Here is a 57,188-nt window from a genome sequence, read left to right as displayed (position 1 = left end):
TTCTAACTACCTTTGCCTGGAGCGCCTTGAACAGCAGGCGCTGGCGGGCGGCGATCTGCCGGTTCAGACCCTGAGCGACGTGATTATCCTTCGCGCCTGGGCCAACCAGACGGAAGAGGGGGATATCAGCACCTGTGCGAGCGTGCCGGAAGACTCTCCTGCCTGGCCACTGGTGACCAGCACCAACGACAACTGCCTCGGCAGCGACTGTCCGCTGTATAAAGACTGCTTTGTGGTGAAAGCGCGTAAAACGGCGATGGATGCCGATGTGGTGGTGGTCAACCACCATCTGTTCCTCGCAGATATGGTGGTTAAGGACAGCGGCTTCGGTGAGCTGATCCCTGAAGCGGATGTCATGATCTTCGATGAAGCCCACCAGCTTCCGGATATCGCCAGCCAGTATTTTGGCCAGTCGCTCTCCAGCCGCCAGCTGCAGGACCTGGCAAAAGATTTCACCATCGCCTACCGGACCGAACTCAAAGATACCCAGCAGTTGCAGAAGTGTGCCGACCGCCTGGCGCAAAGCGCGCAGGATTTCCGTTTACAGCTTGGTGAACCCGGCTATCGCGGCAACCTGCGCGAGCTGCTGGCGGACAAAAACATCCAGCGCGCGCTGCTGCTGCTCGACGATGCCCTTGAACTCTGTTATGACGTCGCGAAGCTGTCGCTTGGTCGCTCCGCACTGCTGGATGCCGCCTTCGAACGCGCCACGTTGTACCGCGGACGGTTGAAACGGCTGAAAGAAATCAACCAGCCAGGGTACAGCTACTGGTATGAATGCACCTCGCGCCACTTCACCCTGGCGCTTACGCCGCTGACCGTGGCCGATAAATTTAAAGAGGTGATGGCGCAGAAACCGGGAAGCTGGATCTTTACCTCGGCAACCCTGTCGGTGAATGACGATCTGCACCACTTTACCGAGCGCCTCGGCATTGAGCAGGCGGAGTCGCTGCTGCTGCCAAGCCCGTTTGATTATGAAAAGCAGGCGCTGCTCTGCGTCCCGCGCAATTTACCGCTGCCAAACCAGCCGGGTGCGGCGCGTCATCTGGCGGCGATGCTAAAGCCCATGATTGAGGCCAACAACGGCCGCTGCTTTATGCTTTGCACGTCGCACGCCATGATGCGTGACCTCGCCGAGCAGTTCCGTGCCACCATGACTCTGCCGGTGCTGTTGCAGGGGGAAACCAGCAAAGGACAACTGCTCCAGCAGTTTGTCAGCGCCGGTAATGCCCTGCTGGTTGCCACCAGCAGCTTCTGGGAAGGGGTGGATGTGCGTGGCGATACGCTCTCGCTGGTCATTATCGACAAACTACCGTTTACCTCCCCGGATGACCCGCTGTTGAAAGCGCGGATGGAAGACTGCCGCCTGCGCGGAGGCGATCCGTTCGACGAGGTTCAGCTGCCTGAGGCGGTCATCACGCTCAAGCAAGGGGTAGGGCGCTTAATCCGCGACGTGACCGATCGCGGCGTGCTGGTTATCTGCGATAACCGGCTGGTCATGCGCCCATACGGCGCAACCTTCCTTGCGAGCCTCCCTCCAGCGCCACGGACGCGGGATATAAAACGCGCGGTGCGTTTTCTGGCAAACCCAACGGCGGAGTAATTTGCCCCGGAGTGTGCTAAGATGCGCGCCATTTTGTGACTGACCCTTGCGAGAGCGCGACGACTGATGCGAATTCTGGCTATTGATACCGCAACAGAGGCTTGCTCTGTTGCTCTGCTGAGTGATGGTGCTGTTTCTGCTCATTTCGAAGAGTGCCCACGGGAACACACCCAACGTATTCTGCCCCTGGTAAAAGACATTTTAACTCAGGGCAACACCGCCTTAACCGACCTTGATGCCCTGGCCTTTGGCCGCGGGCCCGGCAGCTTTACGGGCGTCCGTATTGGCATTGGCATTGCTCAGGGACTGGCGCTGGGCGCTGACCTGCCGATGATCGGCGTCTCTACGCTTGCGACGATGGCGCAGGGGGCCTGGCGTATGACGGGCGCCACCCGCGTGCTGGCCGCCATTGATGCCCGCATGGGGGAAGTTTACTGGGCGGAATATACCCGTGATGAGAACGGCGTCTGGCACGGCGAAGAGACGGAAGCGGTACTTAAACCTGACGCGGTCACTGAACGTCTTAAGCAACTGTCCGGCGAGTGGGCGACCGTGGGGACGGGCTGGCCGGCATGGCCAGACATGGCGAACGACACTGGCGTGACGCTGGTGGACGGCAACATGCTGCTGCCAGCGGCGGAAGACATGCTTCCGATTGCCACTCAGCTGCTCGCAGCAGGAAAAACCGTTGCCGTTGAACACGCGGAGCCGGTTTATTTGCGAAACACCGTCGCGTGGAAGAAACTTCCGGGCCGCGAGTGAATCTCAGTAACAGGAACTGAGAAAAAGGAGTCGCATCATGGCGGTTCAGACTAAAGTAGTACGCCTTTTTATGGCAGGCGCGGTTGCCATAGCACTGAGCGGATGCGTATCCGTCCCTGATGCGATCAAGGGCAGTAGCCCGACGCCCCAGCAGGATCTGGTTCGGGTGATGAATGCGCCTGAGCTTTACGTCGGCCAGGAAGCGCGCTTCGGCGGGAAAGTGATCGAGGTGCAGAACCAGCAGGGGAAAACCCGGCTGGAGATTGCTACCGTGCCGCTGGACAGCGGTGCGCGACCCGTACTGGGTGAGGCCTCCCGGGGACGCATCTATGCGGATGTCAGTGGTTTCCTCGATCCCGTTGATTTCCGTGGGCAACTGGTGACCGTCGTCGGACCGATAACCGGCGCCGTGCAGGGTAAAATCGGTAACACGCCTTATAAATTCATGACCATGCAGGTCAATGGGTATAAACGCTGGCGTCTGGCACAGCAGGTGATCATGCCGCCTCAGCCGATTGACCCGTGGATGTGGGGTCCGCATCCTTATCGTTATGGTTACCCGGGTTGGGGCTGGTATAACCCCGGTCCTGCGCAGGTCCAGACGATCGTAACTGAGTAACTTACTGTTATTGCTAGGAAAGAGACAGCGGCTTAGCCGCTGTCTCTGTTTTTTTACGGATAATACGAAAAAAAAGAGTGACGCGCTTCGCAACCTTAAATCTGAACAATTAATAAACTGGTACGCTGAGTTAATATAATGTTAACAAACTGTTTATTATCGGGGTTGTGATGACGACGAACACTCATTTCAGAGGTGATGCATTGAAAAAGGTTTGGCTTAACCGTTATCCCGCAGATGTTCCTGCCGAGATCAATCCTGACCGTTATCAATCCCTGGTTGAATTATTTGAACACTCGGTAAGGCGTTACGCAGACCAGCCCGCATTTGTGAATATGGGCGAGGTAATGACGTTCCGTAAGCTTGAGGAGCGTAGCCGGGCGTTTGCGGCCTATCTGCAGGAAGGGCTTGGGCTGCAAAAAGGAGACCGCGTCGCGCTGATGATGCCGAACCTGCTGCAATACCCGGTGGCGCTGTTCGGCATCCTGCGTGCCGGGATGATTGTCGTCAACGTCAACCCGCTTTACACCCCGCGCGAGCTGGAACACCAGCTCAATGACAGCGGTGCGGTGGCGATAGTTATTGTTTCTAACTTTGCCCATACCCTGGAAAAAGTGGTCGACAAAACCCAGGTTAAACATGTCATCCTGACGCGCATGGGGGATCAGCTGTCCACCGCCAAAGGGACGCTGGTTAACTTTGTGGTTAAATACGTCAAGCGCCTGGTGCCAAAATACCATCTGCCGGATGCCATCTCCTTCCGCCGTGCGCTGCATGCGGGCTATCGCATGCAATACGTCAAACCGGAAGTGGTCTCTGAGGACCTCGCTTTTCTGCAATACACCGGTGGCACAACCGGCGTGGCCAAAGGGGCGATGCTAACCCACCGCAACATGCTGGCAAACCTTGAACAGGTCAATGCCACCTACGGGCCGCTGCTGCATCCGGGCAAAGAACTGGTGATCACGGCGCTACCGCTGTATCACATTTTCGCGCTGACCATGAACTGCCTGCTGTTTATCGAGCTGGGCGGTCAAAACGTCCTGATCACTAACCCGCGAGACATTCCGGGGCTGGTGAAAGAGCTGGCAAAATACCCCTTCACCGCCATGACCGGGGTAAATACCTTGTTCAACGCGCTGCTCAACAACAAAGAATTTCAGCAGCTGGATTTCTCAACGTTGCACCTCTCTGCGGGAGGCGGTATGCCGGTTCAGCAGGCGGTCGCCGAGCGCTGGGTGAAACTCACCGGGCAGTATCTGCTGGAAGGTTATGGCCTGACGGAATGCGCACCGCTGGTCAGCGTCAACCCGCATGACATTGACTACCACAGCGGAAGCATTGGCCTGCCGGTTCCCTCCACGGAGGCCAAACTGGTCGATGACAACGATAACGAAGTCGCGCCGGGCGAACCGGGCGAGCTGTGCGTGAAAGGGCCGCAGGTGATGCTGGGCTACTGGCAACGCCCGGATGCAACAGACGAAATCATTAAAGACGGCTGGCTGCATACCGGCGATATTGCGGTGATGGATGACGAAGGCTTCCTGCGCATCGTCGATCGCAAAAAAGATATGATTCTGGTCTCCGGTTTCAACGTCTATCCGAACGAAATCGAAGACGTGGTCATGCAGCACAGCGGCGTGCTGGAAGTTGCGGCGGTGGGCGTGCCTTCCGGCAGCAGCGGTGAAGCGGTGAAGATATTTGTGGTCAAAAAAGATCCTTCACTCACCGAGGAAGCGCTGATAACGTTCTGTCGTCGTCAGCTGACGGGCTATAAAGTGCCGAAGCTGGTGGAATTCCGCGATGAGCTGCCGAAATCCAACGTCGGGAAGATATTACGACGAGAATTACGTGACGAAGCCCGTGCCAAAGTAGACAATAAGGCCTGAGCTTCACGTTAATCGCCCTGACGCCGGTTAAGCCGGCGTTTTTTATGGGCGCAAACAAAAGAGAATCCGATTTGAATTACCAGATGATCACGACCAACGACGAGCTGGCTTCGCTGTGCGAAGTGACGCGCGACTTTCCTGCCATCGCTCTGGATACCGAGTTTGTCCGTACCCGGACGTACTATCCGCAGCTGGGTTTGATTCAGATGTATGACGGCAAGCACGTCTCGCTGATCGACCCGCTAGGCATCACCGACTGGACGCCGATGCGTGACCTGCTGCTGGATACGGCAGTAACGAAATACCTGCACGCAGGCAGTGAAGATCTGGAAGTTTTTCTGAATACCTTTGGCATCATGCCTCAGCCGCTGATCGATACGCAGATCCTTGCGGCTTTTAGCGGTCGTCCGCTCTCCTGGGGCTTTGCCGCCATGGTGGAGGAGTATACGGGCCTGACGCTGGACAAAAGTGAATCCCGTACTGACTGGCTGGCGCGCCCGCTTACCGAACGTCAGCTGGAATATGCGGCGGCAGACGTGTTTTACCTTCTGCCGATTGCCGGACAACTGATGAAAGAGGCGGAGGCCTCCGGTTGGCTCTCTGCCGCGCTGGACGAGTGTCGTATGACGCAGCTGCGTCGCCAGGAAGTGGTTGATCCGAAAGACGCCTGGCGTGATATCAGCAACGCCTGGCAGCTGCGTACGCGTCAGCTGGCGTGCCTGCAGCTGTTAGCGGACTGGCGTTTACGCAAAGCGCGCGAGCGCGATCTGGCGGTTAACTTTGTGGTGCGCGAGGAACATCTCTGGGCAGTTGCGCGCTATATGCCGGGTAGCCTGGGGGAGCTGGACAGCATTGGGCTTTCGGGCAGTGAGATCCGTTTCCACGGTAAAACCCTGCTGGCGTTGGTCGCAAAAGCGCAGGCGTTGCCGGAAGATGCGCTGCCGGAACCGCTGTTGAATCTGATGGATATGCCGGGTTACCGCAAAGCGTTTAAGGATATCAAAGCGCTGGTGCAGAACGTCGCCACTGAAAGTAAGCTGAGTGCTGAGCTGCTGGCATCGCGTCGTCAGATTAACCAGCTGCTGAACTGGCACTGGAAGCTGAAACCGCAGAATGGCCTGCCGGAACTGATGGCGGGCTGGCGTGGGGAATTGATGGCCGATCGTCTAAATACCCTGCTGGAAGGGTATCCGCGGTAAAAAATATGCCGGGCGATATACCCGGCATATTCCCCCGGTGGCGCTGCGCTTACCGGGGCTACAAAATCACAACCCTACGGGCGCGACTCTTCCGCTTCCGGTAGCGTCACGTTCAGCTCCAGAATCGAAATATCCCCGTCTTTTTGCTCCAGCTGCACCGTGACCATCTCCGGGTCAATCTGTACGTACTTACAGATCACTTCCAGGATGTCCTTACGCAGCTGCGGCAGGTAATGAGGCTCGGCGTCGCTACGACGACGCTCCGCAACGATGATTTGCAGACGTTCTTTTGCGATGTTGGCGGTGTTCTTTTTCCGCGAGAGAAAAAAGTCCAGTAATGCCATAACTTATCCTCCGAACAGGCGTTTGAGGAAACCTTTCTTCTCTTCTTCAATGAAGCGGAAAGGACGTTCTTCTCCCAGCAGACGGTCAACAGTATCAGCATACGCTTTACCTGCATCTGCCGTCGTATCAAGGATCACGGGCTCGCCCTGGTTAGAGGCGCGCAGCACGGACTGGTCTTCCGGGATGACGCCCACCAGCTTAATGCGCAGGATCTCCAGTACGTCTTCCATGCTCAGCATGTCACCTTTGTTGACGCGACCCGGATTATAACGGGTCAGCAGCAGGTGCTCTTTGATCGGCTCTTCGCCATTTTCCGCACGACGGGATTTGGAGGCGAGGATGCCGAGAATACGGTCGGAGTCACGCACGGATGAGACTTCAGGGTTGGTGGTGATGATCGCTTCATCAGCAAAGTAGAGTGCCATCAGGGCACCAGTTTCGATGCCGGCAGGGGAGTCACAGACAACGAAGTCGAACTCCATTTTTCTCAGCTCCTCGAGTACCTTTTCGACACCTTCACGGGTCAGGGCGTCTTTGTCACGCGTCTGAGAGGCCGGGAGGATGTAGAGGTTCTCGGTGCGCTTGTCTTTAATCAGCGCCTGGTTCAGCGTGGCATCGCCCTGAATGACGTTGACGAAGTCATACACGACGCGACGCTCACATCCCATAATCAGGTCGAGGTTACGCAGGCCGATATCGAAGTCGATAACGACGGTTTTCTTTCCCTTCTGGGCCAAACCAGTAGCGATGGCCGCGCTGGAGGTGGTCTTGCCAACGCCTCCTTTACCCGAAGTAACAACAATAATGCGTGCCATAGAAATTCCTTGTTAAAAAGGGATCAATTCAACGGTTGAACGGTCAACGCGTCGTCTGCCAGTCGCAGACGAGCCGCTTTGCCATAAAATTCGGCTGGGATCTTGTCGCTCAGCCAATATTCACCTGCGATGGACACCAGTTCCGCCGTCAGGTGAGTACAAAATATTTGCGCGTCCCGATCGCCACTTGCGCCTGCGAGCGCACGTCCACGCATCATACCGTAAACGTGAATATTGCCATCTGCAATAAGCTCTGCGCCAGCACTGACGTGGCTTGTAACAATCAGATCACAGTTTGGTGCATAAATGCGCTGACCGGAACGAACCGGTACGTCAATCATTCGCGTTTTTGTGACGGGAGTAACGTTTTGCACCACTGGAGGGGGCGCCTGCACGGCAGCAGAGGCTGCACGCGGGGCTTTTTCTTTACCTTCATTAAGAAGGGGCAGCCCGGCACGGTCGATTTCCGCTTTCAGCTCGCTATCTTTACAGCCACTGATGCCGACAATTCGCAGGCCAGTAGAGGAGACGGCCTGCTGGAGAAGTTTCCAGTTAACCGGAGCCTCAAGACCACTCACGTTGATAACAACAGGGGCGTGTTTCAGAAAAGCGGGAGCCTGCGCGATTTTGTCTTCTAACGCCTGACGAATAACCTCGGGTTTTGCATCATGCAAATGTACCACTGATAAGGTGAAGCTACTGCCTTTAAGCTCGATGGGCGTGTTTGACATCCTGGCCTTACTCAATTTGCTATTAACCGCAACCATTCGCTGCGATATTCCGAAGAGTATCAGGCATGTTATAGTCAGGAGTATATTGAGGCAAGCAACCACCCATTAATTCAGAGTAAAAACATGTTTTGTGTGATCTACAGAAGTACAAGCCGTGACCAGACCTATCTTTATGTCGAAAAGAAAGACGATTTTTCACGCGTGCCTGAAGAATTAATGAAGAGCTTTGGCCGACCACAGCTGGCGATGCTGCTGCCGCTGGATGGTCGTAAGAAACTGGTCAATGCCGATCTGGATAAAGTGAAAACGGCATTAGCCGAGCAAGGCTATTATTTACAGCTTCCACCACCGCCTGAGAATTTATTAAAACAGCACCTTGAGGCGAACGGGAAAAAATAGTCTCAGCTGTTTCGGGCGCATCACATCAACCGATTAGGGGTCGAGCATGTATCAACATCATAACTGGCAAGGTGCGTTACTGGATTATCCCGTCAGCAAAGTGGTCTGCGTGGGCAGTAACTACGCAAAGCATATTCAGGAGATGGGCAGCGCAACACCAGAAGAGCCGGTTCTGTTTATTAAGCCAGAGACGGCGCTTTGCGATATCCGCCAGCCGCTGGCGTTGCCGCAGGGGCTGGGGTCAGTGCATCACGAAGTTGAGCTCGCGGTGCTGATCGGCGCCACGCTGCGCCAGGCCTCCGAAGAGCATGTCCAGAAAGCGATTGCTGGCTACGGCGTCGCGCTGGATCTGACGCTGCGTGATGTGCAGGGAAAAATGAAGAAGGCCGGGCAGCCGTGGGAAAAAGCCAAAGGCTTTGACAACGCGTGTCCGATTTCGGGATTCATTCCGGTCAGTGAATTTACCACCGATCCACAGAACACGCCGCTCAGCCTGAAGGTGAACGGTGACATCCGCCAGCAGGGCAGCACGGCAGACATGATCCATAAGATTGTGCCGCTGATTGCCTACATGAGCCGCTTCTTCACCCTTAAACCAGGCGATGTGATCCTGACCGGTACGCCTGAAGGGGTTGGCCCGCTCCTCAGCGGCGATGAACTGGAGGTCGGTTTTAACGGCCTGTCGCTGAAAACCCGCGTGCTGTAACCACATCTTGCCGCCTGAAGAGGGCGGCAAAACTTGCAACAACGTGCCAGACTCGTTATAAGGTGCGCTTTCTTTTGACGTGTGGACATCCTGATGAACGACATCCCTTTCTGGCAAAGCAAAACTCTTGACGACATGACTGACGCGGAATGGGAATCATTGTGCGACGGCTGCGGGCAGTGCTGCCTGCACAAGCTGATGGATGAAGATACGGACGAAATCTACTTCACCAACGTGGCCTGCAAGCAGTTGAACATTAAAACCTGCCAGTGCCGCAACTATGAACGCCGCTTTGAATTCGAGCCGGACTGCATCAAGTTAACCCGTGATAATCTGCCCACCTTTGAATGGCTGCCCCATACCTGCGCGTATCGCCTGCTGGCGGAAGGGAAAGGGTTACCAGACTGGCATCCGTTGCTGACCGGTTCGAAAGCGGCGATGCACGGCGAGCGCATTTCGGTGCGCCACATCGCGGTGAAAGAGTCCGAGGTGCGGGACTGGGAAGACCATATTATGAATCACCCTAATCGGTGATAATAAAAAACCCGCCGAGGCGGGTTTTTTATTATGCGCTGTTGTGTCGGGTGGCGCTGCGCTTACCCGACCTACAAAACTGACGTTGCCGTTTTGCTTTTACCTTCCGAACAAATCACGTTTCTTCGGCTTGAACGGCTGGGCAATCAGCACCAGCAACGCCACGACGAAGTAGGCGACAAAAATCCCCACCAGCCACTGTGGCATCTCCAGCGTCAGGAATTCCCACTGACGGACAGAGCAGTCACCGGATGCGACAAACACCTGCGGCAGCCATTTATCCAGCGGCAGCCAGCTCGGGAAGCGGGCGGCAAAATCACAGGTCATAAACGGTGACGGATGCAGCTGCATCATGGTGTGCTGCCAGGAGAGTTCAATTCCTTTCCAGGCGCTGTACAGCCAGATTGCAATACCCGCGTAGCGCAACGGCGATTTCGGGGCGATGGCGCCTACCAGGCCCGCACCCATAATGCCAAACAGGGCGCAGCGCTCGTAGATACAGAGCACGCAGGGTTTCAGCCCCATCACGTGCTGGAACCACAGCGCGACCATTTCCAGCGCAAAGGCGGTCAGGGCCATCAACAACCACGCTCCGCGACCGCGAGAGCACTGGTTTAAAAATCTCAACATAATCATTTCCCTGGAACATGCTTAGAAAGCGCAGTGTAAACGAATTCGTTTTTCGCGCCACCTGTACCTGACGAAATAAAACGTAATCGGATGTTTATCGTGCGAAAAGGCAAACGGGCAGCGAACTGCCCGAGAGGCCTCATTTAGTGCGCCGCAAGTATACCCGCTTGTATCAGCCATTGCGTACAGGGAATGAGGGTAATTTTGACGCAAAGCAATCCCACAATTGTGAGTACCAGCGTATAGGGCAGCGCCATCCAGACCATTCTTCCATAAGAAAGACGTATGAGTGGCGCAAGGGCAGAGGTCAGCAGGAACAGGAAGGCGGCTTGTCCATTTGGCGTCGCTACCGACGGCAGGTTAGTGCCGGTATTGATGGCCACGGCCAGCAGCTCAAACTGTCCTGCGTTAATAATGCCTTCTTCCATCGCGGATTTGGCTTCGTTGATGTAGACCGTCCCGACAAAGACGTTATCGGAGATGGACGACAGGAGGCCGTTGAACAGATAGAAGAGCGTAAGCTGCGCGTCTGGTGCAGCCTGCAGCACAAAGGTAATTATGGGGGCAAACAGATGCTGATCGATAATCACCGCCACAACCGCGAAGAAGACGGCCAGCAGCGCGGTAAATGGCAGGGCTTCCGTAAACGCTTTGCCAATAGCATGCTCATCCGTTACGCCGCTAAAGGTGGTCGCAAGAATAATGACGGAGAGGCCAATCAACCCAACCTCTGCAAGATGCAATGCCAGCGCGACGATAAGCCAGACGCCAATGATACCCTGCGCAATCAGACGCAGCGTCTCTTGCCGCGTGCGCTGTTTGCGGCTCTGCTCGTCAAATTTATGCAGCTCACTGCGGACCGGCTCAGGCAGTTGCGCGCCGTAGCCGAATACCCTGAACTTTTCGACCAGAATGCAGGTTGCTAACCCGCAGATAAGGACAGGCACGCTCACGGGGGCCATACGCAGGAAAAACTCGCCAAAATGCCATTCAGCCGCTTTAGCGATGATCAGGTTTTGCGGCTCACCCACCATGGTCATCACGCCGCCCAACGCAGTCCCTACGCCAGCATGCATCATCAGACTGCGCAGAAACGCGCGGAACTGCTCCAGCACCTCACGGTTATGCGCCTCAACGTGGCTGTCATCCTGCAAGTCTTCGCCCGGGCGGGACGAGGCCACGCGGTGATAAATCCCGTAAAACCCGACGGCGACGCTGATCACCACCGCAACAACGGTCAGGGCATCCAGGAAGGCCGAAAGAAAGGCAGCAGCAAGGCAAAACGCCAGCGACAATACCGTTTTAGACGGAATGCTGAGCAACAGGCGAGTGAAGATAAACAGCAGCAGCTGTTTCATAAAGTAGATCCCGGCCACCATAAATATCAGCAGCAGGAGCACTTCCAGATTTGACGCCAGCTCTGCTTTGACATGCTCAGCAGACGTCATCCCGATGACCACTGCTTCAAAAGCCAGCAGACCGCCAGGCAGCAGAGGGTAACATTTCAGCGCCATTGCCAGGGTGAAGATAAACTCCGCCACCAGCAGCCATCCGGCGATAAACGGGTTCACGCTAAAAATAAGGGGGTTAACGACCAGGAAAACCAGCAGTATCAGTTTGTACCAGTCAGGAGACTGACCTAAAAAATTGCGCCACAGCGCGCGCCCAAAAGAAATTTCCACAACAGACGTCCTTCCCCGTCACGTAAAACAAAACATCAGTATACGCAAAATTGCGGCCCGGCGGCGGATAAGCGAGCATTGTAAATTTCATAAAAATGAAACGGCGATCCCTCTTTTCTCTCTTTACCGCGCTACCTGCCGCTGCATGCCTCTGGTATGATGAGTGCAATTTGCTAAAGCTGTGTAATGGAAATCTCACTATGGTCATTAAGGCGCAGAGCCCGGCGGGTTTCGCGGAAGAGTACATCATTGAAAGCATCTGGAATAATCGCTTCCCTGCAGGGTCCATTCTTCCGGCTGAACGCGAACTCTCTGAACTGATTGGCGTCACTCGCACCACGCTGCGTGAAGTGCTTCAGCGACTGGCGCGTGATGGATGGTTGACGATCCAGCACGGCAAGCCAACAAAAGTAAACAACTTCTGGGAAACCTCGGGGCTGAACATTCTTGAAACGCTGGCGCGCCTCGACCACGAAAGCGTACCGCAGCTCATTGATAATCTGCTCTCCGTGCGTACCAACATCGCGACGATCTTTATTCGTACCGCTTTCCGTCAGCACCCGGAAGATGCGCTTGCAGTGCTGGCCAGCGCAAACGAGGTCGAAGATCATGCCGATGCCTTTGCCACCCTCGATTACAACGTCTTCCGCGGTCTGGCGTTTGCCTCCGGCAACCCGATTTACGGTCTTATCCTTAACGGGATGAAAGGGCTCTATACCCGCATTGGTCGTCACTACTTTGCCAATCCCGAAGCGCGCAGTCTGGCATTGGGTTTCTACCATAAGCTCAGCAAACTCTGCACTGAAGGGCTGCACGATCAGGTTTATGAAACCGTGCGTCGCTACGGTCATGATTCCGGTGAAATCTGGCATCGCATGCAAAAAACGCTGCCGGGCGATTTAGCGATTCAGAGTCGCTGAAAGAAAAACCTCTCAAGTGAGAGGTTTTTTTTCGCCCGGTGGCGCTTCGCTTACCGGGCCTACAAAACCCGTAGGCCGGGTAAGGCGTAGCCGCCACCCGGCAAAAAACATTACAACGTATTCAACCGCGCCGGGCAACGTTCCAGCAGTTCTACGCTGCCGTCCTCATTCTGCTGTTCCAGCTGCACGTCAAAGCCCCACAGGCGGTGAACATGCTTCAGCACCTCTTTACGTCCTTTATCCAGCGGCGCGCGGTTGTGCGGGATATAACGCAGCGTCAGAGAACGGTCACCGCGTAAATCGACGTTCCAGACCTGAATATTGGGCTCAAGATTGCTCAGGTTGTACTGAGAAGAGAGCCGTGAGCGGATCTCGCGGTACCCCTCTTCGTTATGAATCGCAGAAATCTCCAGGTAGTTGTTACGATCATCGTCCAGCACGGTGAAGAAGCGGAAATCACGCATGATCTTCGGCGACATAAACTGGCTGATAAAGCTCTCGTCCTTAAAATCGCGCATCGCAAAATGCAGCGTTTCAAGCCAGTCTGAACCGGCGATATCCGGGAACCAGTACTTGTCTTCTTCCGTTGGCGACTGACAGATACGCTTAATATCCTGGAACATCGCAAAGCCAAGCGCATACGGGTTAATCCCGCTGTACCACGGGCTGTTGTAAGGCGGCTGGAACACGACGTTGGTATGGCTGTGGAGAAACTCCATCATGAACCGCTCGGTCACTTTCCCCTCGTCATACAGATGGTTGAGGATGGTGTAGTGCCAGAATGTCGCCCAGCCTTCGTTCATCACCTGCGTCTGTTTCTGAGGATAGAAATACTGGCTGACCTTGCGCACGATGCGCAGGATCTCACGCTGCCACGGCTCCAGCAGCGGGGCGTTTTTCTCCATAAAGTAGAGCAGGTTTTCCTGCGGCTCGGAGGGATAACGACGCGTCTCGGCGACGGCTTTCTCTTCCTCACGCTTCGGCAGGGTGCGCCACAGCATGTTCACCTGGCTTTGCAGATACTCTTCGCGGCTTTTCTGTCGGGCTTTCTCCTCCTGCAGGGAGATTTTCTGCGGGCGTTTGTAGCGGTCCACGCCGTAGTTCATCAGGGCGTGGCAGGAGTCGAGCAGTTTCTCCACCTCATCCACGCCATAACGCTCTTCGCAGTCGGTGATGTATTTACGCGCGAAGATCAGGTAATCAACGATGGAGCTGGCATCCGTCCAGCTGCGGAAGAGATAGTTATTTTTGAAAAACGAGTTATGGCCGTAACAGGCGTGGGCCATCACCAGCGCCTGCATGGTAATGGTGTTCTCTTCCATTAAATACGCAATACACGGATTGGAGTTAATCACAATCTCATACGCCAGCCCCTGCTGACCGTGTTTATACAGGCGCTCCGTTTCAATGAATTTTTTACCAAACGACCAGTGCGGATAGTTGATCGGCATCCCGACGCTGGAGTAAGCGTCCATCATCTGTTCAGAGGTAATCACCTCAATTTGATGGGGATAGGTATCCAGGCGATACAGTTTTGCCACCCGGTCGATTTCGGCGAGGTAGACATCCAGCAGCTCGAAGGTCCAGTCGGGTCCATCGCTCAGACGTGTGTTGTCCTTGTTCAGGGAATCAATAGTAGCCATTAGCGCGCCCTCGTTGTGGGTGCTCTCTCTGTCTGGAGAGCCTCCTTTCAAGCATAGATCAACGTGTTAAAAAGCGTGCCCGACAAGAAATTTTTTCTTTGCGATTTCCCGTTTTTGATACGGCAAAATAAGCGACTCCTTCAGCATTTTATGCTGGTTAAAAATAAAGCTCAGCACGAGATCCCAAATTAGCACCATCCCCTGATACTGGGGGATGTGTGAGGCAAGTCACCATAAAAAAGTCGTATGTTGAATAATATTTTCAACTAGGTTATCAATCTGTAATTAGAAGATTGTTCTTTTGCACATTATGGAGTGGCTATGCGTGTTGTCATACTGGGAAGTGGTGTCGTTGGCGTAACCAGCGCTTGGTATTTAAGTCAGGCAGGACATGAGGTTACCGTTATCGATCGTGAATCCGGCCCGGCGCTTGAAACCAGTGCGGCGAATGCCGGGCAAATCTCTCCGGGGTATGCGGCGCCGTGGGCAGCCCCTGGCGTACCGCTGAAGGCGATCAAATGGATGTTCCAGCGCCATGCGCCGCTGGCCATCAGCCTTGATGGCACGCCGTTCCAGCTGAAGTGGATGTGGCAGATGCTGCGCAACTGCGATACCCGCCACTACATGGAAAACAAAGGGCGCATGGTGCGCCTGGCGGAATACAGCCGTGACTGTCTTAAGACCCTGCGCGCGTCGACCGGCATTGAGTACGAAGGCCGTCAGGGCGGCACGCTGCAGCTGTTCCGCACCGCGCAACAGTATGAAAACGCCACCCGCGATATCGCCGTGCTGGAAGATGCCGGCGTACCTTACCAGCTGCTGGAGGCCAGCCAGCTGGGGCAGGTGGAGCCTGCCCTGGCGGAAGTGGCGCATAAACTGACGGGCGGCCTGCGTCTTCCTAATGACGAAACCGGCGACTGTCAGCTCTTTACCCAGCGTCTGGCGCACATGTGCGAGCAGGCGGGGGTGAAATTCCGCTTTAACACCGCTGTCGACAAGCTGCTGTCGGAAGGGGAAAAAATTTACGGCGTGAAGTGTGGCGACGAGGTGATCAAAGCGGATGCCTACGTGATGGCATTTGGCTCGTACTCCACCGCCATGCTGAAAGGCATTCTCGATATTCCTGTTTATCCGCTGAAGGGCTACTCGCTGACCATTCCGGTGAAAGAAGAGAGCGGCGCCCCGGTATCAACCATCCTGGATGAAACTTACAAAATCGCCATTACCCGCTTTGATAACCGCATCCGCGTGGGCGGCATGGCGGAAATTGTCGGCTTCAACACCGACCTCCTGCAGCCGCGTCGTGAAACGCTGGAGATGGTGGTGGGGGACCTGTTCCCGCGCGGGGGCTTTGTTGAGCAGGCGACATTCTGGACCGGTCTGCGTCCGATGACCCCGGACGGTACGCCGATTGTTGGCCGTACGCCGTTTAAAAATTTGTGGACCAATACCGGACACGGCACGCTGGGCTGGACGATGGCCTGCGGATCCGGTCAGCTGCTGAGCGACCTGATTTCCGGGCGCACGCCAGCCATTCCATTTGACGATTTAAGTGCGGCGCGCTATCAATCAGGGTTCACGCCATCGCGTCCACAGCATCTGCACGGCGCGCATAACTAAGGAGTTGTCATGTCCCGTCCTGTTCTGGCTCAGCTGGATCTGCAGGCCCTGAAGGAAAACCTGCAAATTGTTCGCCGGGCAGCACCTGGTTCGCGCGTCTGGTCGGTAGTCAAAGCGAATGCCTACGGCCACGGTATTGACCGTATCTGGAGCGCGCTCAGCGCCACCGACGGTTTTGCGTTGCTCAATCTGGAAGAGGCTATCCTGCTGCGCGAACGCGGCTGGAAAGGGCCGATTTTGCTGCTGGAAGGGTTCTTCCACCCCGAGGATCTGCCGTTGCTGGATAAGTATCGTCTGACCACCAGCGTTCACAGCAACTGGCAGATTAAAGCGATTCAGGATGCAAAACTCCACGCGCCGCTGGATATCTATCTCAAGGTAAACAGCGGCATGAACCGTCTGGGCTTTCAGCCTGAGCGGGTAAATACGGTCTGGCAACAGCTGCGCGCCCTGAAAAATGTGGGCGAAATGACGCTGATGGCGCACTTTGCCGATGCGGAAAAACCGGACGGCATTGCCGATGCCATGGTCCGCATTGAGCAGGCGGCAGAAGGGCTGGACTGTCCGCGCTCGCTGTCGAACTCTGCGGCGACGCTTTGGCATCCCGAAGCGCATTATAACTGGGTGCGTCCGGGGATCGTTCTGTATGGTGCATCCCCGTCCGGTCAATGGCAGGATATCGCCAACAGCGGCCTGAAGCCGGTGATGTCCCTGCGCAGTGAGATTATCGGCGTGCAGACGCTGAAGGCGGGCGACACGGTGGGCTATGGCAGCCGCTACCGGGCGCAGGGCGAACAGCGAATTGGTATTGTGGCAGGCGGTTATGCCGACGGCTATCCGCGCATCGCACCAACCGGTACGCCCGTCTGGGTGGACGGCGTTCGTACGGGCACGGTGGGGACCGTGTCAATGGATATGCTGGCGGTTGACCTCACGCCGTGTCCGCAGGCGGGCATCGGTTCACCGGTTGAGCTGTGGGGCAATGAAGTCAAAATTGATGACGTGGCCGCGGCGGCGGGAACGGTGGGGTATGAATTGATGTGCGCCCTGGCGCCGAGAGTGTCAGTTGTGACGGTGTAACGTGTTCTTATGCCGGGTAAGGCGCAGCCGCCACCCGGCATAAACCCGCTACTCTGCGTCCTCTTCCATCGGCCGCAAACCGACTTTCCGCACCGCGTTATCTTCTTTTTCGGCAACGGTCCAGATCATCCCGGCAAATTCCACCTGATCGCCGACGACCGGCGCAGCGCCAAGTCGTTGCTGGATGATTTCGCCCAGCGTTTGCTGGTTATCACCGTCTTCAGCACCTTCATCCAGACCGTAAATCAGCGCCACATCCGCAAATTTGGCGCTGGCTTCCAGAATAAAATCGCCGAAGAAACGCTGGTCCAGCGCCACCGGAGGCGACTGGCTGAACAACTTGCCCAGCGCGGGCAGATCGCGCTCGCGGCCAATCACGCACAAAATATCCCCTTCGCGAAGCCGGGTGCTGCCGGTAGGGTGTTGCAGGACATTATCGCGAAACAGCGCGGCAATCCGCGTTTCGGCCGGCATGTGCAAATCGCGCAGCGATGCCCCTACGCACCACTTGTCGGCGCTCAGTTGATAGACGAACTGTTCCCACGGGTTCTCCGGATGAATATCAAGCCCCACGCGGGACACCGGCCAGCCCACGGGCGGGACCACCACTTTGGCTTTTTTCGCCGCCCATCCGAGCGACGTCCCCTGGAACAGCAGTGAAATCAGCACCACGAAGAACGCCACGTTAAAGAACAGTCGTGCGTTATCCAGCCCGGCCATCATCGGGAAGACGGCAAGGATGATCGGCACCGCGCCACGCAGGCCCACCCAGCTGATAAAGACACGCTCGCGCAGGTTGAAGCCGCGAAACGGCAGCAGACCGGCAAACACCGACAGCGGACGGGCGAAGAAGATCATCCATGCAGACAGCAGCAGCGCCGGAATGGCAATCGGCAGCAGATCCGAGGGTGTAACCAGCAGGCCCAGCACCAGGAACATGCCGATTTGCGCCAGCCAGGCAAGACCGTCGAAGTTTTGCAAAATAGCGTGACGGTTGCGGATAGGGCGGTTACCCATCAGGAATCCGCAGAGGTAGACCGCGAGAATACCGCTGCCGTCCAGAGCGGTGGTGACGGCAAAAATCAGGATCCCGCCGCTCAGCGCCAGCAGTGGATACAGCCCCGAGGGGAGCGAGATGCGGTTAATCATCTGCTGTAACAGGTATCCCCCCGCCAGACCTATCAGTATCCCCAGGCCGAACTGCTGCAGGATATGCCACGCGAACATCCAGCTCAGCCCGGTCTCGTGCTGCTGAATCATCTCGATCAGCGTGATGGTCAGGAACACCGCCATCGGGTCGTTACTGCCGGATTCAATCTCAAGCGTTGAGCCGACACGTTCGTTAAGCCCTTTTCCACCGAGCAGGGAAAACACGGCTGCCGCGTCGGTTGAGCCGACAATCGCGCCAATCAGCAAACCTTCCATGATATTCAGATGAAAAAGCCACGCAGCCATCATCCCGGTGAGGCCAGAGGTAATTAACACGCCGACCGTGGCAAGTGAAAGCGCTGGCCCCAGGGCCACGCGGAAGGAGCTCGCCTGCGTACGCATGCCGCCGTCAAGCAGGATCACCGCCAGGGCGAGGTTACTCACCATGTAGGCAAAAGGGTAGTTATCGAATGGGATACCGCCGATGCCATCAATGCCAGCCAGCATGCCGATAGCAAGGAAAATAACAAGAATAGGTATGCCGAGACGCGATGAAAATGAACTTAATAAAATACTGCTGGTTACAAGGACAGAACCCAAAATGAAAAGGCTGATTATCGCTGCGGCATCCAATGTTCTCTTACTCCCACCTCAATGTTAACGCTGTTACTAAAACCCTAACATATTAACGTCGGTAACAGCGTTTTATTAAGGCGGTTTAACGGATTTTTTACCCCTTTATGACCGGATGGCCGCTGATGGTGAGCTGGCTTCCGCCATCATCATGCTTCAGCCTGGCGTGCGCCCCCAGCGCAAGAGTAACGGTTTGCTGCTCATGGCCGAAATCCAGCCCGGTGATGACGGGAATGTCCAGCCGGGAGCGGATGAAATCGACCATCGTTTCCAGCGAGTAGCCCGCATCATAGTCATTGGGGGCAGCGCCGCTAAAGCTGCCCAGCACAATCGCGGACTGACGCGCAAGAATACCGGCATGATAAAGCTGCAATAGCATGCGCTCGACGCGGAACGGATGTTCGTTGATATCTTCCAGCACCAGAATGCCGTCTTCGATGTCCGGCATCCACGGCGTGCCGATGAGCGAGACCAGCATCGCCAGGTTTCCGCCCCAGAGCTGACCTTCACACTCCCAGTGCGGTCCGTTGCCTTGCCACTCCACGCTGTAGGCAGGATTACGCAGCGCGCGCCAGAAGTGTTCCACGGTAAACGCATCCAGCTCCGGCGCGCCGAAGTTACCGGCCAGCATTGGGCCGCTAAACGTGATGACATTGTGCAGGGCCAGAAGACCTAGCTGGATGACGGTGAAATCGCTGTGGCCGCAAATCAGTAGCGGATCCTGCTGCTGGCGCTGCGCCAGACCCTGCCAGTCAATGCTCTCCAGCAGCCTGCTCGCCCCGTAGCCGCCGCGCACGGCAAGGACGATGCGATCCTTACCCTTCAGACTCACCAGGTTATTGATATCATTCAGCCTCTGCGCTTCCGTTCCGGCAAAACGCTGCTGGCGGCGGGGGATAATTGTCTGATTTTCTACCTGATGACCAGATTCCAGTAAGCGCTGAACGCCCCGCTGTGCCGCGTCCTGGTTAATGCAGTAGCCCGACGGCGCGATGAGATGAAACTGAGACATGGCAATTCCTTGCTGAATGAGAAACTAATTGTCTATATCATGCCGCGTATACGCTGCCTGCTTCAAGGGCGGCGCACCGCGATGACCGGCTATAAGGATAGATGACGTGAAATTGAGATGGTTTGCTTTTTTGATTGTGCTGCTGGCTGGCTGTAGTTCAAAACATGATTATCAAAACCCGCCCTGGAACCCGGAAGTGCCGGTGAAACGGGCTATGCAGTGGATGCCAATCAGTGAACAAGCCGGGAAGGCCTGGGGCGTGAGCCCGCGTCTGATCACCGCGATTATTGCGGTTGAGTCTGGCGGGAATCCTACGCTCGTCAGCAAATCCAACGCGGTGGGGCTGATGCAGCTTAAGGCTTCAACGGCGGGGAGAGAGGTCTACCGCTACATGGGCTGGAGCGGACAGCCGTCGACCAGCGAGCTGAAGAACCCGGAACGCAACATTTCCATGGGTACCGCGTATCTGAGCATTCTGGAACATGGCGTGCTGAAGGGCATCGAGGATCCGGAAGTGATGCAATACGCGCTGGTGGTCTCATACGTGAACGGTGCAGGGGCGCTGCTCAGAACTTTCTCCTCTGACCGCAAAGAGGCGATAGACGAGATCAACGGCATGGACAAAGATGAGTTCGTCGAGCATGTAGCGAAGAATCATCCGGCACCACAGGCGCCTCGTTATATCTGGAAAGTACAGAAAGCGATGGATGCCATGTAATGCCGCAAACGGGCGGCGGTTGCGCTGCCCGATTTTTTCACAGGACTTTATTTGCACGTTCCCGTGCTTCACGCTCCAGCGAGTAGATAATACGCTGCAGCTCGCGCTCAGCGCCTGGCCCGACGTTCAGGAAACGGAAGCTCAGACGCGGCGTGGTAATCGTTTCGTTTTTGCTGTCCACCACCGTGCGCTCGCTGATGGCAATCAGCTGTGCATCGAAATAAAAGCGACCCCAGCCGCCCATATCGAGCTCAATTTGGGTAAAACGCATGCCTTCTACCAGTCCGTCCGGTTTCGCTGAATCCAGCAACGCGCCCATACCGCCCAGCGACAGGTCAAAGAGACGGAAGCGAAGCTCTTTTTTGTCCGGCATTTTGGCCTTACAAAAATAGGCAGGATGAAGCGGGGCGCTGATGCGGAAGTATTCACGACGCTGGACAAACCAGAGGTTGCCCGGAAGAGGGGTCACAAAAGCGGGAAGTCCCTGATATTCGCTCAGTTCCAGTCGCGGCAGGACAAACTCCACTTTAGCTCCATGGGTTTCGGCCATCACCGCAATATGTTCCGCTCTTAGCGCAGCGCGGTTTTCATACTCCTGGCTGCCCAGGTCAACAATCAGTCGCTCCTGCGAAACGTCAAGGATCTTGCTGATAAACTGATTATTTGACCAGCTGATGCGCAACGGCACTTCGCCTTTTTGCAGGTCGCGTAATACCCCTAATACAGCCAGCGGATTTTGCTTGAGGAACTGCTCACTGTAATGACTCACGCCGGATGGCTCCTTGATTAATGACAGACTGTCTGAGCGTTATCGGCAATCCACACTCAAACTTAATACAAACCGGTGAGTTTTTTTTTATTGCTGCATGCAAGATAAGTCGGTGAGAGGAAAATGATTTTATGCTGATGACCTATACTTACGTTAGCTGTGCAGAAGGTTTTCTGCACATGCGTTAAACCTGAAAGAGGGCATCGCTATGGGTATCATCGCCTGGATTATCTTTGGTCTTATCGCTGGCGCTATCGCTAAACTCATCATGCCGGGAAACGATGGCGGCGGCTTCATTTTGACCTGTGTTCTCGGGGTTGTTGGTGCGGTTGTGGGCGGCTGGCTGGCGACGATGTTTGGCTTTGGAGGCAACATCAGTGGTTTTGACATGCACAGTTTCCTCGTTGCTGTCGTCGGCGCCATTGTTGTGCTGGGCATATTCAGGTTACTGCGACGAGCCTAAAATGACATAGCGGCTCTCTGCGGAGGGCCGTTTTTTTTGCCTGAATCTTGATTTGTTAATCGAAATGATAATAATTGTCGTTCCGTATTGCATCTAACAACAAGACGACATTATGAACTCCTCACGTTTTACGTTATGCGCTCTGGCCGGTGCCGTCACGCTGGCATTGCAGGTCCAGGCTTTCGCCGAAGAATCTACCATCGTCGTCACGGGCTCAGAGCAGGGCAGCGCGCTGCCGGCCTGGACGAACAGCGCCACGAAATCGGCCGTTGCCGAAAGTAAAACGCCCCAGGTCATCAATACGCTTTCTGCCCCGGAAATTGAAAAGCGTCATGCGAACTCCGTGAATGAAATCCTGCGCTATGCCCCGGGCGTCTCAACCGAAGTGCGCGGTAATACCTCCTACATGAGCGAATACAAAATTCGTGGCTTTACCGTCGATCAGGAGTTCTATAACGGATTGCAGTTGCCCTATAACGTCACCGGCAATACCAAGGCTCGTATCGATCCGCTGTTGATTGACAGCGTCGATATCCTGAAAGGGCCTTCATCGGTGCTTTACGGCGGTGGTTCGCCGGGCGGGCTGGTGAATATTCAAAGTAAAAAACCGCAGCGGGAAGCGCGAACGGAGGTCGGTTTTAATACCGGTAACCGCAACCTGAAAGAGGGTTATCTCGACTCAACGGGGCAGATAGCCGACAGCGACTGGAATTACCGTCTGCTGGGCAAGGCGACGGAGAATGACGATCAGCCGCACACCACCCGGTATGAAAATTACCTGGTCGCCCCGTCCGTCACCTGGCAGCCCGACAGCAAAACCCGTCTCACGCTGGATGCGCTGGCGCAAAACTCCCCGAGCCTGACGCCGTCAAATCCGCTCCCGCTGTCTTATCTGCGCTCGAAATATGCCGATCGCCGTGATTACGCCGGAGATGAATGGAGTGGGTTTAAGCAGCGCCAGTGGATGCTGGGCTATAGCTTTGAACACGAGTTTGACAGCGGCTGGGGCTTTAACCAGAAAGCGCGCTATTTTGACGTCGATACCCACCAGCGCAGCGTCTATGCGACAGGAACGGGGAGTGAGGTTTATCAGCTCAACCGCTTTGCTTACACCACCGATGAAGATCTTAAGAGCTTCAACATCGACAACCAGGTGACGAAAACCGTTGCGCTGGGTGAATGGCAGCACCATCTGCTGGCCGGGTTTGACTATCAGAAGATGAACTCGCATTTCCACTATCGTTACGCATCGGCCACGCCAGGCATGGATATGCGCGAACCTGACTATACGCAAATCAGCGAAGGCGCACTGGGGCTCTACACCGCCCAGAAGAATCGCCTCAGCTATCAGCAGAACGGTTACTACCTGCAGGATCAGGTGGAATTCGGTGGCTTAAATCTGTTGGGTAGCCTGCGCTACGACGATTACCGCTCCGTCACCACCGATTACCTGAAAAACGGGGATAAAGCCTGGGTGTCGCAGGACCGCGTCACCAAACGTCTGGGCGCGCTTTACGCCTTCGATAACGGTGTTTCACCGTTTATCAGTTATTCCGAAGGTTTTGCGCCGGTGTCACCGCAGGGAACGCTCACGGCAAAAGACGTCAAACCGATCACCAGCAAGCAGGTGGAAGGCGGGGTAAAATATCTGCTGGCTGAATACGCCACCACCTTTACCGCCTCAGTGTTTAACATCCGGCAGAAAAACGTTGTCACCTCCGATCCGGGCTTCCTGAATTATCGTCAGACCGGGGAAGTGGAATCCAAAGGGGCAGAGCTCTCCGCCATCAGCCGTCCGACGGACAACCTGACGCTGATTGCCAACTATGCCTACACCCATGCGATCAATACCGAAGATGATAAATACCAGGGTAAACGTCCAACTCAGGTGCCGGAGAACGCTTTCAATCTGTGGGGGGACTACACTTTCGAGAGTACGCCGCTGAAAGGGCTGATGCTGGGGGCTGGGGCACGCTACACCGGTCCGATGGAAATTTCACCGGCTAACGATGCGGGTAAACTGGGCGGCACCACGCAGTACGATCTGGCGGCCTCGTACCGGATGGGCGAAATCATGCCTTCGCTGGCGGGACTGACGCTTAAGGCGAGTATGCAGAACATCACCAATAAAGAGACGCTGACCTGCTACGACGCAACCAACTGCTGGATTGGGCGTGACAGGACGTATCAGCTAGGGGCGAGCTACAGCTTCTGACTGCCCGGTGGCGCTGCGCTTACCGGGCCTGCAAACCCAACGCAGGCCGGGTAAGGCGTAGCCGCCACCCGGCAATACCCCCTTACTGCGCCGAGGCTTTCACCGGCGCCGCCTCGTCATTCGCCGCAGGCTGATTTTCCGGCACGCTGTCACACGGTTTTTCTTTTGGACAGACCAGATCCAGCATTTTCAGCGTCACGCCATTACTCCAGCCGAACCCATCCTGCAGCGGGTACTCGCCACCGCCGCCGCCCGTACCGGTTGTTGATACGTCATATTTCTCCACCAGTTTCTTCTCGCGGTCGTAAGTGTGCTGCACGTTCTTCAGGAAGCGCCAGGTGACATCCATCGCCACCTTATTCTGCCCGTAATTCTGCAACCCTTCCGTCGCCACCCACTGCAGCGGAGCCCAGCCGTTTGGGGCATCCCACTGCTGTCCGCTGTTGATCGTGGTGGTGGTAATGCCGCCCGGTTTCAACAGGCGCGCGGAGGTCGCCGCGGCAACTTTATCGGCACGCTCCTGCGACGCCGCCTTCACGTAGAGCGGGAAGAGAGCGGCCGCGGTAAGCTGATTACGCACCTTCTTACTCTTGAGGTCGTAATCGGCATACCAGCCCTCTTTATCATTCCACAGGTGGTTCTCAATGGCTTTCTGACGCGCGGTCGCCAGCGCCTCGTATTTACTCGCCGCGGCGCTATCGCCTGCCTCCTGGCTTGCCCGCGCGAGCAGTTTTTCCATTTTAAACATCAGCGCGTTCAGATCGACGGGCACGATGCTGGTGGTGCGGATCGTGCCGAGTTTTTGCGGATCGTCCATCCAGCGGGAGCTAAAGTCCCAGCCCGAGGCCGCTGCGGAGCGCAAATCACGGTAGATCTCAGTCGCGGGTCGGTTAGGGTTGTTTTTGGCGGTATTGACGTCGTCAAGCCAGGACTCGGGGCGCGGAGTATCGCGGTCATCCCAGTAGCGGTTGAGCACCGAACCGTCATCCAGCTTCACGACACGCTGGTTAGCTTGCCCTGGCTGAAGAGAATCCACGCCCTCCATCCAGTAGGCATACTCTTTTTCCATCTGCGGGCGATATTTCTTTAGCGCATCGCTGTCGTGCGTCGCCAGCAGTTCCACCATCATGGAGAAGAACGGCGGCTGGGAGCGGCTCAGGTAGTAGCTGCGGTTGCCGTTGGGGATATGTCCAAAGGTATCAATCTCCCAGGCGAAGTTATCCACCATATCGCTGATTTTGTCCCAGTGGCCGCTTTCCGCGAGACCCAGCATGGTGAAATAGCTGTCCCAGTAGTAGACCTCGCGGAAGCGTCCGCCGGGCACAACGTAAGGCTTCGGTAACGGCAGCAGGGAATCCCATTTATTACTGGCTTTATCGGTGGTACGCGTCAGTACGGGCCAGAGATCGTCAATATGCTCGCGTAAACTTTGTCCTGCGGGCGGAACATACTTTTCGCCTTCCGCAGGCAGCGTGAAGTTCATCTCTACAAAGTGGCGCAGATCAAAGCTGGACTGGGTGTGCTGCATCCGGTAATCCGCCAGGATCATCAGCGGATCGCTTTTGGGGACGGCATCAGCGAAGGTTTTCTGATCGGGAAACAGTTTGGCACTTTGCACATCATTAAAGAGAGGGCCAAGTAAAATATCGGGGGAATTTTTCTGGAACGCAGGCTGTTCATCAGCATAACTCAATGTCGTCGCACCGAGCAGCGCGCCTCCCAGCGCGAGGTGCAAAAGAGCAGGGCGTAAAGTACGAGGTCTTATCATCTGTTCGTCTCCTGTATTCGCTCAGCAGCGTGACCGCTGTTATCAATCACCTGAAAACCTTAGACGAATATCGACCGCTTCGCGTGTTCAATATCCCATTTTGCGCAGAACCAGACAATTTACCGCTTCGCCCGTCCGGTCCGGCCGGGAGGAATTAGTTGTGCAAATGAAATTAAAAGAATTATGTCTTTAAAAAATCATATATATTGCACGTTAAAATATACATAAACCTAATGAAATAAGAGTGTGAAGCGGGTGGTCTTTCTTCTCTTCATTACCGCAAGTTTTCTCTGCGCCGATCACACAAGTTAAAAATCATAATTACGTTGTGAAAAAACATAATAGCACCGTTGAGGGTATTTGGTGGAAATGGCTGTGCTCGATATTTGGGTATTCACTTTTATAATCAGGATGGATTCTATGCAATTAAAGAAAACGGTAATTCTGATAAGCGCATTCTATTCCGGCGCACTTTTGGCGGCACAACCCTCAATGAACGTGGAAGAAAAGCTGGCGCAACTGGAAGCGCAAATTCAGGAGCTTAAACAGCAGCAGGCCGCCGCGACGCAGGCTGCGCCAGCCGTTGTGGTGCAGTCGGAAGAGCCGGTGAGCAAAACCGCTCCGCCAAAACTGACGCTCTCAGGGTTTGGTGATATTAAATTTTACGGTGATGTGGAATTTAATATGGATGCCGCCAGTAAAACGGGTAGCCTCACGTCTGTTAAGCAAAGTGCTAATAGCGACTGGGCGCCGGGCGATAAAGAACGCTGGGATATTAACGGGCGTATTTTATTAGGCTTTGATGGTTATCGTAAAATGGATAACGGTAATTTCGCCGGGTTCTCCGTCCAGCCGCTCGGCGACCTCGCCGGGAAAATGTACCTGGATGATGCGGTATTCTTCTTTGGCACTGAGAATGACTGGGAAATAAAAGTCGGACGCTTTGAGGCCTATGACATGTTCCCGCTCAACCAGGATACGTTTGTGGAATACTCCGGGAATACCGCAGACGATCTCTACAGCGACGGCTACGGCTATATCTATATGCTGAAGGAGGGGCGCGGGCGAACCGACAGCGGGGGCAACTTCCTGATGAGCAAGACGCTGGATAACTGGTATTTTGAGCTGAATACCCTGTTCAAAGACGGCAGCGATTTGTATGTCGACCAGCGTTATCACGGTGCAGAACTTGAGAACGACAAAAATGTGGCCTACGTGCGCCCGGTCATCTCTTGGCAGAATGGACCGTTTTCCAGCGCGGTTGCTATGGAGACCAACCTGGTCAACAACGCTTATGGCTATCGCGATGACGCCGGACGCTGGATAGATCAGTCAGAGCGAACGGGCTACGGGTTCACGATGACCTGGGACGGGCTCAAAACCGATCCGGAAAACGGAGTGGTCATGAATCTCAACACGGCTTATCTGGACGCGACGGGCGAAACCGACTTTACCTCAGCTATTAATGCCCTCTGGCGTAATTTTGAGTTGGGTTACATCTATGCCCATAACGAAATCGACGAGTTTAATACCTCAACGTTTGACGCAGAGTGTGAAAACGACTGCTGGATAACCGACCCGGGCGAGTATGACATCCATACTATTCATACCTCGTACCTGATCCCGAACGTCATGAAGATGAAAAACTTCAACATCTATCTGGGCGCGTATGCGTCATGGGTCAATGCATCCCCGAAAGAGGGTGACAATAAAAATGACGAGCGCTACGGTGGTCGCGTGCGCTTTAAATACTATTTCTGATGTCCTGTCAGTCGGTCAGACCTCTTCCGGGGTCTGGCTGACTTCCCGAAGCGTGCCCGGCGCATGGCCGATGATGCGCTTAAATGCCCGGCTAAACGCCGCCAGAGACCCGTAACCGAGCCGCAGCGCGACGGTTTCAATCGGTTGATTTTCATGGCGAATATACTGAATAGCCAGTCGCATTCTGAGCTCGCTGAGATATTTTGCCGGCGTCGTCCCCGTCGCCGCCAGAAACCGTTCAGCGAACACGGAGCGGGAGGTGCCCGCTTCTTTCGCCAGATCCGCCACGCTCCAGTTCAGGCCCGGCTGCTGGTGCATGGCGTAGATGGCCCGGCTCAGACGCGGATCGCGTAAGACCTGCACCCAGCCCGTCGCTTTACCACAGCCTGCTTCAACCCAGCCCCGAACAATCAATGCCGCCACCACGTCAGCCAGACGGGCGAGGATCCCGGCAAACCCGACCTGACGCGTCATGGACTCGCGCTCCATCGCGGCCAGTAGCGGATGAATTTCCGGCCAGGTGGACATCAACCGGCTGACCATCATCACTTCCGGCATCGCTTTGATCAGCGGCTGCATGCCGCCCAGCTCAAAATCCATACACCCGCTAAAGATGATGGTGTTTTCGCTCTCCGGGCAGGGCTCACAGGTAATGGCACAGACCGAGCTACAGATGGGCTCGCTGGGGAAAGCGTTGACTGGAGTGATGGTTGCCTTTTCGTCAGAGAGCAGGGCATGGGCATTACCGCCAGGAATAAACAGCGCATCGCCGCTGCTCAGTTCGAAGGTTGCACCGCTGTCCATTCGCAGCAGGGCGTTGCCGTGGCTCACAAAATGGAACTGCGCCTTGCCCGGTGCCTGATGGAACGCGACGCCAAACGGTGCACTGGCTTCAATCCGGCGGTATTTCACCCCCGACAGACGCATGCCGCGTAAAAGTTCGCTGATCAAATCGGGTGACTGTGCGGTCATGGCGTAACTCCGGACGAATAATCAATAAGTGGAGATTATATGTCATAGATCGTCCAGGGTGAACCCTCTATGCTTTTGCGACAGTTGTCACACTTTTATAACGGGAGATCAACAGATGAATGCATGTGTCGAGGCGAGAGAGGCCGTCGCGCCTGCCAAACCCGCCTGGCGAGCCGTCTATTCACTGGGGCTGGGGGTTTTTGGTTTGATAACGGCGGAGTTCCTGCCCGCCAGTTTGCTGACGCCGATGGCCGCGAGCCTGGGCGTCAGTGAGGGGATGGCCGGGCAGGCCGTGACCGCCACTGCGCTGGTGGCGTTAGTCACCGGACTGCTGATCACCCCGGCGACCCGGAAAATCGATCGTCGCTGGGTATTGATGTTTTTCTCCGTGCTGCAAATTATCTCCAGCCAGCTGGTAGCCTTTGCGCCCACTCTGCACGTTCTGCTGATGGGGCGTCTGCTGTTAGGGGTTGCCATCGGTGGGTTCTGGGCGATGTCGACGGCCACAACAATGCGTCTGGTTCCGGCGGACAAAGTGCCGAAAGCGCTGGCGGTGATCTTCTCCAGCGTGTCGATCGCCACCGTGGTCGCGGCCCCGCTGGGGAGCTATCTGGGAAGCCTGATCGGCTGGCGCAACGTCTTTATTCTCTGCATTCTGCCGAGCATGCTGGCGCTGCTGTGGCAGATCTGGGTGCTGCCGTCCATGAAGCCAGAGAGTAGCGGTAGCCTTGGCACATTGTTCCGCGTGCTGCGCCGTCCTGGCATGATTGGCGGCATGCTGGCGACCATTCTGATCTTTAGCGGCCATTTCGCCTTCTTTACCTACCTGCGCCCGTTCCTTGAAACCGTCGGACAGGCAAATGTTGAAACCATTTCGCTGATCCTGCTGGGCTTCGGGCTTGCCAACTTTGTCGGCACCTCCATTGCCGGGCATCTGCTGGCCCGTAATCTGCGCCTGACGCTGGCCCTCGTGCCATTCGGCATGGGCATACTCGCGCTGATGATGGTGGCGTTTGGTCATCTGGCGATGCTGGACGGATTACTGGTGGCGCTGTGGGGCTTTGCGTTCGGTCTGGTGCCGGTAGGCTGGTCAACCTGGCTTGCCACCACCGTTCCGGATGAAGCCGAAAGTGCCGGAGGGCTGCTGGTGGCGTCCATTCAGCTGGCGATTAGCGCTGGCGCGGCCGGGGGCGGGGTGGTGTTTGACCTCAACGGGGCCAGCGGCGTGTTTGCCGGAAGTGGTTTCCTGCTGGTGACGGCGATGGTCATTGTATTTATGGGCGTGAAGGTCAAAGCGGCGTGATTTTATGCCGGGTGGGTGCTTATCCCACCCGGCTTGAGGCTTACAGCCCTTTTTTATCCATCAGCACCGCCAGGTCCACCAGGCGGTTGGAGAATCCCCACTCGTTGTCATACCACGCCAGGATCTTCACCATGTTCCCGCCAATCACCAGCGTGGAAAGCCCGTCGATAATGGAGGAGCGCGGATCGCCCTGATAATCGCTGGAAACCAGCGGTTCATCGCTATACCCCAGAATGTCTTTCAGTGGCCCACTGGCTGCCGCACTGCGGAATGCGTCATTCACCTCTTCGGCAGTCACGTTACGGCTCAGGGTGACCGTCAAATCGACAATCGATACCACCGGAACCGGCACGCGCAGGGAATAACCGGTCAGCTTACCATCCAGAGAGGGGATGACTTTGCCGAGCGCTTTTGCAGCGCCGCTGGAGTAGGGCACAATCGACAGCGCCGCCGCGCGTGCACCGCGCAGATCTTTTTCCGGCTGATCGTGCAGTGCCTGGCTGTTGGTATAGGCATGCGTGGTATTCATCAGGCCATGCTCAATCCCGAACTGCTGATGCAATACCTGCGCGGCCGGAGCCAGACCGTTCGTGGTACAACTCCCGTTACTCACGACAACGTGCTGAGCCGGGTCATAGCGATCGTGGTTCACGCCCATGACGACGGTCAGATCGTCGTTCTTGCCGGGCGCGGAGATGATGACGCGCTTTGCACCACCGTGCGTGACGTGCACCGCAGCTTTTTCCCGCTCGGTAAAGAAGCCGGTGGCTTCAATTACCACATCCACGCCAGCTTCACGCCACGGAATATTTGCCGGATCGCGTTCGCTAAACACCACGATCCGCTGGCCATCAACCTGCAATGCGCCGTCAGCCGCTTCAACCGGTGCGGGCAATTTACCCAGAAGGGAATCGTGTTTCAGCAGGTGGGCGAGGGTTTTGCTGTCCGTCAGATCGTTAATGGCCACAATCTGAAGATCCGGGTTACCCAGTGCTGCGCGCAGGAAATTACGTCCGATACGGCCGAAACCGTTAATACCGACCTTAACCATGGTGCACTCCTTATCTCTGTTGTCTGGAGTCACTGTAGGCGTCAGGCCGATTGGCGTAAACGACAAAAAAGGATCAGATTAGGCCATCTTGCGACAGTGGAAGCGCTGGCGGTACTCGCCCGGGGTAAGGTGGAGCTGTTTCTCAAACACGCGGCGCAGGTTAATGCTGGTGCCAAACCCGCTTTGCTCAGCAATGCGCTCAAGGGAATCACGGGTTTGCTCAAGCAGCTGTCTGGCGGCGGCCAGGCGCGCTTCGGTCACGTAGCGGGCAGGTGGAACGCCTGCGTCCCGGGTAAAGACCCGGGTGAAATTGCGCGGGCTCATCGCCGCTTTCTCGGCCAGATTTTCTACGCACAGGTCGGCAGTGAGGTTCTGTAGTATCCAGGCCTGCAGGTCGCTTATTGGCCCAGACGCGCCGGACGGCTGCAGGCTATAGCGGCTAAACTGCAGCTGACCGCCGGGCCGGCGCAGGTACATCACCATATCCTGCGCCACGTCGCGGGCGAGGGTGAAACCATAGTCATCCTCCACCAGCGCCAGAGTGAGATCAAACCCCGAGCTCACGCCGCCGGAGGTCCAGACGGGACCATCCTGAATATACAGTGGACCGCCTTCGACGCGGATAGCCGGATACTGGGTTTGCATGGTCTCCAGCAACCGCCAGTGGGTGGTTGCGCGACGACCATCCAGCAGGCCGCTCTGGGCCAGCAGCATCGCGCCGCCGCAAATGGAGGCTATCCGCCGGGCATGCGGCGCAGCAAGGTGCAGCCAGTCCACCACCGCCGTGCTCTCCTGCTCGTTCATCCCGCGTCCGGTGATGATAATGGTGTCCAGCGGTTCACGCGGATCAAGTTCAGGCAGACGATAATCCGCCAGCAGATTCAGGCCGGACTGACCGTGGATCACCTGGTGCGGCTGCGTGGTGGCGATAATAATGCGGTAGCGGGGGTGCGCAAGCCCTTCCGGGTGCAGCCGGTTAGCCTGCATCAGAATGTCGGCGATGCCGGCGGCTTCAAACAGCATGCCGCCGTCAGGGACGATAATTAAGATCTTCTTCATGTCCTGAAAAGTACCTTTATGACAGAATAAGTCAAGCCGCGCGTGGGCCTCTGTTTCTGGCAAAGCAAAGCGATTTAAGTTCTTTGTCATTTCAGACGTTATCCCCGATCGTCAGGGTAGTGTCTCTGGCGAAACGGCGTCTGAAGGAATGGGTAAACGAAGATCTCTCTATTTGCATCCGCAACAGCGCGATCGCATCCACCATCTTGCATCAGGATTTCTGTGGCGAAGCGAATTGCCCACATGGCTGCTGATCCTGACGATTTACGCTGGCTGGTTTACCACGCTGACGTTCTGGCAAACGCTCGGCCTGCTGCCCGCCACGCTGCTGCTTATCTGGTTTACCGCCTGGTACATGTCCCTGCAGCATGAGTTGATCCACGGGCATCCCACGCGTTTTGCCTGGCTTAACCAGCTGTTTGGCACGCTCCCGCTGGCGGTCTGGTATCCCTATGGCCTGTACCGGGATTCCCATCTGGCGCATCATCGTCACGACAGTCTGACCATCCCGGTGGATGACCCGGAGTCGTACTATTTTACAGAGGCGAGCTGGGCGCGCTTTTCCCCCTGGCAGAAGCGCATGATCCAGGCCCGCAATACCTTCTGCGGGCGGATAGTGCTGGCACCGCTGCTGGATATTTTGCAGACGCTGGGGATCGCCGTGGCGGCCTTTCGTCAGCGTCAACGGCGGGCGATGGCGATGTGGCTGGTTCACGCTGTGCTTCTGGCGGCGCTTTTCACCTGGATGACGCATAACGGCTTTTCACCCGTCTGGTTTGTGCTGGCGGTAAGCTATCCGGCGCTGGCGCTGACCAAGGTCCGTTCCTTTTACGAACATCGCGCGGCGGACGATCCGCTGGCGCGTTCCGTCATTAACGAGGCTGGGCTATTCTGGCGGGTACTGTTTTTAAATCTCAACTACCATTCCATTCACCACGATTTACCGGGCGTTCCCTGGTATGGGTTACAGACGATCTACCACCAAAACCGCGAGGCGTACCGGCAGCGTAACCACGGTTTTGTAGTCAGGGGCTATGGCGAATGGCTACGCCAGTTCTCGACCCGGCCAGTGGCGGTCACCGTTCACCCCGGAAAACAAGAGGAAAGATATGAGTAACCTGCTGGCGTTTCCCATGTATGCCGTGGATCGCGCCGACACTCGCGCGCTCTGGCTGGCGGTACAACAACGTCTGGCCGACCGGGGCGTGTACGTTGAGCGTGTCCCCCGCTGGCCCGAATCGGACCTGCTGAACCACTGGCAGCAGCCGGCGCTGATTCTCAGCCAGACCTGCGGCTACCCGCTGGTCACGCAGCTCCCGGAGGTGCAGGTGGTGGGCTGTTTTCACTACACGGCAGCGGGATGCGAAGGGAGCCACTACCGCAGCGTTCTGGTGACGCGCTCGGAGGATCGGCCTCTTTCGCTGGCGGATTTTCGCGGACGCCGGGCGGTCTGTAATTCTCCTGACTCGCAGTCCGGCTATCACGCGCTGCGAAAAAAAGTGGCACCGTGGGTGACCCGCGCCCCTTTCTTTTCGCAAACATCATTCAGCGGCAGCCACCGTCAGTCGCTGATTGACGTCAAACGTGGGAAGGGTGATATCGCCGCTATCGACTGTGTCACCTGGGCACTCCTGCAGCGTCATGAGCCGGAAGCGTTGGCGGGTCTGACGGTGATTGACCAAACTCCGCTAACGCCGGGCCTGCCCTTAATCACGTCGCCTCATACACCTCCTGACACGCTTAACGCCATCCGCGATGCGCTTCACGCGCTGGTAACCGTCCCGGAGCACCGGGCGGTCTGTGATGCGGTGCTGATCGGCGGGTTTAGCGTGGTCACGCGCCAGGCTTATGCGTTATTGTCCGCATGATAAATCTCCTGCGCGTCGGTAAAACAGCGCAGCGCCAGGGAGGAGAGGGGTTTTTGCCTGCGCATTATCAGGCCGATGGGCGCCTCAATGTTCGCGTCGGCGATGGGGACAATCCTGAAATGGTTGTTTAGCGCCTCAAGCCCGTTGTTCAGCGGCATCACGGCGCAGCAAACGCCGCTCTGAACCGCCTGAATGATCTGGAACGTAGAGTCGCTCTCGAAAACGGATCTGGGTTCGATTCCGGCGGCGGCAAAGCTGGCCTCCATATGCGCCCGGTAATGCATCCCTTTTGTCAGGAACCCCAGCGGAAAATCCGTCAGGTCCTGCCAGGTCAGCGGCGTCGGGTCCAGCTGGAAATGACGAATATCATGCAGCAGGCCCATCTTCGTCTCAGGCAACTGAATAATGTCAAACAGGCTGGTATCGATGCTGTTGAGATAGCAAATACCCAGCTCCAGCTGGTTGCGGCTGACGCCATCGGCAATGTGTGCAGAGGACATGGAATAGAGGCTGTAGGTCAGCTCCGGGTATTTTTGCGTCAGCTGGCGGATAAAGATCATCGGATCGACGCTCGCCAGCGGAACCATCCCCAGGCGTAATTCACCCACCACCTGGCCTTTGCACAGCGCGGCTTCCGCCTGTAGTCCGTCGTGAGCGGCAAGCAGAGCACGCGCCCACGCCAGGATCCGTTCGCCCTCTGGCGTAAAACCCTCAAAGCGCTGCCCGCGCGCAATCAGCACCAGACCGAGCTCCTCTTCCAGGTTGCGGATGCGCATGGAGAGGGTCGGCTGGGTGATGTTGCACTGCGAGGCCGCTTTACCAAAATGGCGGGTCTCGTCGAGCGCAATTAAGTATTTTAACTGTTTAATATCCATGGATGACTCTTCGCGAACAGCCTTACAGCATGCGGATCTCTTTCGAGCGCAGGATGATGCGAACCGGAACGGATTTGTAAGACGGTGTACCGCTGTCCTTATCCAGATAATCGAGCGGCACCAGCACGTTGGCCTCCGGGTAATAAGCCCCGACTGAACCCCGCGCGATGTGGTATGCCACTACGGTAATGTCTTCCAGACGCTGAACGCTGCCGGGCAGGGCGGTTTCGATATCCACGCGGTCGCCGTGTTCCAGCCCTGACAGGGCCATATCCTCTTCGTTCATAAACAGCACGTCGCGGCGGCCAAACACGCCACGGTAGCGGTCGTCCAGAGCATAAATGGTGGTGTTGTACTGATCGTGGCTGCGCAGCGTAATCAGACGCAGAACATGCTCGCCTTCGCCGCTGGCGTTCTCGTGTACGCCGTCGAATACGGAGAACATCGCTTTTCCCGTCGCCGTTGGCCAGACGCGTTTCGTTGGGGGAAGCGGCATACGGAAGCCGCCCGGAATACGGATCCGCGCATTGTAGTCCTCAAAGCCCGGGATGGTCTGCTCGATCAGATCGCGGATACGGTCGTAATCTTCAACCAGCGTCATCCAGTCCACGCGGGTCTCCTGCAGGGTGGCTTTCGCCATGCCGGCGACGATGGCGGGTTCTGAACGGAGTAACGGTGAGGCGGGTTTGAGCTTGCCGGACGAGGCGTGCACCATCGACATGGAGTCTTCGACGGTGATGGACTGACGACCGGTGGCCTGAACATCCAGCTCGGTACGGCCAAGGCACGGGAAAATAAACGTCTCTTTACCCACCAGCAGATGGGTACGGTTCAGCTTAGTACCAACGTGAACACTCAAATCAAGGTTACCCATTGCCGGGAAGCCGTTCTCGTGGTCGGGCATCGCGACGGCAAAGTTACCGCCGAGGCAGATAAGCGCTTTCGCCCGACCGTCGATCATGGCCTGGGTCGCCTGCACCGCATCATGCCCATGGTGAGAAGGGGGCTCAAAGCCAAACACCTCTTTCAGACGGTTCAGGAAGGCCGGGGTGGGCTTCTCGCTAATCCCGACGGTACGGTTCCCCTGAACGTTAGAGTGGCCGCGAAGAGGGCATATTCCCGCACCGGGCTTGCCGATATTTCCGCGCAGAAGCAACACATCAGCGATCAGCCGGACGTTTGCCGTGCCTTTATTATGCTGGGTAATCCCCATCCCGTAGGTAATGATGGTGGCGTTGGATTTCGCATAGGCCTCGGCCACCTTTTTGAGCGCAGCCTGGCTGAGCCCGGACTCGCGCTCAATGTCATCCCAGCGCGTCTGCGCGATGTCGGCGGCAAAGTCATCAAAGCCCTGGGTGTGTTCTGCGATAAACGTGTGGTCGAGCACGTTACCGCGTTCGGCCTCCATTTCCAGCAGGTGTTTGGCCATACCTTTCAGCGCGGCGGCATCGCCTCCGGCCTTCACCTGGAAGTAGGTCGAGGCGATGTCCGTTGAGCTATAGGTTGCCATTTCAATGACGCTTTGCGGGTCAGCAAAACGTTCCAGGGCGCGCTCGCGTAACGGGTTAAAGACGATAATCGGCACGTTGCGTCGCGCCAGCTCATGAAGCGTACCCATCATCCGCGGATGGTTCGTGCCGGGGTTATGGCCGATGGAGATCACCAGCTCGGTGTTATCGAAGTCGTCCAGTGAGACGGTGCCTTTCCCGATCCCGATGGAGCGGGGTAGACCGACGCTGGTGGCCTCGTGACACATATTCGAGCAGTCGGGGAAGTTATTGGTGCCGTATTCGCGTGCAAACAGCTGGAACAGATACGCCGCTTCATTAGAGGCTCGCCCGGAGGTATAGAACTCGACCTGGTCCGGTTCAAGCTCGCGCAACACCTCGCCGATACGTTGAAAAGCCTCGTCCCACTCAACCGGTTTGAACGTGTCGCTTGCCCGGTCATAGCGCAGAGGATGCGTCAGACGACCATACCCTTCCAGCTCAAAGTCAGATTTAGCCAGCAGAGAAGAGACGGTGTTTTCCGCCAGGAACGCGGGGGTAACGCGTTTGCTGGTGGCTTCCCAGGTTACCGCTTTGGCGCCGTTCTCACAAAACTGGAAGGTCGATTTGTGTTCTTTATCGGGCCACGCGCAGCCCGGGCAGTCAAAACCATCAGGCTGGTTGGTGCGCAGCAGCGTGGCGGGGGCATCAAAGGTATCCATCTGGGTTCGTACCGCAATGGCTGTCGCTTTTAGCGCACCCCAGCCGCCGGCAGGGCCATCATAGTGTCTGATACCGGGAACTGAGCGTCTTTTCTTGTTCATACCTACTCCTGACTTGTTCGGTCATACCGCGCATGCGCCCGCCAATCCACTGAAAAGGGCAATAAGTTAAAGCAATGAGGGCCGGGTGGGGAAGTGCTCGCGACGCAACATAATTGCTTATCTTAAATACTATTTATTACAGCGGGTTACTTACGGGCGGCTTAAATATTTAAAGAAATTATAACGTTTTTTTATCATTTTAATAATAAATTATATCTATCATCCAGTAGGTGGGATAGATAGCGGTGGGCGAGGAAGGATGTAGCACTGATAAAATTTCGAATGAAGGCTCAGGTCGATGAGAAACAGAAATGCCACGGCTGGCAGGGGGTATAGCACCTTCAGGATTAAAATAGGGACCTGAATGTTTATTCTGGCTTAATGATTAATGGCTGTTTTGAAGTCTTATGCGGTAATTATTACAGCGTGAAATATATAGTTATTTTGAGCAGTAAAATTAACGCCCGCGTCATAAGTGAAATAGGCGTCCTGCGAGCGGGCAGTACGGTTAATATTAAAGATACCCTGTTAGTGCAACAAATAATTCATCGGCGATATATTGTTTTGACATCACCAATAGGAGAATTCTACTAATTATGGTAGTGGCGATAATAGCTTTATTGCGTTAATGAAAGTCGTTCTCTTTTGTGTTTTTTATTTTTACAACAATAACTTACGTCTGTGTGTGGAGTGAAAATAAGTGAAAGTAGGCCATGTCGGGTTTTTTTATCAGATAAATCCTATAATGTTTCGACTGCTTCATTAACCGCCACTTACGTAGCGGTAAATATTGAATTGATGCGAAGCTCATGTAAACTTGTTTACCGTTTGTCAAAATATGTCAGGAAGACGCTGGGCCTTATTCTGAAAGGTTCGTGCGGTAGCTATGCCCTCAAAATAGTAACACCCCGAAATTATCCTGACTATTTTAACAATAGCACCTAAGTCAAATTTCATCCCCTTATCTCCATTATCGAAATATCGCTACGGAAAAGCATATGAAAATGCGCGTACTGTTTTCACTTCTGTTTGTCATGGCGGTGGCGGGCTGTAAAGCGCCACAGAAACCTGCAATCAACGACGACACGATCGTGACCAGTCAGGTCAACGGTGTCACCTTAACGCACCGTCACGCCGTGTTGCCGCCGACGGAATTCACTCCGCTCAACGAGCCTTATCGTGCCATGTATCCGGCTTCCCTGATGAGCCGTCCTGACTTTGGCGGAAAGGTTATCCGTACGCTGGAAACCGGAAAAACCTACGTGGTGCTGGGTCAGGTTGAACACTACTGGATGGCGCTTGCCGATGAGGGTAATGACCAGCTGATTGGTTACGTCCCGATGCGTGCCGTTATCAAAGCCGACCAGTATGAAGCGACCGTCCGTAAACAGGCCATTCGTCCTAAGGCGCGTAAAAAAGCGACCTGCGTTGATGTCGATGGCAACAGCAAAGCCTGCAAAGACAGCGCTAACGGTACCTGGATCCTGAACTAAACGGCTTTCGTGGGCGTATTTTTATGAATAATAAAAATTTTCATAAGCTGTGGTTGGTCTTTTACGCGGCGGTTTTCGCCCTTGTGAGTGGTTGTACGTCGTCTTCACACAGCGACCCCTCCCGCTACAATCTGCAGTTTCAGGCTCATCCACAAATCAATGATTCTGCGCCGCTTAAAGTCCGTGTGCTGTTGTTGAAATCCGATGCGGATTTCATGTCCAGCGACTTCTATTCCCTGCAGAACAACGCGTCAGCAACCCTTGGCGCGAATCTGCTGAACAGCGATGTGTTCTTCCTGATGCCGGGACAGCTGTCGAAAACCCTCAGCGGTCAGAGCGATCCCGAGGCTCGCTACATCGGCGTGATGGCGGAATATCAGAAGCTGGATGGTAAAAAATGGCGCGTGTCTCTCCCTCTGCCTGTGCCAGGCGAAAATCATATCTACCAGTTCTGGAAATGGTCCGCGGATGAACTCCAGGCCAACGTTTTTCTCGACGTAAATGGCATTCGGGTCATCAGCCAGTAACGCGCTTCACAACAGGAAACACATCATCATGACGAAAGCAGAAAAGGTCGTCTGGACCGAAGGCATGTTCCTGCGTCCACACCATTTTCAGCGGACTGAAAGTTATCTGCTCAACCACGTTCGTGAATGGGGTGCGTTGCAGCGTTCCTATCTTTGGGGCTTTCTTGATGTTGAACTCGACGAAGCGATGCTTCGTCAGGGATGCATTGCCCTGAGCTACTGCAGTGGGCTTCTGCCAGACGGGACCTTCTTCCAGGTGCGCAACGGACGCAATGGTCCTGTGCCGCTTAAAATCCCTGACAATCTCACCAACGAAAAGGTGGTGCTCGCGCTGCCGGTACGTCGTGGCGAGCGGGAAGAGGTGATCTTTAGCGAAGAGCCGGCCTCGCTGGCGCGCTTCATCGCGTTCGAGCAAGAGGTCGAAGACGATAACGCCATGTCGGTGGGGGATGCCACCGTACAGTTTGGCCGCCTGCGCCTGACGCTGATGCTGGAAAAAGATCTCACGGCAGAATGGACCGCAATCGGCGTGGCGTTTGTCACTGAAAAACGCCACGACAACCACGTCCGGCTCGATAACAGCTACATCCCGCCGATGCTGAACGCCAATAACAGTCCGCAGATCTACAGCATGATTAACGATCTGCACGGCTTACTGGTGCAGCGCAGCCAGCAGATCGGCGGCCGTCTGCGCCAGCCTGGCCGTTTTAACACCTCGGAACTGATTGAATTTACGTTACTGTCGCTGGTGAACCGTCATCTTGGCGAGGTTTCGCATTTAAAAACGCTGCCGCTGCTGCACCCGGAAACCCTCTGGCGCAGCTGGCTGCCGTTTGCGTCCGAGCTCGCCACCTGGACCCCGCAACGGACCACGGAGAGCGTGCTGCCGGTCTACGATCACGACGATCTGGCGAACTGCTTCAGTAAGCTGATGCTGATGCTGCGTCAGGGGCTGTCGCTGGTGATGGAAGACCACGCTATTCAGCTGCCGCTTAACGAGCGCTCGCATGGTCTTAACATTGCCACCGTTCCTGAAACCAGCATGGTACGCGAGTTTGGCTTCGTGCTGGCCGTCAAAGCGAATGTGCCCGGCGAACACCTGCAAACCCATTTCCCTGCGCAGATGAAAATCGCGCCGGTGTCGAAAATCCGCGATCTGGTCCAGCTTCAGCTGCCGGGCATTATGCTGCGCGCCATGCCGGTCGCGCCGCCGCAGATCCCGTGGCATGCAGGCTACAGCTATTTCGAGCTGGAGAAGGGCAGCGAGCTGTGGCACGAGATGGATAAGTCCGGCGCCTTCGCCCTGCACCTGGCAGGGGAGTTCCCGGGGCTGGATATGGAGTTTTGGGCCATCCGTAGCCCGACAGAATAATAAAGCGAGCGCTTAATATGCAGGAACGACAGGATACCGGCAGTGATGCCGCGTTTACCGGAGCCAGTAGCAACAATCAGCTGGTGGCGGCCGCTAATCCGCTGCTCAATGCGATTCCGCAGATCCGTCATTCGGTTTCACATGACGATCAGGTGGCGTTACGCCAGCGCCTGATCGATGAGATTCGCCGTTTTGAAGTCCGCTGTCAGCAGGCGGGGCTACCCTACGAAGTGATCGTCGGGGCGCGTTACTGCCTTTGCACGGCGCTGGATGAGGCCGCTGCGCTTACCCCCTGGGGCAGCAGCGGCGTCTGGTCAAGCAATGGCCTGCTGGTGACGTTCCATAACGAAACCTGGGGCGGCGAGAAGTTTTTCCAGCTGCTGGCGCGTCTGTCGCAGAACCCGCGCGAACATATCCTGCTGCTGGAGATGATCAACTACTGCCTGCTGCTCGGTTTCGAAGGGCGTTACCGTGTGCTGGACAATGGTCGCACCCAGCTTGAGACCATCAAGCAGCGGCTGTGGCAGATGATTCGCGGCGTGCGGGGCAGCTATCCGCCACCGCTGTCTCCCCACCCGGAAGATCGCCCGGTGCTGCGTAAGCTGTGGCGGCCGATGGTTCCCCTATGGGCCTGCGTGGCGCTGGCCGGGTTTATCGCCTGCCTGTTTTATATCGTCCTTAACTGGCGTCTTGGCGATAACACCAGTCCGGTCCTGGCGAAGATTTATCAGTCCCAGCTGCCGGAAACCACGATTCAGCAACCGGCCCGTCAGTTGCCCGCTGTGCTAAACCTGCGCGGCTTCCTGAAGCCTGAAATCGAGGCAGGTCTGGTCGCGGTAAAAGATGAAGCGGATCGCAGCGTCGTTATCCTGAAAGGAGACGGGCTGTTTGCCTCCGCCTCGACGGTGGTGCGTGACCGTTATGAACCGGTTATTAACCGCATTGCGCAGGCGATGAACAACGTCAGCGGCAAAATTCTGGTGGTGGGTTACAGCGACAACGTTCCAATCCGCAGCGCGCGCTTCGCTTCCAACTATGAGCTTTCTCTGGAACGCGCCCGCTCGGTACAGAAAATGCTGCAGGGAAGCCTCTCTCAGCCAGACCGCGTGAAAGCGGAAGGGCGGGGTGAGATTAACCCGGTAGCACCGAACACGACGCCGGAAAACCGCGCCCGTAACCGCCGTGTGGAAATTACTCTGCTGGTGTCGCCTGAAAACACTCAGGCTGAGCTGAACGGATTGCCGCAAGGAAACTAAGGATGCTGACTACACTTCTTTCCATTCTGACCAACCGCATTCTGTGGAGCTTCCTGGGCGTAACCGCGCTTGCGGCGGTGATCTGGATGATTGGTCCGCTGTTGTCCATTGTGGATACCCGACCCCTGGAATCTGAACAGAACCGCATTATCAGTATTGCTGTGGTCTATCTGCTCTGGGCGCAGGGACACATTCTGCCGCGTCTTTATAACGCCTGGCTGAACCGCAAGCTGATGGACAAGCTCAACGAGAACACCACCAGCCCGGAAGCGGCGGATCCGCAGAAACGCCTGAACAGCGAGGAGCAAATCCTCGCCAGCCGTTTCGATGAAGCCGCGCAGATGCTCAAAAAAGCGCACTTCAGTAAAGCAGGACAGGGCGCCCAGTGGACGCAACGCTTCAGCACGCAATACCTGTATCAACTGCCGTGGTACGTGATTATTGGCGCACCGGGCTCCGGTAAAACCACGGCGCTGGTTAACTCCGGACTGCAATTCCCGCTGGCTGACCGTTTCGGTAAGACCGCGCTGCGCGGTATCGGCGGTACGCGCAACTGCGACTGGTGGTTCACCAACGAGGCTGTGCTGCTCGACACGGCGGGCCGCTATACCACGCAAGAAAGCGAGCAGGTGCAGGACGCCGGTGAATGGCTGCAGTTCATGGGGTTACTGCGTAAGTACCGTCGTCGTCAGCCGATCAACGGCGTCATTGTCACCATCAGCATCTCTGATCTGCTCACCCAGTCTGCCGAGGCGTCACGCCAGCAGGCGGTGAATCTGCGCCAGCGTCTTTCTGAGCTGCATGAGCAGCTGGGTATCCGCTTCCCGGTTTACGTGATGGTCACCAAAGCTGACCTGCTCAAAGGCTTCCGTGCGTGGTTTGCCGACTACGACAAAGCGCAGCGGGACCAGATTTGGGGCTTTACGCTGCCGTGGGAGCAGACTAAACACGCCGATTACGACCTGATGGGCAACTTCCAGCAAGAGTTCTCGCTCTTGCAGCAGCGCCTCGATGCCGGGCTGCCGGAAACCATGCTGAAAGAGCATGACGCGAAAACCCGTGCCGAAGCGTATCTCTTCCCGCAGGAGTTCGCCGCATTGCGTCCCCTGCTGGCGGATTACCTGAGCACGGTCTTCGCCCGCTCCAACTTTGAAACCGAGTTCTCTCCGCGTGGGATCTACTTTGCCAGCGGCACCCAGGAAGGGATGCCGTTTGACCGCGTCATGGGCGAACTGAACCGTGCGCTCTCTCTGCCGGAAGGGGGAGAGAGTGATAACTGGGATTCGGTAAGTAAAGACGCGCCGATCCCTGGGGCGAAAGGCCAAAGCTTCTTTATTAAAAACCTGCTGCAAAACGTCATTTTCCAGGAAGCCGGCATTGCCGGAGAAAACCGCTGGTGGGAACTGCGTAACCGGGCGGTGATCTGGTCCGGCTATGCGGCGCTGCTGGCCCTGCTGGTGATACTCGGCGGACTGTGGCTGACCAGCTATGCCAAAAATAAGGCCTATCTGGAAGAGGTGGATGCGAAGGTGCCGCTGCTGGATCAGCAGAGCAAAGCCTTGCAGAACCAGCCGCAGCGCGATCTGTTCGATCTGCTGCCGCTGATGAATGGTCTGGTTGATCTGCCAAAAAGCGATGCGTTTGATGTAAACGATCCGCCGGTTTCCCGTCGCATGGGGCTCTACCGCGGAGATGACGTCAGCGATGCCTCTCAGTCTCTGTACCAGAAAGCGCTGGATCAGCTGCTGTTGCCAGCGGTCGCCATGCACATCACCACCTGGCTTCGCAACGATAATGGCAGCGACGTGGAGTACAGCTATGAAGCGCTGAAAGCCTATCAGATGCTTTACCAGCCGAAGCACTACGACGGTAAATTCCTGCATTCATGGGTGATGCTCAATCTGCAGCGTAACCTGCCGCAGAACGTGACGAAAGCGCAGCTGCAACAGCTTGAATGGCACCTGACGCAGTTGCTGGAGCCGAAAATTCAGGCTTCGCCGTACGCGCAGGACGCGTCCCTGGTGGCGCGTGAACGCGCGCTGATCAATCAGCAGCCGTTATCCACTCGCGTGTATGGTCGTCTTAAGCGTCTGCTGGAGCATGATGAAAACCTTAAGCCGGTCTCCCTTTCCGACCTGGGCGGACCGCAGAGCGAGCTGGTGTTTTCACGCAAAAGCGGCAAGTCGGTAAGCGACGGCGTGCCGGGTCTTTATACGCCAGACGGTTACTGGAAAAGCTTTAACAGCCAGATCGACAGCGTGACCACCGCACTGCATGAAGACGACGCCTGGGTGTTGGGCGCCGCGACGGCGCAGGAGGATAAACAGCAGATTGACAACGCCGTGCGTCAGCTCTACATGCGCGACTTTATCGCTACCTGGGATCGCTTTCTCGCCGACATTCAGCTTAACAACAGCGCCGATCTTTCCCAGCGCATCAACACAGCGCGTCTGCTCTCAGGCGCAAACTCACCCCTGCGCCGTCTGGTGCAGAACCTGAGCCAGGTGCTGACGCTGCCGCGCGATACGCCAGCCCCGGAAGACGCCGGTAAAGCGCAGGCGCAGAGCAACCGTGCCACCCGCACGCTGGAAGCGCTGTTCAGCAATAATGACACTGCCCCGACGCAGGCCGCTGCCGTTACCCAGGCCCCGGAACAGCTGGTGACGGACCACTACGCCCCGATGATTGAGCTGGCTCAGCCGCTGGAGAAGGGGGGCAAGACCATCGTCTTTGATGATTTTCTTAAGCAGGTGGATGAGCTTTATCGTTACCTGACCGCCGTACAGGATGCCGCCAACAGCGGCATGCCAGCGCCGGGCGGCGAGGCGATCAGCCGTCTGCAGGCCAGCGCCGGTCGTCTGCCGGGTGGGCTGCAGACCATGTTCAGCAATATGGCGGTGGGTGCCAGCAGCGATACCCAGCGCCGCGATCTGGAGAACGTGCGTAAGCGGATTAATGTCGAAGTGGGCGGGTTCTGCCGCCAGGCCATTGCCGGGCGTTATCCGCTGGTGCGTAGCGCCAGCACGGAAGTCACCCCAGACGACCTCGCCCGCATGTTTGCGCCTGGTACCGGGCTGATGGACACCTTCTTTCGCGACAACCTGACCAATAAAGTCGATACCACCCAGGCAAACTGGCGCTTTATGCCGGGCATCGACGGTAAAACGCTGCCGGGAAGTGAAGGGCTGCTGAGACCGTTCCAGCAGGCCCAGTCGATTCGCGACGCCTTCTTTGCGAATGGTGCCACCACGCCGTCTTTCAAGGTCACGGTACGCACCGTGCGAATGGATAACACCATCCTGAACCTGACGCTGGACGTTGACGGCCAGCTGCTGCGCTACAGCCACGGTCCGCAAGCCGTTCAAATCATGAACTGGCCGGGGCCGGGCGGTACCAACCAGGTCCGCATGCAGTTGGGGCTGGCTAACGGCAGCACGGCGACGCTGGTGACCAACGGCGCCTGGGCACTCAACCGCTTTTTCGACAAAGCGAGCACCAGCCCGGGCGCAGGTAGCCTGAGCCGTCAGGCCACCTTCAACGTCGACGGACATCAGGTCACGCTGGAGTTTGCACCAAACAGCATTCGCAATCCGTTCCAGCTACCCCGTTTCTCATGCCCATAACCGCAAGGACAGCCGTATGACGAATACCCCTGCGATGAACCGCTACAGCTGGTATGGCAAATTACCCAGCGCCGGAGATTTCCTGCAGCGCCGCTTTCCTGACACCTTACAGCGCCAGTGGTCGCACTGGTTTCAGGTTGGCCTGCTTGCCTGGCAGCAGGAAGAGCAGCGTAGCGGAGAACGCCCGTTCACCAAAGCGCCGGTGTGGAATTTTGTTGTCCCCCCAATGCTGGGCAGCCAGATGATCCAGATGGGCTGCCTGCTGCCCGGTCGGGACAGCGTTGGCCGACAATACCCGGTGTGCATCCAGCTGAGCTTCGCCCCGTCAGAGTGGTCAACCAGCCTGCTCAGCCAGGCGGAAAGCTGGTATCAGCAGATTGGTCGTCTGGGACTGCACGCGGTGCGCAACAGTTTTTCCGCCTCGCAGCTGGATGAGATGCTGATGTCCATTCCGGCTCCGCAGCCCGTCGAGCCGCAAAAGCGTTCCGACATCCTTGACGTGATTGGCTATGACGAGGACGGTCAGAGCACGCTGGGCTGGCCGCAGGCGGCAGAGTGTTTTGACCCGCTGCGTCAGACCAGCTACTGGTGGACCAACCGCTGCGACGGTTACCCGCTGTACACCCATGTCCACAGCGGCAACTTTACCGGGCAGCTTTTCACCCTGCTGTTCGACCCGGCAGGGGGCGCCCGCCCGGGACGTCACGGTCTTTATCCGCCCATGTTTGAATAAGCAGGGATCTCATGAATATCGAAGAATTTCTCGCGCCCATAAGCCCGGATAAACCCTGTGGCGACAATCTGGAATACGACGCTGACTTCCAGGTGATGAACCAGGCAAGCCAGGGGAAAGCGGAACAGCAGTTTGGCGACACCATTATCCCGGCAGAGCCTGCTGACTGGAACACGGTAGAAAAATACGCCACCAGCCTGCTGGCGCGCACGAAAGATTTGCGCGTGATGCTGGCGCTAACCCATGCGTGGACACGCCGCCGCGGGCTGGCAGGCTACGCAGACGGGCTGCTGCTGGTGCAGGAGGCGCTCGCGCGCTACTGGGAGCCGCTCTATCCGCTTCTGGAGGAGTATGGCGAAACCGACCCGTTCTATCGGATTAATGCCCTGGCGGGGCTGAGCGATAAATCTGAACTCACCATTGCGGTACGCAACGCCTCGCTGCTGCGTTCAAACGGCGATGAAATTTCGCTGCGGGACGCCCAGGCACTGCTGGACGGCAGTAAAACTGAATGCCCGGACTATCCGGGGGGCCGTCCAAGATTGATTGACGAACTGGCCCGCGGCGACCAGCCAGGGACTGCCGCGGTAGTCGTGATTAACGAGCGGTTGCTGGCCATCCGCGCGATGCTTACCGGATATCTCGGTGAAAGCGGTGTACCCGAGATGGAGCAACTGCTGAAGACCACAGGACTGGTCGCCAGTGCCTGTCAGGTGACCGACATCAGCAAGCTGTTGCCGGGCCGTGAGGCGCAGGCTGAACCGCAAGCCGATCATCAACCTGCGGCAACGCAACCCGCTCAGCCGGTTACCGACTGGCGCAGCGTGCAGGTCACCAGCCGTGCCGATGCGCAGCTGATGCTTGAAAAAGCAAAACAGTATTTTGCGCAGTACGAACCGAGCCACCCCGCACCGCTGATGATTGAACGGGTGCAGCGGCTGTCAGAACTTAACTTTATGGACATTATTCGCGACCTGGCGCCAGACGGCGTTAACCAACTGGAAAACATCTTTGGACGCCGCGAATAACGCGTCCAGGCATTATGACGACAGGCATGGAGCCTGCCGTTTCACCTTCACCGCGCATCTTTGATGGAGAACATCATGGCAATGAGTAACAGTGGGCAGAAATTCATCGCACGTAACCGTGCCCCCCGCGTGCAGATCGAGTACGACGTAGAGATCTACGGTGCAGAACGTAAGATTCAGCTGCCGTTTGTGATGGGCGTCATGGCCGATCTGGTCGGTAAACCGGTGGAAAACCTGCCGGCGGTCGACGATCGCAAATTCCTTGAAATCGACATCGACAACTTTGACGAACGCATGAAGGCGCTGAAGCCGCGCGTGGCGTTCCAGGTGGATAATACCCTTACCGGCGAAGGTAAGCTCAACGTCGATCTGACCTTCGACAGCATGGACGACTTCCTGCCGGACGCGGTGGCCCGCAAGGTGGAGCCGCTGAACAAGCTGCTGGAAGCACGTACTCAGCTCTCCAACCTGCTGACCTACATGGACGGCAAAAACGGCGCGGAAGAGCTGATCGCAAAAATTCTGCAGGATCCGACGCTGCTCAAATCTCTGAGCCAGTTGCCGAAAAATGACGACAGTGCGAAAGGTAGCGAGGAATAATCGATGAGCAACCAGACTCAACAACATGAGCAGCAGGCGGGTCAGGCCTTCAGCCAGGATGAATTCAGCGCGCTGCTGAACAAAGAGTTCCGCCCGAAAACCGATCAGGCGCGTTCTGCCGTTGAAAGCGCGGTCAAGACCCTGGCACAGCAGGCGCTGGAGAATACCGTTACCTTCTCTAACGATACCTATCGCACCATTCAGAACCTGATTGCCGGTATCGACGAACAGCTCTCTCAGCAGGTGAACCAGATCATTCACCACGAAGAGTTTCAGAAGCTGGAGAGCGCCTGGCGCGGTCTGAGCTACCTGGTGAACAACACCGAAACTGACGAGATGCTGAAGATCCGCTTTATGAGCATCTCCAAGCAGGAGCTGGGCCGTACCCTGAAGCGCTTCAAGGGCGTGGGCTGGGACCAGAGCCCGATCTTCAAGAAAATCTACGAGCAGGAGTATGGTCAGTTTGGCGGCGAGCCGTTTGGCTGCATCGTGGGCGACTACTACTTCGACCACAGCCCGCAGGACGTTGAGCTGCTGGGCGAAATGGCGCGCATCGGCTCTGCGGCACACTGTCCGTTCATCACCGGTACCGCACCGGGCGTGATGCAGATGGAGTCCTGGCAGGAGCTGGCTAACCCGCGCGACCTGACCAAAATCTTCCAGAATACCGAATACGCGGCCTGGCGTTCACTGCGTGAATCTGAAGATGCCCGTTACCTGGGGCTGGTGATGCCGCGCTTCCTGTCGCGCCTGCCGTATGGCATCCGCACTAACCCGGTCGACAGCTTTGATTTTGAAGAGCAGACCGACGGCGCAAACCACAACAGCTATTCGTGGGCGAACGCCGCCTATGCGATGGCGGCCAACATCAACCGCTCCTTCAAAGAGTACGGCTGGTGCACCTCGATTCGCGGCGTGGAGTCCGGTGGGGCAGTCGAAAACCTGCCGTGCCACACTTTCCCAAGCGATGACGGCGGCGTGGACATGAAATGCCCGACCGAGATCGCCATCAGCGACCGCCGCGAAGCCGAGCTGGCGAAAAACGGCTTCATGCCGCTGGTTCACCGGAAAAACTCCGACTTTGCTGCCTTCATTGGCGCGCAATCTCTGCAAAAACCGGCCGAGTACCACGATCCGGATGCCACCGCTAATGCGCGTCTGGCCTCTCGTCTGCCGTACCTGTTCGCCTGCTGCCGCTTTGCCCACTATCTGAAGTGCATCGTGCGCGACAAAATCGGCTCCTTCCGCGAGCGCGAAGAGATGGAACGCTGGCTGAACGACTGGGTAATGAACTACGTGGACGGTGACCCGGCGAACTCCTCTCAGGAAACCAAGTCCCGTAAACCGCTGGCGGCTGCGGAAGTGCAGGTGCAGGAGATTGAAGACAACCCGGGTTACTACGCCGCGAAGTTCTTCCTGCGTCCACACTACCAGCTGGAAGGCCTGACCGTTTCCCTGCGTCTGGTTTCTAAACTGCCGTCGCTGAAGACGAAAGACGCGTGATGATGACTAGCCGGCCCGAAGGGGCCGGCTAGCTAAAAGCCTCATTTCAGTTAATTGCTGTCAATGAATAAGGATATCCGATGATAAAAACTTTATTAATCGTAACCAGTTTGCTGGCAGCTTCTACTCTGGCAAGCGCGGAAACAGGAAATTATAAATATCCTCAGGCCGAAGCATTACCTCAGGATGATACTTCAAACTTTCAACGCGATCCGTCCTTGTTAACGGGATACGATTTAAATTTAAGCGCCGATCGCTTCGCTAAAGCCTGGTTATCGAAAACAAATGAACGTGAACGCATAAAGGCTAATATGTATCTTCTCGGCGTAGTCGACGCGTCTGAGGGCACTGCATGGTGCAAGGGCAAACCTTTTTTGCCAAATACTCTCCATGAATTTCTTTATTCGCGTTTTGCAAACTTATCGAAACAGCAAGGCGCGGAGCGCGCTTCAAAAATCATCATTGACGGCATGAAAGAATTACGTCCTTGTACGAAAGGAGAGTAATAAATGAGACCATTATACGAACAACTGAAACGTCAGCATTACTCTTCTAATCACACGCGCGCGGGGTTTGCCTCGGGTGAACAGGTCTTCTCTGAAATTGGCTACGACTATCCGACGATTATCAAGCAGCAGCCTGCTTACGAGAATACCTGTGCAGTACGAATGAGTCTGGCCTTATTAAAATGTAATGTTGAATTTACAGGGCGTTTACCCATAAAGGCGGGACCCTATAAGGGAAAGACAATTGAACCTGGCGCAAAATTACTTGCTGATCAACTATATAAATCACATGTTTTTGGGAAGGCTGAAATTTTTACTGACCGTGAGGCAGGTGCCCGCTCAATGTTGGGCAGAAAAGGTGTCGTGTTTTTCAATAGAATTGATGGTTATGGCGGTGGCCATATCGACCTCATTGAGCCTCTGAGCAATAATTCGTTTATATGTAACTCAGATTGTTTTCCTTACTGTCAGGAAATCTGGTTTTGGGAATTAAAATAATCGTTTTCAGATATCTAAAAGCAGTATTTCTTTTGTTCGCTGCCTTCTGTTTTCCTGCTCGCAGTGATAACCCATACGTTGATTTTTATCAGCAGCAAACATACCGACAGGTGGTAAAAGATTTGGTCCTGGCGCGCTGTCTTGCACAGGTGGCAGATAAGAACAGCCAGTTTTCTATCGATGCGGCCCGCAGTGCGAGTGCATTTATTGAGTGGGTGCCGTTTGATGCTGAAAACGGTATTGACAAAGTGAATGCCATTATTGGGAAATATAAAAATAAAATTAACGGCTTTCACTCGGAGCGAAAACCCGATGTCAAAGGCGTAACGTTAAACTGTCTACGTCTTTATCATAGCGACGAACTTAATAAACTTGTACCTCAATTAATTATCGGCAATCCTGACCGCACCTGGCTTCAGGATAACCCGCAGTAGTAAAGACTTCACATTCTTTCCATTTATTCAGGGGGAATGTAAGACTGTCAAATGACACGGGTCATTTGATATGAGGCAGAGGTAAAATATGGACGGTTTTATTCAGCCCCATGCTTTCCTGTTTGCCATATAAGTGCTTTTTCGAAAGCAATATTGTTCATCCACGAAGAGTAGATATTATGGCTATTGATATGTTTCTGAAGGTCGAGGGTGTTACGGGCGAATCTAAAGATTCTAACCACACCGGCTGGACTGATATTACCTCCTTCTCCTGGGGCGCTTCCCAGCCGGGTAATATGAGCGTTGGCGGTGGCGGCGGTGCCGGTAAAGTAAACTTTAACGATCTGCACGTTAACGCTCTGATCGACAAATCCACCACTGCAATCCTGAAACACTGCGCCAGCGGTAAACACCTGACCAAAGTTGAACTGTCCGTCTGTAAAGCCGGTGGTCAGCAGGTGGAATATACCCGCATCACGCTGGAAGATGTGCTCGTGACTTCTGTTCAGTACACCGGTGCAGACAACGGCGATACCGTTGGTGTGACCTACGCGTTCCAGGCTGCGAAAGTGAAACAGCAGTACTGGGAGCAGACCACTGCCGGTGGTAAAGGTGCTGAAAGCAGCGCTGGCTGGAACATCAAAGAGAACAAAGAAGCGTAATTGCGCATGTGGCCGGGGAGTTTTCCCCGGCCATTATGATTGGTTCACTATTCGGCGTGTTTTTGCGATGGAAAGAGCGTTAACGGTTATACCCATTGTATTATCATGTAGCGCCTGCATATCCCATCCTGCTCAGTTTCAAAGTTTAACTGTTAAGGTGGAAAAAAATGTACCCTGTTTTGGGATTTCGAATGACATGAGGCTAAGTGAGCCTGTGTTAGTTTACGAACCTTCTATATCTCGACGTGTAGGTAACAAATGGGAAATTGCTTTCTCTCCAGGAACATTTCCTTCCACCCACATTTTAAACTCTGAAGAGTGTCTTCGCTGGGATAAAGTGGACTGGCAGTCAGGGGAATATGATGTGGTATTGAAGGCGAGAACTCATAATACGGAACTTCGCTATGCGGCTCGCTTTATTCTCAGTGTAAATGCCAAAGGTGAGTTATCGCTAGCCAAAACAGAGTAGGAGAGTTTTTAAACGTTGCCGTTTTTTAAGAAAACATCAACGTTTGGATGCTGGTTCACCTCCATTTTTATTTGAATGCGAGTGCTTATTTGTGAAAATCAATGGGAATGAATATGGCTAGTCAATCATTAGTTAATCCGGGATATTGTATTGTTCAGCAACCCGGAACCCTGGATTTCCAGGCAAGGCTTTTATTCAATAATCCAAATAGTGATGCTGCACGTTATTTCATGCAGGTTAATAGTGATGCGCAGTGGTCAAAGCCTGGGCAGATGTTGATTCTAGATGTGCCGGGAAGTAATAATTCTGTGCAACTTAAGCAATTACAGCTTGCTAAAAAGAAAGTCAATGGTGCTCTGGCCGATCTTAACTCTGGAGAAGCGAATTTCTTTAACCAACATTTTAGTACTATAGCTGCAGTCACTAATTTTATGGATAAGTCCCTTGGTGTCGTTGCTGATGCAGGCGAAAAATATTTTAGTGAAATAGAAAAAAAACTTAAATCCATTGAGTTGGCTTACCAGAATCAGTACAGAGCACAAGGGACATTGATAAGCCAACAGTTTTTTGTTGAGCGTCAGCGCCTCTTTTCTGAGTTGGATGGTTTATTAAACAAATTGTCTCGTCTGACCTTAAAGATGAAACCCTATAACGAATTGAAGCATGCATTAGGCTTGTCAAGCAGATCCATTGTACATGAATGGAGTACAGCCGGAGTCGCTTCTATTCGTGGTTATTCAACATATATCGATAATGCCTCTAAGGCCGCTCGTTTTCTTAAAGCGGGAGGGTGGCTTGCAATAGGTTTTGCAGGTGCAAATACCACTAATGAAGTTTACAATGCCTGCACCGCGGGACGAGAGCAGAGTTGCTCTAAAGTTGCTGTGAAAAAATACAGCAGCTTTGGTGCAAGCCTGGCAGGGGGTATTTACGGTGGTAAATACGGAGCCATGGCAGGTGCTGGTGTATGCGTTGCGCTTGGTGTTGCGACGGGGGGCGTAGGACTGCTCGCCTGCTCCATTGTCGGGGCAGCTGCAGGTGGATACGTTGGTGGTGAGATAGCGGGCGGAGCGACTGAGTATATGATGGATAAAATATGGTGAATATAGAGAATTTACTATTATTTCTTATCGTGGTTTTATTGTTGATTGTTATAATTATGGATCTGCTCAGTTCTCGTTATTTCAAAAAACACGAGGCTGATTATAATCAGTTACTTTCAGACTATCGGCGCAAAGGATATGATCTGGATCTTGTAACCGACTATGCTTCTTTTTTTGGTTCGCTGGCTAATTATCAAAAAATAATCTGGTTCGTTCGCCTTTATAAAGGCATTAAAATGAAATTTACGCGTGAAAGGCTTGTTCAGGAAGAAGCTTATAAATATGTGCAGTCGTTACCTGAAGAAAGAATTGGCTGGATACTAAAGTTACATCGTCGTTATAAGCTACAGGCATTAATATTCACTCTATGGCTCATTGTTGGATTATATTTTATCACCTTCATTAAATAGTTTTGATATTCAATTTCTCAAACGCCGCCGTTCTCACCCCCGAGAGCGGCAGCGTTTGAGCGCTAATCATACCAGCAGGAATACGCCATGCGATTCACGATTATTTCTACGAAACCCGGTCATCAGCCGCCGCAGAGCAGCTGTGATTTTTATGCCCCGGGCGGCACCATTGGGCGCGGTACGGATAACAATCTGGTGTTGCCGGACAATGACCGCACCATCTCGCGCCTGCAGGCCATTGTTCACGTTGACGCCAATGGTGAATGTCGCGTCACTAACCGTGGCAGCGTCACCCGCGTGGTATTAAATGATATTCCGCTGGAGCGGGGGCGTCAGGTTGAACTGCAGGATGGCGACATTCTCGGTATTGATGACTACCGTATCGAAGTGGCCGAACTTATCCACGACACGCAGCCGGTGAGCCGCATGGCCGCCAGCATGCAGCAGCAGGCGCATCCGACAGCCGCGCCAGCGCCAGCATCGCAACCGAAGCCTGCGAACCCTGCGCCACGCGGTAAAGCGGAACCAACTGCCGTGCCGTCGGAAATCTGGGATAGCCTGATGCAGGAGTTTTCCATCTCCGACAGCATCTCCAGCAACCGTGCAAAACCGCAGTCAGCGGCTTCACAGGATCCGTTCTCTCAGCCTGCGGCGCCGGAGCGTAATTCTGAAGATCCGCTGGCGATGTTCAACGACAGCGATCCCACGCTTGAGCGTAAGAATGTCGACCCGGACACGCTGTTCGGCGAAGAAACGCTGTTCAAAAAAGAGAGCATTTTCGACGACGTGACGCCTTCCACGCTGGTGCCACCTGTTGAGACTCAACCCGCCCCTAAAGAAGAGGCGGTAGATGAACTCGATCCGCTGGCGCTATTTGGTGGCAAGGCCAGCGCGCCGGCTGCACGCAATGATGACCCGCTCGGGCTGATGGGCGGGGCGCCGTTAACCCATCCGGATGACATCACTGACGAAAAGCCAGCGCCTGAGCCTGAGCAGGAGGAAGACGTCCTTGCCGGTTCCCCGCTTTTTGCCCCTGAGCCGCAGGAAACGCCGCGTGCAGAAGAGGAGCCGGTGAGACCAGATTACGCAGGTTTCACGATGCCTACGCCGCAGGCCGTTGCGCGCAGCAGCGCTCAGACCCCTAAGGGCCGACTGCGTATCGATCCGGTTAATAACGCTGCCTCGCCATCTGCTACCGCGAACACTGGAGAGAAGGGCGATGTGTTGCAGGGGGAACTGCTGCAGGCACTGCTGGAAGGGATGGGGCTGAGCGAAATGCAGCCTGTCCCGCAGTTTGACCGGGAAAATATGCGTCAGCTGGGGCAGATCCTCGGCATGTTCTCTCAGGGCACCGTGGCGCTGCTCTCCTCACGCTCTATTCTTAAACGCGGCGTAAAAGCCGATATGACCATGGTGCTGGACGATGCCAACAACCCGTTCAAGCTGTTGCCGACCGGGAAAACGGTTCTGATCCAGATGTTTGGCACCCCGATGCCGGGCTTTATGCCGCCAACGAAATCCGTGCGCGATGCGCTGATCGATCTGCAGGCGCACCAGTTGGGCATGATCTCCGGCATCCGCGCCATTATTGCCGCGATGCTGCAGTCCTTCAATCCGGAACAGCTGGAAGAGCAGGCGAAGCAAAACGGCATGACCTCGCGTCTGGCGCTGCCGGGCAGCCGTAAAGCCGCCCTGTGGGACTATTTTGTTCGCAGCTATGGCGAAACGGCGGGCGAGATTGAGGATGACTTCCACACCCTGTTCGGCGAAGCCTTCCTTCATGCGTATGACATGGAGGTGAATCAGTACAAAGACTCACAGAGCGGATCGGAAGACAAATGAATATCGCAACGGCTTCTCTCTCCCGCCAGGGGACGCGCGCCAGCAACCAGGATCAGACGGGAGAAACCATAGGGGAACGTTCAGCCTGCTTTGTCGTCTGTGACGGCATCGCTGGCCTGCCGGGCGGTGAGGTGGCCGCTGAACTGGCCCGCAACAGTATTATTTCCCGCTTCGATGGCGACAAACACCTTAACGCGCAGCATATCCGTGATTATGTGCAGACCGCGAATCGCACCATTCTCAGCGAACAGCAGGCCGTTCAGGATTATCGCCGGATGGGCACGACGCTGGTCAGCCTGTTTATTGACCGTGATTATGGCCTGGCCTACTGGGCGCATGCCGGAGACAGCCGTCTGTATCTGTTTCGCCGGGGATGGCTGTGGCATGTCACCACCGACCACAGCCTGGTGCAGCAGATGAAAGATGCCGGGCACCAGACCGACAACCTGAACAGTAATCTGCTCTATCTGGCGCTGGGGATTGAAAACGGTGGGCCGGAAGCGAGCTACAGCGATGTCGTGCAGGTCGAAGACGGCGATGCATTCCTGCTCTGCACCGACGGGTTCTGGCACGGCGTCAGCGAAGAGCAAATGAAGCAATCGCTGCATATGGTCAATACGCCCCAGGAATGGCTGACCTTAATGAACCAAATCATTCAAAAGAATGGCGAGCAGGAGGGAAATGCGCAGGATAACTACACCGCCCTGGCGGTATGGATGGGCAACCCTCAGGACACCACTTTGCTGCATACCCTCTCTGATGCAGCACAATTTCTTCCCTGCGGAACTGATTAGACACACAAGGAACGATATGAAACTTTGGCTATCGGGTTTGGCACTTCTGGCGGTGACCTCCACCGCGCAGGCTGAGAATTTCCGCATCGTGCAGTCTCCTGCGCAGAAGCTGGATATCTGGATCGACAACATCAAAGACAACACCCCGCAAAGCTGGTGTAAGCCGGAGGTGGCACTGCGCATCGTGGCGAACGGCAAGAAGGATGTCTCTGTGCTGGAAAACTTCGTGCCACGTCTTGGGTCACTGCTGGAACACCAGTGCAGCAAAGTGAACACGCTCAGCTGGACGCTCAACGATCCGGCGGGAACGACGCTGGCGCAAGGAACCGCCGCCAAAGCGCAGGAGTGGGCGCTGGTGGTGAAACAGCAGCAGGCGACGCCAGCCGTGACGACGACCACTGCCAGCGGCGCGTTAATGCCGCCGGATCAAAACGTTGCAACCCATACGGTTGCTGCTGACCGCACGCCGTGGCAGGAGTTTACCCTCCAGGACGGCTGTCACCTGCGCACCTTCTGGGAAGGCGGCGCGTCCGCACCGGCGCTCTTTATTCCGGATTCTGATACCACCCGCTGCGGCAATGGCAGCTGGCTCAGCGGTCACACCGTGATCTCCCAGTCCCGCAACGGCGGGCAAAAAGAGATGGCTGTGACGTACATTCATGGCTTCCCGGTCATGGGGCTGAATCAAAACGCTGACCCGGAAAACGCGCTGATCACCTCCGTCAACAAAGAGCGCATGGTGTTCAGCACCCCAAACAGCGACCAGAGCTGGATGATCCTGCCTTACGATAACGCGCTCAACGGCTGGAAAAGTAACGGCACGGTGGCAGTAGAGATTTCCCGTGAAACCGCCAGCGATGATGCAAAGCTGCAGGCGCGTATCGCGGCGGTGAAGAAAACCTGGAGCGCCTGGGTCGCACCCGGCACCTCACTGAATATCGTTCTGATTGATACCCTGCGCCCTCAGCTGCGCGATCCGGCCGTGGGCGCATGGCGCGCGGCGAATTAAGGAATGGTTATGAATACGCTCTATCAACAGCTGGCGGGTGAAACGCTCAATGACGCGCTGGCGCGTCTGGAAGCCGGGATCAAAGCCCGTCCGGCAGATGCCGACCTTCGCGCAGCGTTCGTGCAGTTTTTAACCCTCAGCGGCAACTGGACCCGGGCGCTGACCCAGCTGAAAAGCTGGCTGGCGCTGAAGCCTCAGGCGAAGCCGACCGTCACACTGCTG

53 protein-coding genes (2 of these 53 only partly in view) are annotated in these 57,188 nt (G+C 55.7%); 38 read left to right on the top strand and 15 right to left on the bottom strand.

Translation table 11 applies throughout. From position 1 onward, the window contains the following. The 5 genes from ACMGGM_RS04150 to rnd form a co-directional block, all read left to right on the top strand. Window positions 1-1,603, top strand: the 3' portion of a protein-coding gene (locus ACMGGM_RS04150) for an ATP-dependent DNA helicase (protein WP_023330632.1). Its footprint begins 308 nt before the window's first position; only the last 1,603 of its 1,911 coding nucleotides appear in the window; the start codon falls outside the window, past its left edge; it ends in the stop codon at window positions 1,601-1,603. Window positions 1,604-1,669: 66 nt separating this feature from the next. Further along, window positions 1,670-2,365: a tRNA (adenosine(37)-N6)-threonylcarbamoyltransferase complex dimerization subunit type 1 TsaB gene (gene tsaB, locus ACMGGM_RS04145; protein ID WP_014884270.1), complete on the top strand. Its 696-nt coding sequence runs from the start codon at window positions 1,670-1,672 to the stop codon at window positions 2,363-2,365. 37 nt (window positions 2,366-2,402) lie between these two features. After that, window positions 2,403-2,984 carry a Slp family lipoprotein gene (locus ACMGGM_RS04140; protein WP_014884269.1) on the top strand — a complete coding sequence of 194 codons (582 nt, stop codon included), beginning with the start codon at window positions 2,403-2,405 and terminating at the stop codon, window positions 2,982-2,984. A 203-nt stretch (window positions 2,985-3,187) separates the two neighbouring features. Then, window positions 3,188-4,873, top strand: coding sequence for a long-chain-fatty-acid--CoA ligase FadD (gene fadD, locus ACMGGM_RS04135; RefSeq protein WP_014884268.1), 1,686 nt, complete (start codon window positions 3,188-3,190; stop codon window positions 4,871-4,873). Between the two features lie 83 nt (window positions 4,874-4,956). Then, window positions 4,957-6,072, top strand: a complete 1,116-nt coding sequence (rnd, locus tag ACMGGM_RS04130; RefSeq protein ID WP_162184518.1) for a ribonuclease D — start codon at window positions 4,957-4,959, stop codon at window positions 6,070-6,072. Between the two features lie 74 nt (window positions 6,073-6,146). Here rnd and minE read toward each other — a convergent pair whose 3' ends face one another. Genes minE through minC form a run of 3 tightly spaced genes read right to left on the bottom strand, consistent with a single transcriptional unit; the run spans window position 6,147 to window position 7,963 of the window. Next, window positions 6,147-6,416 carry a cell division topological specificity factor MinE gene (gene minE / locus ACMGGM_RS04125; protein WP_008500504.1) on the bottom strand — a complete coding sequence of 90 codons (270 nt, stop codon included), beginning with the start codon at window positions 6,414-6,416 and terminating at the stop codon, window positions 6,147-6,149. Window positions 6,417-6,419: 3 nt separating this feature from the next. Beyond that, entirely contained in the window at window positions 6,420-7,232 is an 813-nt protein-coding gene (gene minD, locus ACMGGM_RS04120; RefSeq protein ID WP_014884266.1) for a septum site-determining protein MinD, read from the bottom strand. 23 nt (window positions 7,233-7,255) lie between these two features. Further along, entirely contained in the window at window positions 7,256-7,963 is a 708-nt protein-coding gene (gene minC / locus ACMGGM_RS04115) for a septum site-determining protein MinC (RefSeq protein ID WP_014884265.1), read from the bottom strand. Window positions 7,964-8,086: 123 nt separating this feature from the next. Between minC and ACMGGM_RS04110 the strand changes: the two genes are divergently transcribed. The 3 genes from ACMGGM_RS04110 to ACMGGM_RS04100 all read left to right on the top strand — a co-directional run bounded on the left by ACMGGM_RS04110 (window position 8,087) and on the right by ACMGGM_RS04100 (window position 9,602). Then, window positions 8,087-8,362, top strand: coding sequence for a YcgL domain-containing protein (locus tag ACMGGM_RS04110; RefSeq protein WP_014884264.1), 276 nt, complete (start codon window positions 8,087-8,089; stop codon window positions 8,360-8,362). A gap of 46 nt (window positions 8,363-8,408) precedes the next feature. Further along, the gene (locus ACMGGM_RS04105) at window positions 8,409-9,068 is read left to right on the top strand and encodes a fumarylacetoacetate hydrolase family protein (protein WP_014884263.1); all 660 of its coding nucleotides are present in this window, start codon (window positions 8,409-8,411) and stop codon (window positions 9,066-9,068) included. A gap of 93 nt (window positions 9,069-9,161) precedes the next feature. Beyond that, complete coding sequence (locus ACMGGM_RS04100) at window positions 9,162-9,602, top strand: YcgN family cysteine cluster protein (RefSeq protein WP_014884262.1); 441 nt, start codon at window positions 9,162-9,164, stop codon at window positions 9,600-9,602. 99 nt (window positions 9,603-9,701) lie between these two features. Here ACMGGM_RS04100 and dsbB read toward each other — a convergent pair whose 3' ends face one another. Then, window positions 9,702-10,232, bottom strand: coding sequence for a disulfide bond formation protein DsbB (dsbB, locus tag ACMGGM_RS04095; RefSeq protein WP_032641201.1), 531 nt, complete (start codon window positions 10,230-10,232; stop codon window positions 9,702-9,704). A 143-nt stretch (window positions 10,233-10,375) separates the two neighbouring features. Further along, window positions 10,376-11,914 (bottom strand): Na(+)/H(+) antiporter NhaB, encoded by a 1,539-nt coding sequence (gene nhaB / locus ACMGGM_RS04090; protein ID WP_023330627.1) that lies wholly within the window; start codon window positions 11,912-11,914, stop codon window positions 10,376-10,378. Window positions 11,915-12,114: 200 nt separating this feature from the next. Here nhaB and fadR point away from each other — a divergent pair, with 200 nt between their 5' ends. Continuing rightward, entirely contained in the window at window positions 12,115-12,834 is a 720-nt protein-coding gene (gene fadR / locus ACMGGM_RS04085) for a fatty acid metabolism transcriptional regulator FadR (RefSeq protein WP_014884259.1), read from the top strand. A 110-nt stretch (window positions 12,835-12,944) separates the two neighbouring features. Here fadR and ACMGGM_RS04080 read toward each other — a convergent pair whose 3' ends face one another. Beyond that, complete coding sequence (locus tag ACMGGM_RS04080) at window positions 12,945-14,477, bottom strand: SpoVR family protein (RefSeq protein ID WP_014884258.1); 1,533 nt, start codon at window positions 14,475-14,477, stop codon at window positions 12,945-12,947. Between the two features lie 321 nt (window positions 14,478-14,798). Here ACMGGM_RS04080 and ACMGGM_RS04075 point away from each other — a divergent pair, with 321 nt between their 5' ends. After that, window positions 14,799-16,097 (top strand): D-amino acid dehydrogenase, encoded by a 1,299-nt coding sequence (locus ACMGGM_RS04075; protein WP_014884257.1) that lies wholly within the window; start codon window positions 14,799-14,801, stop codon window positions 16,095-16,097. A gap of 9 nt (window positions 16,098-16,106) precedes the next feature. Beyond that, the gene (dadX, locus tag ACMGGM_RS04070; RefSeq protein WP_250365867.1) at window positions 16,107-17,177 is read left to right on the top strand and encodes a catabolic alanine racemase DadX; all 1,071 of its coding nucleotides are present in this window, start codon (window positions 16,107-16,109) and stop codon (window positions 17,175-17,177) included. A gap of 48 nt (window positions 17,178-17,225) precedes the next feature. Here dadX and ACMGGM_RS04065 read toward each other — a convergent pair whose 3' ends face one another. Together ACMGGM_RS04065 and ldcA are read right to left on the bottom strand one after the other, a co-directional pair. Continuing rightward, entirely contained in the window at window positions 17,226-18,959 is a 1,734-nt protein-coding gene (locus ACMGGM_RS04065) for a potassium/proton antiporter (protein WP_014884255.1), read from the bottom strand. Between the two features lie 97 nt (window positions 18,960-19,056). Next, window positions 19,057-19,971, bottom strand: coding sequence for a muramoyltetrapeptide carboxypeptidase (gene ldcA, locus ACMGGM_RS04060; protein ID WP_045134176.1), 915 nt, complete (start codon window positions 19,969-19,971; stop codon window positions 19,057-19,059). 106 nt (window positions 19,972-20,077) lie between these two features. On the opposite strand from ldcA, the gene emtA reads away from it, so the two are divergent. Then, the gene (gene emtA, locus ACMGGM_RS04055) at window positions 20,078-20,689 is read left to right on the top strand and encodes a membrane-bound lytic murein transglycosylase EmtA (RefSeq protein WP_014884253.1); all 612 of its coding nucleotides are present in this window, start codon (window positions 20,078-20,080) and stop codon (window positions 20,687-20,689) included. A 37-nt stretch (window positions 20,690-20,726) separates the two neighbouring features. Here the strand turns inward: emtA and ycgR are convergent, their stop codons facing one another. Continuing rightward, complete coding sequence (gene ycgR, locus ACMGGM_RS04050) at window positions 20,727-21,458, bottom strand: flagellar brake protein YcgR (RefSeq protein WP_014884252.1); 732 nt, start codon at window positions 21,456-21,458, stop codon at window positions 20,727-20,729. Between the two features lie 208 nt (window positions 21,459-21,666). On the opposite strand from ycgR, the gene ACMGGM_RS04045 reads away from it, so the two are divergent. Both ACMGGM_RS04045 and ACMGGM_RS04040 read left to right on the top strand, forming a co-directional pair. Further along, window positions 21,667-21,921 (top strand): GlsB/YeaQ/YmgE family stress response membrane protein, encoded by a 255-nt coding sequence (locus ACMGGM_RS04045; RefSeq protein ID WP_014884251.1) that lies wholly within the window; start codon window positions 21,667-21,669, stop codon window positions 21,919-21,921. Window positions 21,922-22,033: 112 nt separating this feature from the next. Next, window positions 22,034-24,136: a TonB-dependent siderophore receptor gene (locus ACMGGM_RS04040; protein WP_045134175.1), complete on the top strand. Its 2,103-nt coding sequence runs from the start codon at window positions 22,034-22,036 to the stop codon at window positions 24,134-24,136. A gap of 82 nt (window positions 24,137-24,218) precedes the next feature. Here ACMGGM_RS04040 and ACMGGM_RS04035 read toward each other — a convergent pair whose 3' ends face one another. Then, a complete protein-coding gene (locus ACMGGM_RS04035) occupies window positions 24,219-25,904 on the bottom strand; it encodes an alpha,alpha-trehalase (protein WP_023338423.1) in 1,686 nt (561 codons plus the stop codon). A 420-nt stretch (window positions 25,905-26,324) separates the two neighbouring features. Here ACMGGM_RS04035 and ACMGGM_RS04030 point away from each other — a divergent pair, with 420 nt between their 5' ends. After that, the gene (locus ACMGGM_RS04030; RefSeq protein WP_023338422.1) at window positions 26,325-27,665 is read left to right on the top strand and encodes a carbohydrate porin; all 1,341 of its coding nucleotides are present in this window, start codon (window positions 26,325-26,327) and stop codon (window positions 27,663-27,665) included. A gap of 15 nt (window positions 27,666-27,680) precedes the next feature. Here the strand turns inward: ACMGGM_RS04030 and ACMGGM_RS04025 are convergent, their stop codons facing one another. Further along, a complete protein-coding gene (locus ACMGGM_RS04025) occupies window positions 27,681-28,637 on the bottom strand; it encodes an AraC family transcriptional regulator (RefSeq protein WP_023337412.1) in 957 nt (318 codons plus the stop codon). 115 nt (window positions 28,638-28,752) lie between these two features. On the opposite strand from ACMGGM_RS04025, the gene ACMGGM_RS04020 reads away from it, so the two are divergent. Continuing rightward, window positions 28,753-29,940, top strand: a complete 1,188-nt coding sequence (locus ACMGGM_RS04020; protein WP_023338421.1) for an MFS transporter — start codon at window positions 28,753-28,755, stop codon at window positions 29,938-29,940. Between the two features lie 40 nt (window positions 29,941-29,980). Here ACMGGM_RS04020 and gap read toward each other — a convergent pair whose 3' ends face one another. After that, the gene (gene gap / locus ACMGGM_RS04015) at window positions 29,981-30,991 is read right to left on the bottom strand and encodes a type I glyceraldehyde-3-phosphate dehydrogenase (RefSeq protein ID WP_023330621.1); all 1,011 of its coding nucleotides are present in this window, start codon (window positions 30,989-30,991) and stop codon (window positions 29,981-29,983) included. Window positions 30,992-31,069: 78 nt separating this feature from the next. After that, the gene (locus tag ACMGGM_RS04010; protein WP_045134174.1) at window positions 31,070-32,050 is read right to left on the bottom strand and encodes a GlxA family transcriptional regulator; all 981 of its coding nucleotides are present in this window, start codon (window positions 32,048-32,050) and stop codon (window positions 31,070-31,072) included. Window positions 32,051-32,198: 148 nt separating this feature from the next. On the opposite strand from ACMGGM_RS04010, the gene ACMGGM_RS04005 reads away from it, so the two are divergent. Further along, window positions 32,199-33,167 carry a fatty acid desaturase gene (locus ACMGGM_RS04005; protein ID WP_045134173.1) on the top strand — a complete coding sequence of 323 codons (969 nt, stop codon included), beginning with the start codon at window positions 32,199-32,201 and terminating at the stop codon, window positions 33,165-33,167. Next, the gene (locus tag ACMGGM_RS04000; RefSeq protein WP_045134172.1) at window positions 33,160-33,918 is read left to right on the top strand and encodes a phosphate/phosphite/phosphonate ABC transporter substrate-binding protein; all 759 of its coding nucleotides are present in this window, start codon (window positions 33,160-33,162) and stop codon (window positions 33,916-33,918) included. Before ACMGGM_RS04005 ends, ACMGGM_RS04000 begins: the two co-directional genes overlap by 8 nt. Here the strand turns inward: ACMGGM_RS04000 and ACMGGM_RS03995 are convergent. Together ACMGGM_RS03995 and ACMGGM_RS03990 are read right to left on the bottom strand one after the other, a co-directional pair. Then, on the bottom strand, window positions 33,897-34,793 hold the full coding sequence (locus ACMGGM_RS03995; protein WP_014884242.1) for a LysR family transcriptional regulator: 897 nt from the start codon (window positions 34,791-34,793) through the stop codon (window positions 33,897-33,899). The two genes, ACMGGM_RS04000 and ACMGGM_RS03995, sit on opposite strands and share 22 nt — an antisense overlap. A 22-nt stretch (window positions 34,794-34,815) precedes the next feature. Beyond that, window positions 34,816-37,104 (bottom strand): FdhF/YdeP family oxidoreductase, encoded by a 2,289-nt coding sequence (locus ACMGGM_RS03990; protein ID WP_045134171.1) that lies wholly within the window; start codon window positions 37,102-37,104, stop codon window positions 34,816-34,818. A 998-nt stretch (window positions 37,105-38,102) separates the two neighbouring features. Here ACMGGM_RS03990 and ACMGGM_RS03985 point away from each other — a divergent pair. From ACMGGM_RS03985 to ACMGGM_RS03890, 20 genes are all read left to right on the top strand, one after another. Then, window positions 38,103-38,597: a hypothetical protein gene (locus ACMGGM_RS03985; RefSeq protein ID WP_014884240.1), complete on the top strand. Its 495-nt coding sequence runs from the start codon at window positions 38,103-38,105 to the stop codon at window positions 38,595-38,597. 23 nt (window positions 38,598-38,620) lie between these two features. Beyond that, window positions 38,621-39,124 (top strand): type VI secretion system lipoprotein TssJ, encoded by a 504-nt coding sequence (gene tssJ / locus ACMGGM_RS03980; protein WP_014884239.1) that lies wholly within the window; start codon window positions 38,621-38,623, stop codon window positions 39,122-39,124. A 28-nt stretch (window positions 39,125-39,152) separates the two neighbouring features. After that, window positions 39,153-40,496 (top strand): type VI secretion system baseplate subunit TssK, encoded by a 1,344-nt coding sequence (gene tssK, locus ACMGGM_RS03975; RefSeq protein ID WP_014884238.1) that lies wholly within the window; start codon window positions 39,153-39,155, stop codon window positions 40,494-40,496. 17 nt (window positions 40,497-40,513) lie between these two features. Then, window positions 40,514-41,752 carry a DotU family type VI secretion system protein gene (locus ACMGGM_RS03970; RefSeq protein ID WP_045134169.1) on the top strand — a complete coding sequence of 413 codons (1,239 nt, stop codon included), beginning with the start codon at window positions 40,514-40,516 and terminating at the stop codon, window positions 41,750-41,752. A gap of 2 nt (window positions 41,753-41,754) precedes the next feature. Then, window positions 41,755-45,375 (top strand): type VI secretion system membrane subunit TssM, encoded by a 3,621-nt coding sequence (gene tssM, locus ACMGGM_RS03965; RefSeq protein WP_045134168.1) that lies wholly within the window; start codon window positions 41,755-41,757, stop codon window positions 45,373-45,375. A 16-nt stretch (window positions 45,376-45,391) separates the two neighbouring features. Then, window positions 45,392-46,108: a type VI secretion system-associated protein TagF gene (gene tagF, locus ACMGGM_RS03960; protein ID WP_014884235.1), complete on the top strand. Its 717-nt coding sequence runs from the start codon at window positions 45,392-45,394 to the stop codon at window positions 46,106-46,108. A gap of 11 nt (window positions 46,109-46,119) precedes the next feature. Beyond that, a complete protein-coding gene (tssA, locus tag ACMGGM_RS03955; RefSeq protein ID WP_023338417.1) occupies window positions 46,120-47,136 on the top strand; it encodes a type VI secretion system protein TssA in 1,017 nt (338 codons plus the stop codon). 75 nt (window positions 47,137-47,211) lie between these two features. Continuing rightward, a complete protein-coding gene (gene tssB / locus ACMGGM_RS03950) occupies window positions 47,212-47,736 on the top strand; it encodes a type VI secretion system contractile sheath small subunit (protein WP_014884233.1) in 525 nt (174 codons plus the stop codon). Window positions 47,737-47,739: 3 nt separating this feature from the next. Continuing rightward, complete coding sequence (tssC, locus tag ACMGGM_RS03945) at window positions 47,740-49,239, top strand: type VI secretion system contractile sheath large subunit (RefSeq protein WP_014884232.1); 1,500 nt, start codon at window positions 47,740-47,742, stop codon at window positions 49,237-49,239. Window positions 49,240-49,319: 80 nt separating this feature from the next. After that, the gene (locus ACMGGM_RS03940; RefSeq protein ID WP_045134167.1) at window positions 49,320-49,745 is read left to right on the top strand and encodes a Rap1a/Tai family immunity protein; all 426 of its coding nucleotides are present in this window, start codon (window positions 49,320-49,322) and stop codon (window positions 49,743-49,745) included. A 3-nt stretch (window positions 49,746-49,748) separates the two neighbouring features. Beyond that, on the top strand, window positions 49,749-50,243 hold the full coding sequence (locus ACMGGM_RS03935; RefSeq protein WP_045134166.1) for a T6SS effector amidase Tae4 family protein: 495 nt from the start codon (window positions 49,749-49,751) through the stop codon (window positions 50,241-50,243). Next, window positions 50,228-50,677: a T6SS amidase immunity protein Tai4 family protein gene (locus tag ACMGGM_RS03930; RefSeq protein ID WP_080335823.1), complete on the top strand. Its 450-nt coding sequence runs from the start codon at window positions 50,228-50,230 to the stop codon at window positions 50,675-50,677. Before ACMGGM_RS03935 ends, ACMGGM_RS03930 begins: the two co-directional genes overlap by 16 nt. 179 nt (window positions 50,678-50,856) lie before the next feature. Beyond that, entirely contained in the window at window positions 50,857-51,339 is a 483-nt protein-coding gene (locus ACMGGM_RS03925) for an Hcp family type VI secretion system effector (protein WP_014884229.1), read from the top strand. After that, complete coding sequence (locus ACMGGM_RS03920; protein WP_127341522.1) at window positions 51,290-51,808, top strand: hypothetical protein; 519 nt, start codon at window positions 51,290-51,292, stop codon at window positions 51,806-51,808. Before ACMGGM_RS03925 ends, ACMGGM_RS03920 begins: the two co-directional genes overlap by 50 nt. Before the next feature lie 113 nt (window positions 51,809-51,921). Further along, window positions 51,922-52,911: a hypothetical protein gene (locus ACMGGM_RS03915; protein ID WP_045134164.1), complete on the top strand. Its 990-nt coding sequence runs from the start codon at window positions 51,922-51,924 to the stop codon at window positions 52,909-52,911. Then, on the top strand, window positions 52,905-53,321 hold the full coding sequence (locus tag ACMGGM_RS03910; protein ID WP_032636243.1) for a hypothetical protein: 417 nt from the start codon (window positions 52,905-52,907) through the stop codon (window positions 53,319-53,321). Before ACMGGM_RS03915 ends, ACMGGM_RS03910 begins: the two co-directional genes overlap by 7 nt. Before the next feature lie 87 nt (window positions 53,322-53,408). Then, window positions 53,409-55,163 carry a type VI secretion system-associated FHA domain protein TagH gene (gene tagH, locus ACMGGM_RS03905; RefSeq protein ID WP_063943249.1) on the top strand — a complete coding sequence of 585 codons (1,755 nt, stop codon included), beginning with the start codon at window positions 53,409-53,411 and terminating at the stop codon, window positions 55,161-55,163. Continuing rightward, on the top strand, window positions 55,160-55,957 hold the full coding sequence (locus tag ACMGGM_RS03900) for a PP2C family protein-serine/threonine phosphatase (protein ID WP_014884226.1): 798 nt from the start codon (window positions 55,160-55,162) through the stop codon (window positions 55,955-55,957). The genes tagH and ACMGGM_RS03900 overlap by 4 nt, the downstream gene beginning before the upstream one ends. Before the next feature lie 16 nt (window positions 55,958-55,973). After that, entirely contained in the window at window positions 55,974-56,966 is a 993-nt protein-coding gene (locus ACMGGM_RS03895; protein WP_014884225.1) for a hypothetical protein, read from the top strand. A gap of 9 nt (window positions 56,967-56,975) precedes the next feature. Continuing rightward, window positions 56,976-57,188 carry the beginning of a type VI secretion system accessory protein TagJ gene (locus ACMGGM_RS03890; protein WP_045134163.1) on the top strand. Its footprint extends 600 nt past the window's final position, so only the first 213 of its 813 coding nucleotides appear in the window; its start codon is at window positions 56,976-56,978; its stop codon lies beyond the right edge, outside the window.

The sequence above is a fragment of the Enterobacter sp. BNK-14 genome, from assembly GCF_047456095.1.
Taxonomy (GTDB): Bacteria; Pseudomonadota; Gammaproteobacteria; order Enterobacterales; family Enterobacteriaceae; genus Enterobacter; species Enterobacter kobei.
The sequence above is the reverse complement of the archived record's forward strand: the minus strand, read 5'-3'. Positions and strand labels throughout refer to the sequence as shown.

What these genes read in the sequence shown, in the direction of transcription:
- ACMGGM_RS04000 (WP_045134172.1), top strand. Translation starts at nt 33,160, where the DNA reads ATGAGTAACCTGCTGGCGTTTCCCATGTATGCCGTGGATCGCGCCGAC.
- rnd (WP_162184518.1), top strand. Translation starts at nt 4,957, where the DNA reads ATGATCACGACCAACGACGAGCTGGCTTCGCTGTGCGAAGTGACGCGC.
- ACMGGM_RS04030 (WP_023338422.1), top strand. Translation starts at nt 26,325, where the DNA reads ATGCAATTAAAGAAAACGGTAATTCTGATAAGCGCATTCTATTCCGGC.
- tsaB (WP_014884270.1), top strand. Translation starts at nt 1,670, where the DNA reads ATGCGAATTCTGGCTATTGATACCGCAACAGAGGCTTGCTCTGTTGCT.
- ACMGGM_RS04020 (WP_023338421.1), top strand. Translation starts at nt 28,753, where the DNA reads ATGAATGCATGTGTCGAGGCGAGAGAGGCCGTCGCGCCTGCCAAACCC.
- ACMGGM_RS04010 (WP_045134174.1), bottom strand. Translation starts at nt 32,050, where the DNA reads ATGAAGAAGATCTTAATTATCGTCCCTGACGGCGGCATGCTGTTTGAA.
- ACMGGM_RS04040 (WP_045134175.1), top strand. Translation starts at nt 22,034, where the DNA reads ATGAACTCCTCACGTTTTACGTTATGCGCTCTGGCCGGTGCCGTCACG.
- ACMGGM_RS04080 (WP_014884258.1), bottom strand. Translation starts at nt 14,477, where the DNA reads ATGGCTACTATTGATTCCCTGAACAAGGACAACACACGTCTGAGCGAT.
- ACMGGM_RS04035 (WP_023338423.1), bottom strand. Translation starts at nt 25,904, where the DNA reads ATGATAAGACCTCGTACTTTACGCCCTGCTCTTTTGCACCTCGCGCTG.
- tagH (WP_063943249.1), top strand. Translation starts at nt 53,409, where the DNA reads ATGCGATTCACGATTATTTCTACGAAACCCGGTCATCAGCCGCCGCAG.
- minD (WP_014884266.1), bottom strand. Translation starts at nt 7,232, where the DNA reads ATGGCACGCATTATTGTTGTTACTTCGGGTAAAGGAGGCGTTGGCAAG.
- ACMGGM_RS03985 (WP_014884240.1), top strand. Translation starts at nt 38,103, where the DNA reads ATGAAAATGCGCGTACTGTTTTCACTTCTGTTTGTCATGGCGGTGGCG.
- ACMGGM_RS03895 (WP_014884225.1), top strand. Translation starts at nt 55,974, where the DNA reads ATGAAACTTTGGCTATCGGGTTTGGCACTTCTGGCGGTGACCTCCACC.
- ACMGGM_RS04045 (WP_014884251.1), top strand. Translation starts at nt 21,667, where the DNA reads ATGGGTATCATCGCCTGGATTATCTTTGGTCTTATCGCTGGCGCTATC.
- ACMGGM_RS03995 (WP_014884242.1), bottom strand. Translation starts at nt 34,793, where the DNA reads ATGGATATTAAACAGTTAAAATACTTAATTGCGCTCGACGAGACCCGC.
- ACMGGM_RS03940 (WP_045134167.1), top strand. Translation starts at nt 49,320, where the DNA reads ATGATAAAAACTTTATTAATCGTAACCAGTTTGCTGGCAGCTTCTACT.
- ACMGGM_RS04140 (WP_014884269.1), top strand. Translation starts at nt 2,403, where the DNA reads ATGGCGGTTCAGACTAAAGTAGTACGCCTTTTTATGGCAGGCGCGGTT.
- minE (WP_008500504.1), bottom strand. Translation starts at nt 6,416, where the DNA reads ATGGCATTACTGGACTTTTTTCTCTCGCGGAAAAAGAACACCGCCAAC.
- ACMGGM_RS04075 (WP_014884257.1), top strand. Translation starts at nt 14,799, where the DNA reads ATGCGTGTTGTCATACTGGGAAGTGGTGTCGTTGGCGTAACCAGCGCT.
- ldcA (WP_045134176.1), bottom strand. Translation starts at nt 19,971, where the DNA reads ATGTCTCAGTTTCATCTCATCGCGCCGTCGGGCTACTGCATTAACCAG.
- ACMGGM_RS03970 (WP_045134169.1), top strand. Translation starts at nt 40,514, where the DNA reads ATGCAGGAACGACAGGATACCGGCAGTGATGCCGCGTTTACCGGAGCC.
- ACMGGM_RS04025 (WP_023337412.1), bottom strand. Translation starts at nt 28,637, where the DNA reads ATGACCGCACAGTCACCCGATTTGATCAGCGAACTTTTACGCGGCATG.
- tagF (WP_014884235.1), top strand. Translation starts at nt 45,392, where the DNA reads ATGACGAATACCCCTGCGATGAACCGCTACAGCTGGTATGGCAAATTA.
- gap (WP_023330621.1), bottom strand. Translation starts at nt 30,991, where the DNA reads ATGGTTAAGGTCGGTATTAACGGTTTCGGCCGTATCGGACGTAATTTC.
- ACMGGM_RS04100 (WP_014884262.1), top strand. Translation starts at nt 9,162, where the DNA reads ATGAACGACATCCCTTTCTGGCAAAGCAAAACTCTTGACGACATGACT.
- ACMGGM_RS03910 (WP_032636243.1), top strand. Translation starts at nt 52,905, where the DNA reads ATGGTGAATATAGAGAATTTACTATTATTTCTTATCGTGGTTTTATTG.
- tssK (WP_014884238.1), top strand. Translation starts at nt 39,153, where the DNA reads ATGACGAAAGCAGAAAAGGTCGTCTGGACCGAAGGCATGTTCCTGCGT.
- dadX (WP_250365867.1), top strand. Translation starts at nt 16,107, where the DNA reads ATGTCCCGTCCTGTTCTGGCTCAGCTGGATCTGCAGGCCCTGAAGGAA.
- ACMGGM_RS03935 (WP_045134166.1), top strand. Translation starts at nt 49,749, where the DNA reads ATGAGACCATTATACGAACAACTGAAACGTCAGCATTACTCTTCTAAT.
- tssB (WP_014884233.1), top strand. Translation starts at nt 47,212, where the DNA reads ATGGCAATGAGTAACAGTGGGCAGAAATTCATCGCACGTAACCGTGCC.
- tssJ (WP_014884239.1), top strand. Translation starts at nt 38,621, where the DNA reads ATGAATAATAAAAATTTTCATAAGCTGTGGTTGGTCTTTTACGCGGCG.
- minC (WP_014884265.1), bottom strand. Translation starts at nt 7,963, where the DNA reads ATGTCAAACACGCCCATCGAGCTTAAAGGCAGTAGCTTCACCTTATCA.
- tssA (WP_023338417.1), top strand. Translation starts at nt 46,120, where the DNA reads ATGAATATCGAAGAATTTCTCGCGCCCATAAGCCCGGATAAACCCTGT.
- ACMGGM_RS04005 (WP_045134173.1), top strand. Translation starts at nt 32,199, where the DNA reads ATGGGTAAACGAAGATCTCTCTATTTGCATCCGCAACAGCGCGATCGC.
- ACMGGM_RS04110 (WP_014884264.1), top strand. Translation starts at nt 8,087, where the DNA reads ATGTTTTGTGTGATCTACAGAAGTACAAGCCGTGACCAGACCTATCTT.
- ACMGGM_RS03915 (WP_045134164.1), top strand. Translation starts at nt 51,922, where the DNA reads ATGGCTAGTCAATCATTAGTTAATCCGGGATATTGTATTGTTCAGCAA.
- tssC (WP_014884232.1), top strand. Translation starts at nt 47,740, where the DNA reads ATGAGCAACCAGACTCAACAACATGAGCAGCAGGCGGGTCAGGCCTTC.
- ACMGGM_RS03900 (WP_014884226.1), top strand. Translation starts at nt 55,160, where the DNA reads ATGAATATCGCAACGGCTTCTCTCTCCCGCCAGGGGACGCGCGCCAGC.
- fadR (WP_014884259.1), top strand. Translation starts at nt 12,115, where the DNA reads ATGGTCATTAAGGCGCAGAGCCCGGCGGGTTTCGCGGAAGAGTACATC.
- ACMGGM_RS03925 (WP_014884229.1), top strand. Translation starts at nt 50,857, where the DNA reads ATGGCTATTGATATGTTTCTGAAGGTCGAGGGTGTTACGGGCGAATCT.
- ACMGGM_RS03990 (WP_045134171.1), bottom strand. Translation starts at nt 37,104, where the DNA reads ATGAACAAGAAAAGACGCTCAGTTCCCGGTATCAGACACTATGATGGC.
- tssM (WP_045134168.1), top strand. Translation starts at nt 41,755, where the DNA reads ATGCTGACTACACTTCTTTCCATTCTGACCAACCGCATTCTGTGGAGC.
- ACMGGM_RS04105 (WP_014884263.1), top strand. Translation starts at nt 8,409, where the DNA reads ATGTATCAACATCATAACTGGCAAGGTGCGTTACTGGATTATCCCGTC.
- dsbB (WP_032641201.1), bottom strand. Translation starts at nt 10,232, where the DNA reads ATGTTGAGATTTTTAAACCAGTGCTCTCGCGGTCGCGGAGCGTGGTTG.